The 57,390-nt window shown below is 64.9% G+C and carries 51 protein-coding genes and 1 pseudogene (2 of these 52 cut by a window edge); 36 read left to right on the top strand and 16 right to left on the bottom strand.

What is annotated here, in order from left to right:
* From LY284_RS19230 to LY284_RS19195, 8 genes are all read left to right on the top strand, one after another.
* A protein-coding gene (locus tag LY284_RS19230) for an FAD-dependent oxidoreductase (protein ID WP_233387638.1) crosses the window boundary here: on the top strand, positions 1-1,668 show its 3' portion. The gene continues 108 nt to the left of window position 1, outside the view; 1,668 of the gene's 1,776 nt are visible here — the last part of the coding sequence; its start codon lies off the left edge, out of view; its stop codon occupies positions 1,666-1,668.
* The gene (locus LY284_RS19225) at positions 1,665-3,404 is read left to right on the top strand and encodes an FAD-dependent oxidoreductase (RefSeq protein WP_233387637.1); all 1,740 of its coding nucleotides are present in this window, start codon (positions 1,665-1,667) and stop codon (positions 3,402-3,404) included. The genes LY284_RS19230 and LY284_RS19225 overlap by 4 nt, the downstream gene beginning before the upstream one ends.
* Positions 3,401-4,012 carry an NIPSNAP family protein gene (locus LY284_RS19220; protein ID WP_233387636.1) on the top strand — a complete coding sequence of 204 codons (612 nt, stop codon included), beginning with the start codon at positions 3,401-3,403 and terminating at the stop codon, positions 4,010-4,012. The genes LY284_RS19225 and LY284_RS19220 overlap by 4 nt, the downstream gene beginning before the upstream one ends.
* Before the next feature lie 20 nt (positions 4,013-4,032).
* Positions 4,033-4,857 carry a sugar phosphate isomerase/epimerase gene (locus tag LY284_RS19215; RefSeq protein WP_233387635.1) on the top strand — a complete coding sequence of 275 codons (825 nt, stop codon included), beginning with the start codon at positions 4,033-4,035 and terminating at the stop codon, positions 4,855-4,857.
* 73 nt (positions 4,858-4,930) lie between these two features.
* Positions 4,931-5,785 carry an IclR family transcriptional regulator gene (locus tag LY284_RS19210; protein WP_077158512.1) on the top strand — a complete coding sequence of 285 codons (855 nt, stop codon included), beginning with the start codon at positions 4,931-4,933 and terminating at the stop codon, positions 5,783-5,785.
* 83 nt (positions 5,786-5,868) lie between these two features.
* Positions 5,869-6,066, top strand: a complete 198-nt coding sequence (locus LY284_RS19205; RefSeq protein ID WP_014250943.1) for a hypothetical protein — start codon at positions 5,869-5,871, stop codon at positions 6,064-6,066.
* Positions 6,063-6,347 (top strand): type II toxin-antitoxin system RelE/ParE family toxin, encoded by a 285-nt coding sequence (locus LY284_RS19200; RefSeq protein WP_233387634.1) that lies wholly within the window; start codon positions 6,063-6,065, stop codon positions 6,345-6,347. The genes LY284_RS19205 and LY284_RS19200 overlap by 4 nt, the downstream gene beginning before the upstream one ends.
* A 75-nt stretch (positions 6,348-6,422) precedes the next feature.
* Positions 6,423-7,853 (top strand): cytochrome P450, encoded by a 1,431-nt coding sequence (locus LY284_RS19195; protein WP_233387633.1) that lies wholly within the window; start codon positions 6,423-6,425, stop codon positions 7,851-7,853.
* A gap of 5 nt (positions 7,854-7,858) precedes the next feature.
* Here the strand turns inward: LY284_RS19195 and LY284_RS19190 are convergent, their stop codons facing one another.
* Complete coding sequence (locus LY284_RS19190; protein WP_233387632.1) at positions 7,859-8,491, bottom strand: helix-turn-helix domain-containing protein; 633 nt, start codon at positions 8,489-8,491, stop codon at positions 7,859-7,861.
* Positions 8,492-8,736: 245 nt separating this feature from the next.
* Here LY284_RS19190 and LY284_RS19185 point away from each other — a divergent pair, with 245 nt between their 5' ends.
* From LY284_RS19185 to LY284_RS19150, 8 genes are all read left to right on the top strand, one after another.
* Positions 8,737-10,236, top strand: a complete 1,500-nt coding sequence (locus LY284_RS19185; RefSeq protein WP_233387631.1) for an aldehyde dehydrogenase family protein — start codon at positions 8,737-8,739, stop codon at positions 10,234-10,236.
* Between the two features lie 7 nt (positions 10,237-10,243).
* Entirely contained in the window at positions 10,244-11,416 is a 1,173-nt protein-coding gene (locus tag LY284_RS19180; RefSeq protein ID WP_233387630.1) for an FAD-binding oxidoreductase, read from the top strand.
* A 261-nt stretch (positions 11,417-11,677) separates the two neighbouring features.
* A complete protein-coding gene (locus LY284_RS19175) occupies positions 11,678-11,869 on the top strand; it encodes a hypothetical protein (RefSeq protein ID WP_014250937.1) in 192 nt (63 codons plus the stop codon).
* Between the two features lie 299 nt (positions 11,870-12,168).
* The gene (locus tag LY284_RS19170; protein ID WP_014250936.1) at positions 12,169-12,555 is read left to right on the top strand and encodes a PaaI family thioesterase; all 387 of its coding nucleotides are present in this window, start codon (positions 12,169-12,171) and stop codon (positions 12,553-12,555) included.
* Positions 12,555-13,472 (top strand): LysR family transcriptional regulator, encoded by a 918-nt coding sequence (locus LY284_RS19165; protein WP_233387629.1) that lies wholly within the window; start codon positions 12,555-12,557, stop codon positions 13,470-13,472. The genes LY284_RS19170 and LY284_RS19165 overlap by 1 nt, the downstream gene beginning before the upstream one ends.
* 121 nt (positions 13,473-13,593) lie before the next feature.
* Entirely contained in the window at positions 13,594-14,787 is a 1,194-nt protein-coding gene (locus tag LY284_RS19160; protein ID WP_045454110.1) for a CaiB/BaiF CoA-transferase family protein, read from the top strand.
* On the top strand, positions 14,784-15,728 hold the full coding sequence (locus LY284_RS19155; RefSeq protein WP_233387628.1) for a hydroxymethylglutaryl-CoA lyase: 945 nt from the start codon (positions 14,784-14,786) through the stop codon (positions 15,726-15,728). Before LY284_RS19160 ends, LY284_RS19155 begins: the two co-directional genes overlap by 4 nt.
* A gap of 33 nt (positions 15,729-15,761) precedes the next feature.
* Positions 15,762-17,099, top strand: coding sequence for an MFS transporter (locus LY284_RS19150; protein ID WP_014250932.1), 1,338 nt, complete (start codon positions 15,762-15,764; stop codon positions 17,097-17,099).
* Positions 17,100-17,169: 70 nt separating this feature from the next.
* Here LY284_RS19150 and LY284_RS19145 read toward each other — a convergent pair whose 3' ends face one another.
* The gene (locus LY284_RS19145) at positions 17,170-19,569 is read right to left on the bottom strand and encodes a phosphoketolase (RefSeq protein ID WP_233387627.1); all 2,400 of its coding nucleotides are present in this window, start codon (positions 19,567-19,569) and stop codon (positions 17,170-17,172) included.
* A gap of 187 nt (positions 19,570-19,756) precedes the next feature.
* A complete protein-coding gene (locus LY284_RS19140) occupies positions 19,757-21,055 on the bottom strand; it encodes a hypothetical protein (protein WP_233387626.1) in 1,299 nt (432 codons plus the stop codon).
* 165 nt (positions 21,056-21,220) lie between these two features.
* Here LY284_RS19140 and LY284_RS19135 point away from each other — a divergent pair, with 165 nt between their 5' ends.
* The gene (locus tag LY284_RS19135; protein ID WP_233387625.1) at positions 21,221-25,600 is read left to right on the top strand and encodes a DEAD/DEAH box helicase; all 4,380 of its coding nucleotides are present in this window, start codon (positions 21,221-21,223) and stop codon (positions 25,598-25,600) included.
* Here LY284_RS19135 and LY284_RS19130 read toward each other — a convergent pair.
* The gene (locus LY284_RS19130; protein WP_014250928.1) at positions 25,587-25,808 is read right to left on the bottom strand and encodes a hypothetical protein; all 222 of its coding nucleotides are present in this window, start codon (positions 25,806-25,808) and stop codon (positions 25,587-25,589) included. The two genes, LY284_RS19135 and LY284_RS19130, sit on opposite strands and share 14 nt — an antisense overlap.
* Positions 25,809-26,241: 433 nt before the next feature.
* On the opposite strand from LY284_RS19130, the gene LY284_RS19125 reads away from it, so the two are divergent.
* Entirely contained in the window at positions 26,242-28,392 is a 2,151-nt protein-coding gene (locus tag LY284_RS19125; protein ID WP_233387624.1) for a serine/threonine protein kinase, read from the top strand.
* A gap of 7 nt (positions 28,393-28,399) precedes the next feature.
* On the opposite strand, the gene LY284_RS19120 is transcribed toward LY284_RS19125, so the two are convergent.
* Positions 28,400-29,212: a class I SAM-dependent methyltransferase gene (locus LY284_RS19120; protein WP_014250926.1), complete on the bottom strand. Its 813-nt coding sequence runs from the start codon at positions 29,210-29,212 to the stop codon at positions 28,400-28,402.
* 71 nt (positions 29,213-29,283) lie between these two features.
* Positions 29,284-29,823, bottom strand: a complete 540-nt coding sequence (locus LY284_RS39055) for a phasin family protein (protein ID WP_232355443.1) — start codon at positions 29,821-29,823, stop codon at positions 29,284-29,286.
* 160 nt (positions 29,824-29,983) lie between these two features.
* Here LY284_RS39055 and LY284_RS19110 point away from each other — a divergent pair, with 160 nt between their 5' ends.
* On the top strand, positions 29,984-30,175 hold the full coding sequence (locus LY284_RS19110; RefSeq protein WP_014250924.1) for a DUF2964 family protein: 192 nt from the start codon (positions 29,984-29,986) through the stop codon (positions 30,173-30,175).
* Positions 30,176-30,194: 19 nt separating this feature from the next.
* Here the strand turns inward: LY284_RS19110 and LY284_RS19105 are convergent, their stop codons facing one another.
* Positions 30,195-30,569 (bottom strand): DUF3564 family protein, encoded by a 375-nt coding sequence (locus LY284_RS19105; protein ID WP_041732201.1) that lies wholly within the window; start codon positions 30,567-30,569, stop codon positions 30,195-30,197.
* A 512-nt stretch (positions 30,570-31,081) separates the two neighbouring features.
* Between LY284_RS19105 and LY284_RS19100 the strand changes: the two genes are divergently transcribed.
* Entirely contained in the window at positions 31,082-32,077 is a 996-nt protein-coding gene (locus tag LY284_RS19100; RefSeq protein ID WP_233387623.1) for a zinc-dependent alcohol dehydrogenase family protein, read from the top strand.
* A gap of 279 nt (positions 32,078-32,356) precedes the next feature.
* Here the strand turns inward: LY284_RS19100 and LY284_RS19095 are convergent, their stop codons facing one another.
* From LY284_RS19095 to LY284_RS19080, 4 genes are read right to left on the bottom strand one after another with little or no spacing between them, the layout of a single operon-like run.
* Positions 32,357-33,058 carry a helix-turn-helix domain-containing protein gene (locus LY284_RS19095; RefSeq protein ID WP_233387622.1) on the bottom strand — a complete coding sequence of 234 codons (702 nt, stop codon included), beginning with the start codon at positions 33,056-33,058 and terminating at the stop codon, positions 32,357-32,359.
* A gap of 59 nt (positions 33,059-33,117) precedes the next feature.
* Positions 33,118-34,464, bottom strand: a complete 1,347-nt coding sequence (locus tag LY284_RS19090; RefSeq protein ID WP_233387621.1) for an ATP-binding protein — start codon at positions 34,462-34,464, stop codon at positions 33,118-33,120.
* The gene (locus LY284_RS19085) at positions 34,461-35,174 is read right to left on the bottom strand and encodes a response regulator (RefSeq protein WP_014250919.1); all 714 of its coding nucleotides are present in this window, start codon (positions 35,172-35,174) and stop codon (positions 34,461-34,463) included. The genes LY284_RS19090 and LY284_RS19085 overlap by 4 nt, the downstream gene beginning before the upstream one ends.
* 12 nt (positions 35,175-35,186) lie before the next feature.
* The gene (locus LY284_RS19080) at positions 35,187-35,489 is read right to left on the bottom strand and encodes an EF-hand domain-containing protein (RefSeq protein ID WP_233387620.1); all 303 of its coding nucleotides are present in this window, start codon (positions 35,487-35,489) and stop codon (positions 35,187-35,189) included.
* Between the two features lie 248 nt (positions 35,490-35,737).
* On the opposite strand from LY284_RS19080, the gene LY284_RS19075 reads away from it, so the two are divergent.
* The 4 genes and pseudogenes from LY284_RS19075 to LY284_RS39255 all read left to right on the top strand — a co-directional run.
* Complete coding sequence (locus tag LY284_RS19075) at positions 35,738-36,079, top strand: hypothetical protein (protein WP_233387619.1); 342 nt, start codon at positions 35,738-35,740, stop codon at positions 36,077-36,079.
* A gap of 213 nt (positions 36,080-36,292) precedes the next feature.
* Positions 36,293-36,574 (top strand): DUF3303 domain-containing protein, encoded by a 282-nt coding sequence (locus tag LY284_RS19070; protein ID WP_014250916.1) that lies wholly within the window; start codon positions 36,293-36,295, stop codon positions 36,572-36,574.
* A 170-nt stretch (positions 36,575-36,744) separates the two neighbouring features.
* Positions 36,745-37,581 carry a 3-keto-5-aminohexanoate cleavage protein gene (locus LY284_RS19065; protein ID WP_014250915.1) on the top strand — a complete coding sequence of 279 codons (837 nt, stop codon included), beginning with the start codon at positions 36,745-36,747 and terminating at the stop codon, positions 37,579-37,581.
* A 456-nt stretch (positions 37,582-38,037) separates the two neighbouring features.
* A pseudogene (locus tag LY284_RS39255) lies at positions 38,038-38,556 on the top strand (ESPR domain-containing protein); the annotation flags it as partial.
* Here the strand turns inward: LY284_RS39255 and LY284_RS19060 are convergent.
* A complete protein-coding gene (locus LY284_RS19060; protein WP_233387618.1) occupies positions 38,550-39,782 on the bottom strand; it encodes an MSCRAMM family adhesin SdrC in 1,233 nt (410 codons plus the stop codon). The pseudogene LY284_RS39255 and the gene LY284_RS19060 sit on opposite strands and share 7 nt — an antisense overlap.
* Here LY284_RS19060 and LY284_RS19055 point away from each other — a divergent pair.
* The 7 genes from LY284_RS19055 (at position 39,757) to LY284_RS19025 (ending at position 48,240) form a co-directional block, all read left to right on the top strand.
* Positions 39,757-41,760: a YadA family autotransporter adhesin gene (locus LY284_RS19055; RefSeq protein ID WP_233387617.1), complete on the top strand. Its 2,004-nt coding sequence runs from the start codon at positions 39,757-39,759 to the stop codon at positions 41,758-41,760. The genes LY284_RS19060 and LY284_RS19055 overlap by 26 nt on opposite strands.
* 164 nt (positions 41,761-41,924) lie before the next feature.
* Positions 41,925-42,617: a FadR/GntR family transcriptional regulator gene (locus LY284_RS19050; RefSeq protein WP_233387616.1), complete on the top strand. Its 693-nt coding sequence runs from the start codon at positions 41,925-41,927 to the stop codon at positions 42,615-42,617.
* A 607-nt stretch (positions 42,618-43,224) separates the two neighbouring features.
* Positions 43,225-44,328, top strand: a complete 1,104-nt coding sequence (locus LY284_RS19045) for an extracellular solute-binding protein (protein WP_232355520.1) — start codon at positions 43,225-43,227, stop codon at positions 44,326-44,328.
* 81 nt (positions 44,329-44,409) lie between these two features.
* Positions 44,410-45,486, top strand: coding sequence for an ABC transporter ATP-binding protein (locus LY284_RS19040; protein WP_053569472.1), 1,077 nt, complete (start codon positions 44,410-44,412; stop codon positions 45,484-45,486).
* Positions 45,483-46,346, top strand: a complete 864-nt coding sequence (locus LY284_RS19035) for an ABC transporter permease (protein ID WP_045454076.1) — start codon at positions 45,483-45,485, stop codon at positions 46,344-46,346. Before LY284_RS19040 ends, LY284_RS19035 begins: the two co-directional genes overlap by 4 nt.
* Complete coding sequence (locus LY284_RS19030) at positions 46,346-47,254, top strand: ABC transporter permease (protein ID WP_014250910.1); 909 nt, start codon at positions 46,346-46,348, stop codon at positions 47,252-47,254. Before LY284_RS19035 ends, LY284_RS19030 begins: the two co-directional genes overlap by 1 nt.
* 50 nt (positions 47,255-47,304) lie before the next feature.
* Positions 47,305-48,240, top strand: a complete 936-nt coding sequence (locus tag LY284_RS19025) for an aldose epimerase (protein ID WP_233387614.1) — start codon at positions 47,305-47,307, stop codon at positions 48,238-48,240.
* A gap of 113 nt (positions 48,241-48,353) precedes the next feature.
* Here the strand turns inward: LY284_RS19025 and LY284_RS19020 are convergent, their stop codons facing one another.
* Positions 48,354-48,806 (bottom strand): response regulator transcription factor, encoded by a 453-nt coding sequence (locus tag LY284_RS19020; protein ID WP_014250908.1) that lies wholly within the window; start codon positions 48,804-48,806, stop codon positions 48,354-48,356.
* A gap of 195 nt (positions 48,807-49,001) precedes the next feature.
* Here LY284_RS19020 and LY284_RS19015 point away from each other — a divergent pair, with 195 nt between their 5' ends.
* Both LY284_RS19015 and LY284_RS19010 read left to right on the top strand, forming a co-directional pair.
* The gene (locus LY284_RS19015; protein WP_255724425.1) at positions 49,002-49,697 is read left to right on the top strand and encodes a response regulator transcription factor; all 696 of its coding nucleotides are present in this window, start codon (positions 49,002-49,004) and stop codon (positions 49,695-49,697) included.
* 159 nt (positions 49,698-49,856) lie between these two features.
* Positions 49,857-50,378, top strand: a complete 522-nt coding sequence (locus LY284_RS19010) for a hypothetical protein (protein WP_041731707.1) — start codon at positions 49,857-49,859, stop codon at positions 50,376-50,378.
* Between the two features lie 22 nt (positions 50,379-50,400).
* Here LY284_RS19010 and LY284_RS19005 read toward each other — a convergent pair whose 3' ends face one another.
* On the bottom strand, positions 50,401-50,757 hold the full coding sequence (locus LY284_RS19005) for a hypothetical protein (RefSeq protein ID WP_233387612.1): 357 nt from the start codon (positions 50,755-50,757) through the stop codon (positions 50,401-50,403).
* A 437-nt stretch (positions 50,758-51,194) separates the two neighbouring features.
* Between LY284_RS19005 and mprF the strand changes: the two genes are divergently transcribed.
* Complete coding sequence (gene mprF / locus LY284_RS19000) at positions 51,195-53,753, top strand: bifunctional lysylphosphatidylglycerol flippase/synthetase MprF (protein ID WP_233387611.1); 2,559 nt, start codon at positions 51,195-51,197, stop codon at positions 53,751-53,753.
* Positions 53,750-55,096, top strand: coding sequence for a virulence factor family protein (locus LY284_RS18995; protein WP_233387610.1), 1,347 nt, complete (start codon positions 53,750-53,752; stop codon positions 55,094-55,096). Before mprF ends, LY284_RS18995 begins: the two co-directional genes overlap by 4 nt.
* 60 nt (positions 55,097-55,156) lie before the next feature.
* On the opposite strand, the gene LY284_RS18990 is transcribed toward LY284_RS18995, so the two are convergent.
* Positions 55,157-55,666, bottom strand: coding sequence for a DUF1993 family protein (locus LY284_RS18990; RefSeq protein ID WP_014250902.1), 510 nt, complete (start codon positions 55,664-55,666; stop codon positions 55,157-55,159).
* A gap of 97 nt (positions 55,667-55,763) precedes the next feature.
* Positions 55,764-55,931, bottom strand: coding sequence for an oxidoreductase-like domain-containing protein (locus LY284_RS18985; RefSeq protein ID WP_233387609.1), 168 nt, complete (start codon positions 55,929-55,931; stop codon positions 55,764-55,766).
* Positions 55,932-56,090: 159 nt separating this feature from the next.
* Here LY284_RS18985 and LY284_RS18980 point away from each other — a divergent pair, with 159 nt between their 5' ends.
* A protein-coding gene (locus LY284_RS18980; protein ID WP_233387608.1) for a penicillin acylase family protein crosses the window boundary here: on the top strand, positions 56,091-57,390 show its 5' portion. It continues 1,160 nt past the right edge of the window; 1,300 of the gene's 2,460 nt are visible here — the first part of the coding sequence; its start codon is at positions 56,091-56,093; its stop codon lies off the right edge, out of view.

Genomic DNA, 57,390 nt, shown 5'->3' with positions numbered 1-57,390 from the left:
GCGCGCGTGCTGCTCGTCGAGCACACGGAATACGTCGGCGGTTCGACGGCCTACTCGGCGGGCACGACGTGGATTCCCGCGTCGATGCACGCGGCGAGCGTCAATCGCGACGATACGTCCGCGAACGCCGAAGCCTTTCTGACTCGCGCGGTCGGCGAGCGCAGCAGCGCCGCGATGCGCCGCGCGTTCCTCGATGCGGGCCCGAAAGCCGTGGCGCATATCGAAGCGAATTCCGACGTGAAATATCGCGCGCGGCCGTTTCATCCCGATTACCTGTCGGAAGTCGAGGGCTCGACGTTGCGCGGCCGCGCGCTGGAACCGCTGCCGTTCGACGGCCGCAAGCTCGGACGTGCGTTCTCGCTGATCCGTCCGCCGATTCCCGAATTCACCGTGCTCGGCGGCATGATGGTCGATCGCGACGATGTCGGGCATCTGCTCAACATGACGAAGTCGTTCGCGTCGTTGCGGCATGCGGCGAAACTGCTCGCGCGTCACGCGCGCGACCGCATGAGTTCGCCGCGCGGCACGCGCCTCGTGATGGGCAACGCGCTGATCGGGCGCTTGCTGTATTCGCTGCTTCAGCGCGGTGTCACGGTGCTGACGAGCACGACGGTCGAGGCGCTTCATTCAGGCGCGAACGGCATCGAAGCCGTCACGCTCGGTCATGCTGGCGAACGGCGGCGCGTCGCAGTGAAGGGCGGTGTGATTCTCGCGAGCGGCGGTTTCAATCGGCATCCGAAGCGTCGCGGCGAGATGCTGCCGGGCGCCGATCCCGCCTGGTGTCCCGGCGCGCCCGGTCACAGCGGCAGCGCGCAGGATCTCGCGCTCGCGGCGGGCGCGCGCTTCGGCGATGGTGCGTTGTCGAACGCATTCTGGGCGCCGGTTTCCGTGCGCAAACGCGCTGACGGCACCACGGCCGTGTTTCCGCATTTCCTGATGGATCGCGGCAAGCCGGGCATGATCACCGTCGATAAAGCAGGCAAGCGCTTCGTCAACGAGAACACGTCGTATCACCTGTTCGGCATCGCGATGCAGAAAGCGAACCAGACGACACCGGCCGTGCCCGCGTATCTCGTGACGGATTCCGAAGGATTGCGCAAGTACGGCCTCGGCATGGTGCGTCCGGGCGGAAAGGGACTCGCGCCGTTTCTCGCCGATGGCTATCTCGTCGAAGGCAACACGCTCGACCAACTCGCGGACAAGCTCGGCATCGACAAGAATGGGCTCGCGGAGAGCGTCGGGCGCAACAATCGCTATGCGCAAACGGGCGTCGATGCGGATTTTCAGCGCGGCACGACGGCGTATCAGAACGCCAATGGCGACGCTAACTCGACCGGCCCGAACAAGTGCCTCGGTCCGATCGGAACGGCGCCGTTCTATGCGGTGCGGCTCTATCCCGGCGATATCGGTGCTGCGACCGGCCTCGTCACCGACACCGACGCGCGCGTGCTGAATCGCGCCGACGCGCCGATCGGCGGCCTCTACGCCTGCGGCAACGACATGCAGTCCGTCATGGGCGGCGTCTATCCCGGCCCCGGCATCACGCTCGGGCCCGGTCTCGCGTTCGGCTATCTCGCGGCGCGGCACGCGGCGGCGCGCGCGAAGCAACCGGCGAGCGCAGCGCTCACACTTCCGCTCGAATGCGACACGCACGTACCCGCCCGATGAAACACGAACCGATTCTCGAATGCGACGTGCTCGTGCTGGGTTCCGGCGCGGGCGGTTTGTCCACCGCGGTCACGGCGGCGACGCAGGGCTTGTCCGTGCTCGTCTGCGAGAAGGAAGACGTGTTCGGCGGCACGACGGCGTGGTCGGGTGGCTGGATGTGGATTCCGCGCAATCCGCTCGCGACGCGCGCGGGCATCGTGGAAGACGAAAGTGTGCCGCGCACGTATCTGAAGAACGAGCTCGGCGCGAACTACGACGCCGCCAAGGCCGATGCGCTTATCGAGCACGGCCCGCGCATGGTCGAATTCTTTGAGCGTCATACGTCGATGCGTTTCATCGACGGCAACCGCATTCCCGATTTTCATACGGCGCAAGGCGCGGCCACGGGCGGTCGCTCGGTCTGCGCGATGCCGTTCGATGGCCGCGAGCTCGGGCCGCTCATCGGCAAGCTGCGCCCGCCTTTGGCCGAAGTGACGATCAAAGGCATGGCGATCGCGTCGGGACAGGATCTCGCGCATTTCCTCAATGCGACGCGCGACGCGAAGTCGACGTGGCACGTGACGATGCGCTTCGCCGCGTTCGCCTGGCACAGGCTGCGCTACGGCCGCTCGATGCATCTCGTGAACGGCAACGCGCTCGTTGCGCGGCTGTTGAAATCGGCGGCGGATCGCGGCGTCGATCTGCGCACGCGCGCGAAGGCGGTCTCGCTCTTGCGCGAGGCGAATCGCGTGACGGGCGCGCGCGTCGAGATCGACGGCGTGATGCATGCGGTGCGCGCGCGATGCGGCGTCGTGCTGGCGTGCGGCGGCTATCCGCACGACGCGACGCGTCAGGCCGGCACGTTTCCAACGATGCCGCACTGGTCCGCCGCGCCGCGCAGCAATACCGGCGACGGCATTCGCATCGGCGAGGACGCGGGCGCGCATTTCGATGCATCGCTCGAAGCGCCCGCCGCGTGGGCGCCCGTGTCGCTCGTGCCGAAGCGCACGGGCGAGGCCGCTGCGTTTCCGCATCTCATCGAGCGTGCGAAGCCGGGCGTGATCGCCGTGACGCGCGCGGGGCGGCGCTTCACGAACGAGGCGTCGTCGTATTACGACTTCATCTCCTCGCTGATCGGCACGACGCCACCGGGCGAGGAAGTGTGCGCGTGGCTCGTCTGCGATCATCGGTTTCAGCGGCGTTACGGGCTCGGTTTCGCGAAGCCGTTTCCGTTTCCGCTCAAGCCATATGAGCGCTCGGGCTATCTGAAATCCGCGCCGACGCTCGAAGCCCTGGCCGCGCAATGCGGCATCGATGCGCGCGGTCTCGCCGATACCGTCGCCACGTACAACAGCTACGCGAAAGACGGCTTCGATCCGCAATTCCACAAAGGCTCGACGCCGTACAACCGCGTGCAGGGCGATGCATCGCACGCACCGAATCCGTGCCTCGCACCGATCGCCGACGGGCCGTTCCATGCGGTGAAGATCGTGCCCGGCAGCCTCGGCACTTTCGCCGGCCTCGCGACGGATGCCCGTTCGCGCGTGCTCGACGACGCGCGCGCGCCGATTCCCGGCCTCTACGCGGTCGGCAACGACGCCGCGAGCATGATGGGCGGCCACTATCCGGCGGGCGGCATCACGCTCGGGCCCGCGATGACTTTCGGCTATCTCGCGGGCCTCGAACTGGCGTCGCCGGACGTCGACGAAAACATCACCAATCTCTCGAACTTCAAACAGGCAAGGACGCTGCAATGACGATCTACGACACAGTCACGTTGACGGTGAAAATCGGCGCGAACGCGCAGGTTTTCGAAAACATTCTGGCAAGTGGCGACGTGCCCGGCGCGAAGCTGCTCGGCTGCTGGTATTCCGATATCGGCGCGCTCGGCAAAGTGATGGTGCTGCGCGGCTTCGAATCCGAAGCGGCGTTGATCAGGGAACGCCAGCGATTGCTGCTCGAAGGCAACCCGTTCGGCTGCGGCGAGTTCATCACCGATGTCGAAGTGAACAGCTACGCGCTGTTCCCGTTTCTCCCGCCGATCGAGCCGGCCGTGCACGGCGGCATCTACGAGATGCGCGTCTATGGCACCAAGCTCGCGAGCCTGCAACATACGATCGACGCGTGGAAAAACGCCGTGCCGGAGCGCACGAAGCGCTCGCCGCTCATCGGCGCGATGTATGCGCTCGACGGCACCGTGCCGCGTTTTCTCAACATCTGGCCGTACAAGAGCGTGGAGGAGCGCTCGCGCATTCGCGCCGATGCCGTGAAAGACGGCATCTGGCCGCCCAAGGGCGGACCGGCCCATCTCACGACGATGGAGTCGACCATCTACGTGCCCGCGCCGTTCTCGCCGCTGCGCTAACCCTCACGGAGACGACGCAGATGTCACGACGCAAGCTGTCCTTGTCCGCACTGACGGTTCTCGAACTGACGCCGCCGCAGATGGTCGAGTGCGCGGCCCGGGCGGGCTACGATTTCGTCGGCTTGCGGCTGTTGCCCGCGACCGACACGGAAGTGCGGCACGAGATCGTCGGCGCGACGCCGATGAAGCGCGAAACGCTCGCCGTTTTGAGAGACACCGGCATCGGCGTGCTCGATGCCGAAATCCTGCGGCTCAGGCCCGATACGAACGTCGCCGATTACGAGCCGATGCTCGCCACCGCCGCCGAGCTGGGCGCGCGTTACGTGCTCGTCGCGGGCAACGATCCGGACGAGGCGCGCACGGCCGAGCGGCTCGCCGCGCTGTGCGATATCGCGAAGCCGTACGGTTTGTCGCCGTCGCTGGAGCCGATGCCGTGGACCGACGCAAAGGACATCGTGCAGGGCGCGCGCATCGTGAAGGCGGCGGCGCGCGCGAATACGGGACTGATCGTCGATCCGATTCATTTCGACCGCGCGGGTTCGTCGACGCACACGCTGCGCGAGCTGCCGCGCGACTGGTTCGGCTACGTGCAGTTTTGCGACGCGCCCGCCGAACGGCCCGCCGATCTCGACACGCTGCTGTATCAGGCGCGCGCCGAGCGGATGATTCCGGGCGAGGGCGGGCTCGATCTGGCCGGCATTCTGCGCGCGCTGCCCGACGATCTGCCGCTTTCCATCGAAGTGCCGATGAACGCGTGGGCGAAGACCGCGGACGCGCTCACCCGGGCGACGCGCCTGCGCGAGGCGACGCTCGCGGTGCTTCGGGAGGCATACGCCGAACTTTGACGCGCGGCCGGTTGAATTCCGAGGTGGAATCGTGTTCTCATTCCGAATCATCGGAACTTCGAGAGACTGACACATGGCGGGAAATCTGGAGCGGGCGTTGTCGATCATCGAGCTGCTGGCGAAAAACGGCGGGCGCATGCAGCTCGCCGCCATCGCCGACACGCTCAACATTCCGCGCAGCGGCACGCACCGTCTGCTCGCGATGCTGATCGACGAAGGCTATGTCCGTCAGGACGAGGATCACGGCGAGTACATGCTCGCGCTCAAGCTCGTGTCGCTCGCGCTCATTTATCTGTCGACGGGCGGCGTGCTCGACGTGTCGCAGCCCGTGCTCGACCGGCTCGCGGCGCAGTCGGGCGAACTGGCGCGCGTGGGCGTGGTCGAGGACGATCACATTACGTTCGTCGGCAAGGCGCAGGGCGCGAAATCGGGCCTGCGCTACGATCCGGACATGGGCAGTCAGCCGCCGCTGCATTGCACGGCGAGCGGGCAGGCATGGCTGTCGTCGCTATCGGACGAGGAAGCGCTCGAACTCGTGTCGAAGCAGGGCGGACTGGGCAAGCCCGGACAGGGCGGGCCGCGGGCGCCGAAGACCATCCAGCAGTTTCTCGCCGATCTGCACGCGGCCCGCAAACGGGGTTATGGCATCGCGAGCGAGACCTACGAAGCCGGCATGACGTCGATGGCCGCGCCGATTCATCATCCGGTGACGGGCGTGGTCGTAGGCGTCGTGAGCCTCGCGGGCCCGACGAGCCGCCTGCCGGAAGCGCGGCTGAAGGAGCTTGCGCCGGCCCTGCTCGAAGCCGCGTCGGATATGGGCGCGGCGACGCTGAGCTCGCCGTATTTCAAGCGGCCGGCTGTGAGCTTGGAAGCGCCCGCTGAAAAGGTGTCTGGCAAGTCGAAGGCGAAGAACGTCAGCGCTGTTTGACGCCGGATTAGGCCGAACGGACGAGGTGACGCGGCGGAAATGGCTGCGTTATCATCGTTTTCATCATGAAACGAGAATTTGAAATGCCCACTCCGCTCGATCCCATCGTGTCCGAATTCGCCACTGTCGAGGAAGCCGAGGCTTATGATCAGTGGTTTCGCGAGAAAGTACGGCGCTCGATGGCCGATACGCGGCCGCGGATTCCGCATGCTCAGGTTATGGCCGAGATGGAAGAGATCATCTCGGAAGCCGAGAAACGCCATAGGTCGAGGGCTGCTTGACGCTGCAAGTCGTATGGACTCAAACCGCGCGCCTCGACCTGTTGGAGATAATCCGGTACATCGCTGAACGTAGCCCTACTGCCGCGCGCACACTCAAAAATCTAATCGAAGCAGCACCCGAATCCGCCGCCATCGAGCCGTATCTCTATCGAAGCGGCCGAATGTCCGGCACGCGTGAAATAGTCGTTCATCCCAATTACATCATCGTCTACGCTGTCATGGCCGATCGCATCGAGGTGCTCAACGTCTTGCATTCGCGACAGTGCTATCCGTTTGAGTAAATCACCCGGACGCGCTGCGGATAGCGCGTCCCATCTGCACTATCCTCAAAAGACCCAGCCCTCGCCAGGCCGATCATGAACGCGACGTCCGTCGGCGCGCCCTTACGCGAAGTCGACGATTTACCGTCGCCGCGCGGCCTGCCTCTCGTCGGCAATCTGCACCAGTTGCCGCCCGCCACGCATCATCTGACGCTGGAGCGCTGGGCCGACGAACTCGGCACGCCCTACGTGTTCCGCTTCGGCACGACGCCCGTCACGGTCTGGAACGATATCGAGCTGTCGCACGCGGTGTTGCGCGAGCGGCCGCATCGCTATCGCCGCTATGCGCCCATCGAGAATATTCTCAGGGAGTTCGGCTGCAACGGGCTCTTTTCGATCGAAGGCGCGGCATGGGAGCCGCAGCGCCGTCTCGTGATGCAGGCGCTCTCGATTCCGCATATCAAGGCGTTCTATCCGACACTCGCCGCGATCGCCGAGCGGCTGCGGCGACGCTGGGAAGCTGCGGCGCGCGCGGGCCGCGTGGTCGACATGACCGGGGACCTCAAGCGCTTCACGGTCGATGTGACGAGCGCGCTTGCATTCGGCGAAGATCCGAACACGCTGGAAAACGAGCGCGTGCTGATCCAGGAAAGACTCGCGATGCTCCTGCCGATGCTGATGTCGCGCGTGAATGCGCCGTTCGCGTACTGGCACTACGTGAAGTTTCCGCGCGACCGCAAGTTCGACGAAGCCATGTCCGCCGTGCATCGCCATATCCGCGAACTGATGGCGCGCACGCGTGCGCGGATGCGCGAGCAGGCGGCGCAAACGCGCGAAAGCGCCGCGCCGCAGAATCTGCTCGAAGCGATGCTCGCCATGCGCGATGCGCCCGGCTCCGGCATCACCGACGACGAAGTCGCCGCCAACGTACTGACGATGCTCGTCGCGGGCGAGGACACCACGGCGACGTCGATTGCATGGGCGCTGCTCTTTCTCGGCACCGACGACGCCTTGCAGGCGCGCGTCGCCGCGGACTCACGGCGCGTGCTCGGCGGCTCGGCCGTCTGCCCCGACTACACCGCGATGCGCGAGCTCGACCTGTGCGAAGCCGTGTGCATGGAGGCGAGCCGGCTGCATCCGATCGCGCCGTATCTGTCGCTGGAGCCGCTCGAAGAAGTGCGTCTTCAAGGCGTGCGCTTGCCCGCGGGCACCAAGATGTTCCTCCTGAACCGGCCCGCGATGCTCGATCCGCACAACTTCGCCGATCCCCGCCGCTACGATCCCGACCGATGGCTGCATGACCAGTATCGCGAAGGCGCGCACGAGCCGCGCGCGTATCTGCAATTCGGCGCGGGGCCACGCGTCTGTCCGGGGCGGCACCTGGCGGCGGTGGAAATGCGGCTCGTCGTATCGATGCTGACCGCAAACTTCATCGCGCAACTGGCGACGAATCCCGCCGATATCCACGAGATCTGCGCCTTCGTCTCGGTGCCGAGCGAAATGCCGATGCGTCTCGTCCTGCGATAGCGGCGTTACCGCGCATCCGCGACATCGGCGGGCGCGACTGGCACGCCGCCGCCCGTCGCCATCCACAACACTTCGGCGTCTTCCTCGCTCGTCGAGATGGCCGCGTGGCCGGTGCGGCTGTCGAAGTAGATGCTGTCGCCCGCGTTCAGATGCGTCGGCGCGTAGAGTTCCGAATACAGGCACAGGCTGCCGCTGATCACATAGAGAAATTCCTCGCCTTCGTGGCGGCCCCAGTCGTCGAAGGCGTCGAGCGTGTGCGCCGAAATGCGGATGCGAAACGGCAGCATCGCCTTGTGCGCGAGCTCGGTGGCGAGCAGTTCCATCTGATAGCCGCGATACGCGTGGCGCTGCCCTTCGTCACGGCGCGTGAGCGCGCGCCGGCCGCTTGCGCTCGGTGCGGGCGCGGTGCCGAACAGCTCGGCGAGATCGATCCGCAGACCGCGCACGATTTTCTGCAGCACGTCGAAAGTCGGCGACATCAGACCGTTCTCGATCTTCGAGAGCGCCGAGCGCGACACCCCGCACAGGCGGCTCGCCGTTTCGAGCGTCAGGTCTTGCGCGAGCCGCGCGCGTTTCACCCGGCGTCCGAGGTCGGCCGCGGATTGATCGGACATGTTCTTCGTGCTGAGGCTGGGCATGGGGAAATGCGGTCGTGAAGGCTTTTTTTGTTTCCGATAATAACATCGCGCAAACGGCGCGCGCGTACTGCGCGTACCGGCACGCTGCCCGAATCTACCGCCGCAAAAGGCCGCGCGCATTGGTGACAACCCCAATATTGATCACGTTGTCCGCCGCCCGGACAGCGCGTATAGTTTCCAGGCTTACGCAAGTTTCCGATCAGAAACTTCGTTCCAGGGACAACCCGCTTCAAAAGGACTTCATCGTGGACGCACAATCTATTCTTTCCGACCTCGGCATCGCGAGCCTCGTGACCGACGGCGACCTCGTCGCCACTTCACCGATCAGCGGAGAAATCATCGGCCGGGTGAAACAGCACACCACCGCCGACGTCGATGCCGCGCTCGGCGCCGCGCGCACCGCGTTCGCCACGTGGCGCAACGTGCCCGCGCCGCGCCGCGGCGAGCTCGTGCGGCTGCTCGGCAATCGCCTGCGCGAGAAAAAGGAAGCGCTCGGCCGCCTCGTGTCGCTCGAAGCGGGCAAGATTCTCCAGGAAGGTCTGGGCGAAGTGCAGGAAATGATCGATATCTGCGATTTCGCCGTCGGCCTCTCGCGTCAGTTGTACGGCCTCACGATCGCGTCCGAGCGCCCCGGGCATCGCATGGCCGAGACGTGGCATCCGTTCGGCGTGTGCACGATCATCTCGGCGTTCAATTTCCCGGTCGCGGTATGGTCGTGGAACGCGGCGCTCGCGCTCGTGTGCGGCAACGCGGTCGTGTGGAAGCCGTCCGAAAAAACGCCGCTCACCGCGCTCGCGGTCGATCGCATTCTGCGCGACGCCATCGACGAATTCGGCTCCGCGCCGGCAGGCCTCGCTTCGCTGATCGTCGGCGGACGCGAAGTCGGCGCGGCGCTCGTCGCGGACAAACGCTCGGACATCGTCAGCGCGACCGGCAGCACGGAAATGGGCCGCAAGGTCGGCGTCGCGGTGGCGCAGCGCTTCGGCCGCTCGATTCTGGAACTCGGCGGCAACAACGCGGGCATCGTGTCGCACACGGCGAACCGCGATCTCGCGCTGCGCGGCATTCTCTTTTCGGCGGTCGGCACGGCGGGGCAGCGCTGCACGTCGCTGCGGCGTCTGTTCGTCCATGACAGCATCTACGACGAGACCGTCGCGCGCCTGAAGGACCTCTACGCGAAAGTGCCGGTCGGCAATCCGCTGGAGCAGGGCGTGCTGATGGGCCCGCTCATCGACGTGCAGGCGTTCGCGCGCATGCAGGACGCGCTCGAACAGGCGAAGGGCGAAGGCGGCAAAGTGTCCGGCGGCGAGCGCGTCAGCGTGAAGGGGCACGAAAACGGCTATTACGTGCGCCCCGCGCTCGTCGAAATGCCGTCGCAAACGGAGGTCGTGCTGAAGGAAACCTTCGCGCCGATTCTCTACGTGATGCGCTATTCCGATTTCGATGACGCCATCGCCGCCAACAACGCCGCTGCGCACGGCCTGTCGTCGTGCACATTCACCACCGATCTGCGCGAAGCGGAGCGCTTCCTGTCGGCATCGGGCAGCGATTGCGGCATCGCCAACGTGAACATCGGGCCGAGCGGCGCGGAAATCGGCGGCGCGTTCGGCGGCGAGAAAGAAACCGGCGGCGGCCGCGAATCGGGCTCGGACGCGTGGAAGGCCTACATGCGCCGCGCGACCAACACGATCAACTATTCGTCGGAATTGCCGCTCGCGCAGGGCATCGACTTCAATCTCGGCTGAGGGCACGGTGAGTCCAGGCGTTGTCATCGTCGGTGGTGGGGTGATCGGCAGTTCGGTCGCGTATTTTCTGCGCGCGGCCGATCCGTCCGTGCCGGTCACGGTGATCGAGCGCGATCCGACTTACGCGTGCTCGTCGTCGGCGCTTTCGGCGGCGTCGATCCGGCAGCAGTTCTCCACGCCGCTTTCCGTGCGCATGTCGCTCTTCGGTATCGAGTTCCTGCGATCGGTCGGCGAGCGGCTCGAAGTGGACGGCGAGCGTCCGTCGATCGATCTGCACGAGGGCGGTTATCTGTTTCTCGCGACCGCGCAGGGCGAGGCGACGCTGCGCGAGAATCACGCGTTGCAGCGCGAACTCGGCGCGGACATCAGCCTGCTCGATCCCGCAAGATTGCAGACGCGCTTCCCGTGGCTGAATACCGAGGATCTCGCGGCGGGCGCGTTCGGCGAAAGCGGCGAAGGCTGGTTCGATGGCTACGGCCTCGTGCAGGCGTTGCGGCGCAAGGCGCAAGCGCTCGGCGCGCGTTATGTGCCGACGGAAGTGGTCGGCATCGAGCGCGCGGGCCGGCGCGCCACGGCCGTGCGCGCGGCGAACGGCGAAACCTACGCGTGCGATGTCCTCGTCAACGCGGCGGGCGCGTGGGCGCGCGGCGTCGCGGCGATGCTCGGCGTCGAGATTCCGGTGTATGCGCGGCGGCGCAGCATTTTCAACGTGTCGTCGCCCGCGAAGCTCGAACGCGCGCCCTTGCTGATCGATCCGAGCGGCGTCTACTTCCGTCCGGAGGGGCGCACGTATATTTGCGGCACGTCGCCCTCGGCGGACAACGACCCCGACGACCTGCCGCTCGATCAGGTCGATCACGCGCTGTTCGACGATGTGATCTGGCCGACGCTCGCGCACCGCGTGCCGGAATTCGAGGCGCTGCGCGTCGAGCGCTGCTGGTCCGGCTATTACGAATACAACGTGCTCGACCAGAATGCGATCATCGGTGCGCACCCGGACGTCGAGAATTGCATTTTCGCGAACGGCTTCAGCGGACACGGGCTGCAACAAGGCCCGGCGACGGGACGCGGCGTGAGCGAACTCATCCTGCACGGACGCTACGAGACGCTGGATTTATCGCCCCTCGACTGGACGCGTGTGCTCGAAGGCCGCCCGTTCATCGAAAAGAATGTCGTATAACAGATAAAAGACCGGCGAATGCCTTTTCCATAATCGATGATTTAAGTCTGCCCGGTCCCGAACCGGGCATTTTTTTAGCTACGGAATAGACAAGCGCATTGAGACCGGTTTGCCGGTGCGTTTCGAACGGGCATTCTTATCATCATCGTCATGCAATCGGGCTGCGTCCATTAATGAAATCCACTAGGGCCAGCCGCCTTCGAGAAGCGCATTCTGGAACCATCAAACGCTTTTTCGCGCTTTAACGAAAGGAGACAAAACATGGAAGCCAATACAAGCGCGCATTACTATGCCTGGATCGATGAAGGCGAAATGCCTCACGATACGAGCGTTCCCGTGTCGCACCGTTCCACACAGGTATCGGCGGCGCCAGAATATGTCGCGGAGATCTGCGGACGTTTTGCCAAAACCGAAGAGGAAAAAAATTCCTGCGTGATTCGCGGCTATAACTGAACGCCTTAAAACAGTGTGTTGCGCGCCTGACACGGTTTGTCATCGCGCGCATAAACTTGAGAGATGACGCGCATGGCGTGATTCATGACGCGACCTCATGAACCGAGTAATGCCGGTGATATTCATTCGGTAATGCAGCCGTGTGTGTGCGTTATCTGACAGAAGACGCCGTGTAAATCGAACCCGCCGCGTGCGGGTTTTTTCATGTTTGCCGTGCGTCGCCACGGTCCACCCGCGTTCGGCAGCCCGCCCCCACCGATGGCACAATCGCTCGCAACGAGGCGATATCAGGAGCAAAGGTGGCGAATCTGGATCTCGACAATCCGTTTCTCGAAGCGCTTGGCGCGGTCTTCACCGAATGGCGGGCGGGCTACGCCGAATTCAGGATGCCGATTCATGCCGGTCATCTGAACCGGCAGCGCATTCTGCAAGGCGGCGCGATCGCCACGCTGCTCGACGCGGCCTGCGGCTACGCGGGTCTTTTCACGACGGGCGCCGCGCCCGTGCACGGCTTCACGCTCTCGCTCACGGTGAATTACCTGGACCGCGGCATCGGCGATCAGGTCGTCGCGAAGGGCTTTCTCGAACGGCAAGGCCGCTCGGTGTACTTCGCGCGCGGCGAGGCGTGGATCGACGGCCGCGTGATGATCGCCAGCGCGCAAGGCACCTTCAAATACGCGCGCTGATGGCCACGCGAAATCTTCTCAGACGGCTCGATCTCACGACGCTGCAGCTCTTTCTGGCGGTGTTCGAGGAAGGCACGCTGACGCGCGCGGCGGAGCGCGAGGCGATCGCGGTGTCGGCGGCGAGCAAGCGGCTGCTCGAACTGGAGCAGGCGGTCGGCGCGGTGCTTTTCGAGCGCAAGGCGCGCGGCATGGATCTGACGCCCGCGGGCGAAACGCTGCTGCATCACGCGCGGCGCGTGCTGCGCGATGTCGAGAACATCGGCATCGAACTCGCGGAGCACGCGAGCGGCGTGCGCGGATACGTGCGGATGATGGCGAATCTGTCGGCGATCGTCGAATTCCTGCCCGAAGACCTGCGCGCGTTCTCGTCCATGCACGATCAGATCAAGATCGATCTGGAGGAAAGGCCGAGCGGCGGCATCGTCGAAGGCGTGGCGGACAGTCTCGTCGATCTCGGCATCTGCTCGGGCGACGCCGACACGCGCGGCCTCGAAAGCGCGCATTACCGGCACGACCGCCTGTGCATCGTGACGCCGGGCGATCATCCGCTGGCGCATCGCGAAAGCGTGGCGTTCGCCGACACGCTCGATTTCGATCACATCGGCCTGCACTCGGCCAGCTCCATCAACATGCGCACGCATCTCGCCGCGCGTCAGGCGGGGCGCGCGCTGCGGCTGCGCATCCACGTACCGGGTTTCGACGCCGTTTGCCGCATGGTGCAGGCCGGCATGGGCGTGGGCGTGCTGCCGCTGCAAGTGTTCGAAGCGATGGGCCGCCAGCTCGGAATTGCCGCCGTAGCGCTCAATGAGGAATGGGCCGCGCGCAGTCTCGTCATCGTCGTGCGCGATTCGGATGCGCTCTCGCCGGTGAGCCGGCTGCTGTTCGATCATCTGCGCACCGTCGAAGCGCGCGGCTAGCTTTCAAAATCCCCGCGAGCGTTCGCGTTTGGCGAACGGTGCTTGCCGAAATGCGGTTGGACGGGGCGTAGCGTTCGCCAATAAGCTTGTCTCACAGTACAAATTTCAGGAGACAAGCAGCATGAGCGGACCCCTTCAGGGCATTCGCGTCATCGAGATCGGCACGTTGATCGCCGCGCCTTTCGCGGCGCGCATGCTGGCCGAATTCGGCGCGGAAGTCATCAAGATCGAAACGCCCAACGGCGGCGATCCCCTTCGCAAATGGCGCAAGCTCCACGAGGGCACCTCGCTCTGGTGGTATCTGCAGTCGCGCAACAAGAAGTCGGTGTGCGTCAACCTCAAGTCGCCCGAAGGCGCCGGCGTCATCAAGCGCCTGGCGGCGGACGCGGACATCGTCATCGAAAACATGCGTCCCGGCGCGCTCGAAAAGCTCGGCCTCGGCTGGGACGTGCTGCACGCCATCAACCCGAAGCTGACGATGGTGCGCATCTCCGGTTACGGACAGACCGGTCCGTACCGCGATCGTCCGGGCTTCGGCGCGATCGGCGAAGCGATGGGCGGCATCCGCTACACGACCGGCGACGCCGAAGGGCTGCCCGCGCGCGTCGGCGTGAGCCTCGGCGATTCGCTCGCCTCGCTGCACGGCGTGATCGGCGCGCTGATGTCGGTGTTGCGCGTGAAGACCGGTCAGGGCGACGGACAAGTGGTCGATGTATCGCTCGTCGAAAGCGTCTTCAACCTGATGGAAAGCCTCGTCCCCGAATACGACCTGCTCGGCCATGTGCGCGAGCGCAGCGGCGGGGCGCTGCCGGGCATCGCGCCGTCGAACACGTATCGCACGGAGGATGGCGGCTTCGTCGTGATCGCGGGCAACAGCGATCCGATCTACAAGCGCCTGATGCACGTGATCGGCCGCGCCGATCTCGCCGACGATCCCGCGCTCGCCCACAACGACGGCCGCGTGAAGCAGAGCGCGATGCTCGACGAAGCGATCACCGCATGGACTTCGCATCACTCGATGAACGAGGTGCTCGCGACGATGGAGCGCGAGGAAGTGCCGGCGGGCCGCATCTATTCGGTCGCGGACATCGTCGAGGATGCGCACTATCAAGCGCGCGACATGCTGTTGCAGGCGGACCTGCCGGGCGGCGTCGCGGTGAAGATGCCGGGCATCGTGCCGAAACTCTCCGACACGCCGGGCGAAGTGCGCTGGCAAGGCCCGGCGCTCGGCGAGCACACCGCGCCGGTGCTCGAAGCGCTCGGTTTCGATGCGGACGAAGTGGAGCGGCTGCGCGCCGCGGGAGCGGTGCAATGAATTACGAATGCAAAGACGCCTTGATCGTTCAGGAAGTCGCGCCGCGCGACGGCCTGCAGATCGAAAAGCAGTGGGTCGAGACCGAAGACAAGATCGCGCTGATCGACGGCCTTTCCGCCTGCGGCTTCACGCGCATCGAGGCGGGCTCGTTCGTGTCGCCGAAAGCGATTCCCGCATTGCGCGACGGCGACGCGGTATTCAACGGCATCCGCCGTTCCTTGCGGACGATCTACGTCGCGCTTGTGCCGAACGCGAAGGGCGCGGAACGCGCGCTCGCCGCGCAGGCAGACGAGCTGAACCTCGTGATGTCCGCGAGCCAGACGCACAACCGCGCCAACATGCGCATGAGCTGCGAGGCTTCGCTGGCCGGTTTCGGCGATATCGTGAAGCGGGTTCAAAGCGACGCCGACGTCACGCTGAACGCCACCATCGCCACGGCGTTTGGCTGCCCGTTCGAAGGGCGCATCGATGAAGACCGTGTCGTGTCGATTGCGCGGACGTATCGCGAGATGGGCATCGCAGGCGTCACCCTCGCCGATACGACCGGCATGGCGAATCCGCGACAGGTCGCGCGGCTCGTCGCCCGCGTGCTCGAACACGTGCCCGCCGCCGATCTGACGCTGCACTTTCACAACACGCGCGGCCTCGGCCTCGCCAACGTGCTCGCCGCCTACGACGTGGGCGCGCGCCGCTTCGACGCCGCGCTCGGCGGGCTCGGCGGTTGCCCGTTCGCGCCGGGCGCGTCGGGAAACATCTGCACCGAAGACCTCGTGAATCTGTGCGACGAAATGGAGATTCCCACGGGCGTCGATCTGCAGAAGCTGATCGCGCTGTCGCGCACGCTGCCCGCGCTCGTCGGCCATGAGGTGTCCGGCCAGGTCGCGAAGGCGGGACGCAACTGCGATCTGCATCCGGCGCCCGATTACGTGCGGGCCATCTGAATTCAAAAGACCAAAACATCATCGGAGACAAACATGAGCGATCTGAGCGTAGGCACGGCTAACGAGCCGCAAGCGACCGAAAACACCGCGGACATCATCCGCAAAGTGGCGTGGCGGCTCATGCCGCTCATCATGCTGTGTTATCTGTTCGCGTTTTTCGACCGCATCAACATCAGCTTCGCGAAGTTTCAGCTACAAAGCTCGCTAGGCTTCTCCGATACCGCGTACGGTCTCGGCGCGAGCCTCTTCGTGATCGGCTACGTGCTCTTCGAAGTGCCGAGCAACATGCTGCTCTACAAGGTCGGCGCACGCCGCTGGATCGCGCGCATCATGATTTCATGGGGCATCGCGACCGCGCTGATGGTCTTCGTGCAGACCGAATGGCAGTTCTACGGGCTGCGCTTCATCATCGGCGCGATGGAAGCGGGTTTCGCTCCCGGCGTGCTGTATTACCTGACCCTGTGGTTCCCGGCGAGCTATCGCGGCCGCATCACGTCGCTGCTGTTTCTGGCGTCGGCGTTCTCGGGTCTCGTCGGCGCGCCGATTTCGGGTCTCGTGCTCGGCCATATGAACGGCGTGTTCGGCATCGCCGGCTGGCACTGGCTGTTCCTGCTCGGCGGCCTGCCGTGCGTGCTGCTCGGCTTTCTCGTGCTGAAGGTGCTGAAGGATCGCGTCGATGACGCCGCGTGGCTCACCGCGTCCGAGAAGACGTATCTGAAGAGCCAGATTTCGACGCAAAGCCAGCACACGGACACCGGCCATTCACTCTTCGGCGCGATCAAGACGCCCGGCTTCCTGATGCTCGGCCTGATCTATTTCCTGATCCAGATCGCGTCGTACGGCCTCAACTTCTGGGCGCCGCACCTGATCCGCGCGGCGGGCACGCAGAATCCGACGATCATCGGTCTTCTGACGGCGGTCCCGTATATCTGCGGCGCAATCTGCATGGTGGTGGTCGGCCGCATGTCGGACCGCTCGGGCGAGCGCCGCAAGTTCGTCGCGATCTTGCTCGTGATGGCGGCGGTGGGTTTCTTCGCAGCGGGCATCTTCGACAAGCAGACGACGCTCCTGATCGCCGCCCTCGGCGTGATGGGCGCGGGCGTGATCGCATCGATCCCGGCGTTCTGGGCGCTGCCGCCCAAGCTGCTGACGGGTGCGGGCGCGGCGGGCGGCATTGCGTTGATCAATACGCTCGGGCAGCTCGGCGGCATCGTCAGCCCGGTGATGGTGGGCCGCATCCGCGACACGATGGGCAGCACGACGCCCGCGCTGTACGCAATCGGCGCGATGAGCGTGATCTGCGCGCTGCTGCTGCTGTTCGGCTTGCCGCAATCGCTCAGGCAGCGGGACCACTCGGAGCACAAGGCCTGAGGCTTCGGCGAGTGTAAAAGCGTCTGAAATAGAAAGCGCCCGGCGGACATTCCCCCGGGCGCTTTGCGCTTCAACCCTTCCAGGCCCACTCGCGGATCTCGTCGCGGTCGATGCCTTCCTCATGCGCATACCGCACGCTCTCGATGATCTGATCCTTGAGCCATTCCTTGGTATGCGCGCTGCTGCCGGCGATGCGCGGCACGCGGTCGATCACGTCGATCGCGAGCGTATAGCGGTCCACGCCGTTGATGATCGCGAGCTCGAACGGCGTGTTGATATTGCCGCGCTCCCGATACCCATGCACGTGCATGTTCGCGTGATTCGTGCGGTTGTACGTGAGCTTGTGCACGAGCGTCGGATACGAATGGAAGTTGAAGATCACGGGCTTGTCGCGCGTGAAGATCGAATCGAAATCCCGATGCGACAGGCCGTGCGGATGATCGGTGTCCGGCAGCAGCCTGAACAGATCGACCACGTTCACGAAGCGGATCTTGAGGTCGGCGCAATGCGCCTTCAGGATTTCGACAGCGGCGAGCGCTTCCATCGTCGCGATATCGCCCGCGCACGCGATCACCGCGTCCGGTTCCGCGCCCTGATCGGTCGAGGCCCAGTCCCAGATGCCGATACCCTTCGCACAATGCACGATGGCGTCGCGCATGCTCAGGTACTGCAAATGCGGCTGCTTGTCCGCGACGATCACGTTGACGTAATCGTGCGTGCGCAGGCAGTGATCGGCGACGCTCAACAGGCAGTTCGCATCGGGCGGCAGATAGATGCGCACGACGCCCGGGCTCTTGTTGGTGACGACATCGAGAAAGCCGGGGTCCTGGTGCGTGAAGCCGTTGTGATCCTGCCGCCACACGAGCGACGTGATGAGCAGGTTGATCGACGGTACCGGGCGGCGCCACGCGAGTTCGTTTTTCGCTTTTTCGAGCCACTTCGCGTGCTGGTTGAACATCGAGTCGATCACGTGCACGAAGGCTTCGTAGGTCGCGAAGAGGCCGTGGCGGCCCGTCAGCACATAGCCTTCGAACCAGCCTTCGAGCGTGTGCTCGGAGAGCATTTCCATCACGCGGCCATCGATGGACAGCGCGCCGCCGTCGTCGTCCTCGGGCAGCGTCTGCGCGAGCCAGCGCTTGCCGGACGCCTCGTACACGCCATCGAGCTTGTTGCTCGCGGTTTCGTCCGGGCCGAAGAGACGGAAGCGCGTCATGTTGCGGCGGATCACGTCGCGCAGGAAAGTGGCGAGCACGGCCGTCGGCGACTGATAGACGCTCGCCGCGCGCTTGAACTCGAACGCGTAGTCGCGGATATCGGGCAGATCGAGCGATTGCGGCAGCACGCCGCCATTCGCGTGTGGATTCGCGCTGATGCGCCGCGTGCCTTCGGGCGCGAGCGCGCGCAGCGTGTCGACCGGGCGGCCGTCTTCGTCGAAAAGTTCCTCGGGCCGGTAGCTGCGCAGCCAGCTTTCGAGCAGCGCGAGATTGCGGTGATTGCTGGCCGGATCGGCGATCGGCACCTGATGCGAGCGCCAGTAGTTCTCGACCTTGTGGCCGTCGACTTCCTTCGGGCCGGTCCAGCCTTTGGGCGTGCGCAGGACGATCATGGGCCAGCGCGGGCGCGTCACGTTTTCGGGATTTGCGCGCGCGTTCGCCTGAATCGCGCGGATTTCGCCGATGCAGCGTTCGAGCGTCGCCGCCATGCGCTGATGCATCGCCTCGGGCTCGTCGCCTTCGACGAAATGCGCCGTGTAGCCGTAGCCCTTGAAGAGCGCTTCGAGTTCGTCGTGCGGAATGCGCGCGAGAATCGTCGGATTGGCGATCTTGTAGCCGTTCAGATGGAGGATCGGCAGCACCGCGCCGTCGGTCGCGGGATTGAGAAACTTGTTCGAATGCCACGAGGTGGCGAGCGGGCCGGTTTCCGCTTCGCCGTCGCCCACGACGGTCGCGACGATCAGATCGGGATTGTCGAACGCCGCGCCGAACGCATGCGACAGGCTATAGCCAAGCTCGCCGCCTTCGTGGATGGACCCCGGCGTCTCCGGCGTGCAGTGCGAGCCGATGCCGCCCGGCGATGAAAACGCGCGAAACAGCTTCAGCATGCCGCGCTCGTCGGCGCTGCGATCGGGATAGATTTCCGAGTAATGGCCTTCGAGCCAGGCGTTCGCGAGCGTCGCCGGCGCGCCGTGTCCGGGGCCTGAGACGAATAGCACGTTCAGGTCGTCGCGTTTGATCAGGCGATTCAGATGCACCCACACGAACGACTGGCCCGGATCGGAGCCCCAGTGGCCCAGCAGACGGCGTTTGATGTGCTCCGGCCTGAGCGGCTCGCGCAACAGCGGATTCGCGCGCAGGTAGATCATGCCGGCGGAAAGATAATTGCAGGCCCGCCAGTACGCGTCGATTTTCGCGAGGAGATCGGGGGCGAGAGGGGTCTCGAGAGCGGTCGAGGGCGTGACGTCGTCGTTCAATTGCTTCTCCTTGGCAAATGAAAGGATGGGTCGAGCGTCGTGCGTGCGGCTTCGCGCAGGATTCGCTCCTGCGCGCGGTTCCATGATCGAGGGTGTATGTGGCGTGACGGTTGCAGCGAGCGCGACGCCGGTTTCAAGCGTCGCAAACCATCTTAAAGCGGTTCGGCCGGATCGACAGCGGGGCGCGTCATTCCATCGCGGTGTGCTTGAGGTCGTAGTCCATCAGCACGGCGCGGTTGTCCTGCCACATGCCGATGTAATGAACCATGAAGCTGTCCGGCCGGCGGTAGACACACGGCGTATTCAGCTCGATGAAGCTGCGAATCTGCGCCGTGTCGAAGCCGGACTGCGCCTCGAAGGCGCGAATGAAGAAGTGCTGGTCGCCCTGGCTTGCGTAGACGTGCGACTTGTCGTCCACCTGCGCGCACTCGTTCATGATGTGCGCCAGCGCGTCGTAGTTTTCCTGATTGCGCTGAAAGCCCATGATGCCGGAGTTGAAACTCCACGTGCCGACGTCGCGCGCGAGCACCGTGTTGCGCTCGTGCGTGAGCGGTTCGAGCCGCCGGTTCATGTCGTTGATGAGCACGTCGGCGTCGAGCCAGAACACCCATTGATGATGCGGCAGATACTCGCGCAGCAAGGCGGCCTTGAACCAGTTGCCGGAGCTTTTGCCGTCGTTCAGTTGCGGTGGAATATCGCGATGCACGTACAGCGTATAGCCGTGACGCTCGCAATAGCGCCTGAAGTTGGCCTCGGCGATGCGCCCGTACCGCGCGATGTTCGGCGTGTACAGCATGACGAGCGCGATCGCGCGGCCCGGCTGCGAGACGCTGTGCGTGGCCGTTTCGCGCACGCCGTTATCGGGGAAGGAGAGATACGGCAGCCCGCGCGCGGTGCATTCGTTGATGTGCTCGAACGCGGCGGCGCGAAAACGCCGGTGGTGCTTTTCGTCGCGAAAACTGGCGGCGAACGCATTCCAGGTCGCCCAGACGCTTTCGAGATTGGCCGCCACCGGCGCGACGACACAGACGTCGCCGATGCGAAAGTGAGCCGGGCTGGCGTCGAACGCTTGCAGCAAGCCGGCTTCGTGCTCCGGCAATACGCATCCGTAGCGGCACGTGCCGAGGAGATCGGCAATCTGCTGGCGCACGGTCTCCGTATTGCGGAAGAGGAGCACGTCCGTCTGCGCATGCTCCGATTCGGTGCGCACGACGAGCCAGTCCCGGCCCGCCATCAGGAGCGGCAATTCCACCGGCTGAAGAATGGCGGCGTTTTCGTTCAGCAGCAGCACGATTTCATGCGGCGCGGCTTCGTGCAGGTAGTGCAGCAGCGTTTCGTATTTATAGACCCAGCGAACGCCCGGGTTGCTGCCGGACAGGTCCGACATATCGATCTCGACGTGGCGATACCCCTGCGCGCGGGCGTAGTGCCGATGATTGGCGAGCGCACCGGGCGCGTGGTCGAACAGAAGGCTGATGACGATCATGAAAGCGAAAACGAGAAGAAGCGACGGTGCGTCGCACGATGCGCTCGCGGACGGGCCGCGCGAGCTAAACCGTCTAGCATCGCTGCCGCACGCCCCGGTTCGCATCGGAGCTGTCTGAAATCTGATGGAAAGACGCGATTTCTCAAGCGCTCATAAAATGTGCGGATGATCCGAAAAGCCCGTTCCGCCGATGACCCCCTGCGCGGCTTCCATCCCGCCGTCGCGGGCTGGTTCCGCTCGCGCTTTGCCGCGCCGACCGCGGCGCAGGCGCGCGCGTGGCCGCTCGTGCACGCGCGCCGCTCGACGCTCGTCGCCGCGCCGACGGGCTCGGGCAAGACGCTCACGGCCTTTCTCGCCGCCATCGACGAACTCGTGCGCGACGGCATCGCGCTCGGCGGCGCGCTGCCGGACGAAACGCGCGTCGTCTATGTGTCGCCGCTGAAGGCGCTGTCGAACGACATCCACGTCAATCTGGAAGCGCCGCTCGCGGGCATCGCGCAGACCTTGCGCGAATCCGGCGTGGCCGCGCCCGAGATCCGCGCGGCCGTGCGCACCGGCGACACGACGCAGCAGGAACGCAACGCCGTGAAGAAGCGCCCGCCGCATATCCTCGTGACGACGCCGGAATCGCTTTACGTGCTGCTTTCGTCCGATTCGGGACGCGCGATGCTCTCGACCACACGCACCGTGATCGTCGACGAGATTCATGCGGTCGCGGGCAGCAAGCGCGGCTCGCACCTGAGCCTGTCGCTCGCGCGCCTCGATGCGCTGTGCGAGGACGCGGGCGGAGCGCGCCCGGTGCGCGTCGGCCTCTCGGCGACGCAAAAGCCGATCGAACTGGTCGCGAAGTTCCTCGTCGGGGAGCGCAACGCGTGCGAGATCGTCGATGTCGGTCATGCCCGCGCGCGCGATCTCGCCCTCGATATCCCGCCGATGCCGCTCGAAGCGATCATGTCCAACGACATGTGGGAGCGCGTCTACGACCGTCTCGCGGATTTGTCGGCGCAGCACCGGACGACGCTCGTGTTCGTCAACACGCGGCGCATGGCCGAGCGCGCCGCGCGGCATTTGACCGAGCGCCTCGGCAAAGAGGCGGTCGCGGCGCATCACGGCAGCCTCGCGCGCGAGCATCGGCTTGCGGCGGAGCAGCGCCTGAAGCGCGGCGAGTTGCGCGTGCTGATCGCCACGGCGTCGCTCGAACTGGGCATCGATATCGGCGACGTGGATCTCGTCTGCCAGATCGGCTCGCCCGGTTCGATCGGCGCGTTCCTGCAGCGCGTCGGGCGCTCGGGGCATCACGTCGGCGGCACGCCCAAAGGGCGGCTTTTTCCGACTTCGCGCGACGATCTGATCGAATGCGCGGCGCTGCTCGATTGCGTGCGGCGCGGCGAGCTCGACGCCCTCTCGATCCCGCACGCGCCGCTCGACGTGCTCGCGCAGCAGATCACCGCCGAAGTGGCGTGCCGCGAATGGAGCGAGGACGCGCTTTTCGAGCGCATCACGCAGGCGTATCCGTATGCGACGCTGGATCGCGCGCATTACGAGGCGGTGCTGCGCACGCTCGCGGAAGGCTACACCGGGCGGCAGGGCGTGCGCGCGGCCTACGTGCATCGCGATGCCGTGTCGCGCACCCTGCGAGGCCGGCGCGGCGGCAAGCTGACGGCGGTCACGTCGGGCGGCGCGATCCCCGACAACGCCGATTTCGCCGTGCTGCTCGAACCGCAGGGCTTGCAGATCGGCACGGTGAACGAGGATTTCGCCGTCGAGAGTCTCGCGGGCGACATCTTCCAGCTCGGCAATACGTCGTACCGCATCGTGCGCGTGGAAGGCGGACGCGTGCGCGTGGAAAACGCGAACGGGCAGCCGCCGAACATTCCGTTCTGGCTCGGCGAAGCGCCCGGCCGCAGCGACGAACTTTCGCACGCCATTGCGCGGCTGCGCGGCGAGATCGACGCGCGGCTCTCGCAAGGCAGTGCCGATACCGCGATCGCATGGCTCGCGGAAGAAACCGGCATCGACGAAGAAGCGGCGCGGCAGATCGTCGATTATCTGGCGCGCTCGCGCGCCGCGCTCACCATGCTGCCGACGCAGGACACGCTCGTCATGGAGCGCTTCTTCGATGAATCCGGCGGCACGCAACTCGTCATCCACGCGCCGTTCGGCAGCCGCGTGAATCGCGCGTGGGGCCTCGCGCTGCGCAAGCGCTTTTGCCGCACCTTCAACTTCGAGCTGCAGGCGGCGGCGACGGAAGACGCCATCGTGCTGTCGCTGACGGGCAGCCACAGCTTTGCGCTCGACGAGGTCTGGCGCTATCTGAAATCGGCGACGGCGGAGCATCTGCTGATTCAGGCGCTGCTCGACGCCCCGCTTTTCGGCGTGCGCTGGCGCTGGAACGCGACCAATGCGCTCGCGCTGCCGCGTTACGCAGGCGGGCGCAAGGTCGCGCCGCAGTTGCAGCGCATGAAAAGCGAGGACCTGCTCGCTGCGGTGTTCCCGGATCAGGTCGCGTGCGCCGAGAACATCGCCGGCGAGCGCGACGTGCCGGCGCATCCGCTCGTCGAGCAGACGATCGACGATTGCCTGCACGACGCCATGGATAGCGAAGCGTGGCTCTCGCTTCTGCGACGCATCGAAACGGGCGCCGTGCGGCTCGTCACGCGCGAGCTGCCTGCGCCGTCGCCGCTCGCGGCCGAGATTCTCTCGGCGCGGCCTTACGCGTTTCTCGACGACGCGCCGCTCGAAGAGCGCCGCACGCAGGCGGTGCTCGCCCGCCGCTGGACCGATGCGCAATCCGCGGACGATCTCGGCGCGCTCGATCCCGAAGCCATCGCGAGCGTGCGCGAGGAAGCGTGGCCGGACGTCACGAGCGCCGATGAAATGCACGAGGCGCTGACGACGCTCGCCTGCATCGCGGAAGCCGAAGCGCAACGCAATCCGCAGTGGCTCGCATGGCTGGACGGGCTCGCGCGTTCTGGCCGCGCAACGCGCCTGCAGATCGCGGAGCACGACGCGCTGTGGACGCCCGTCGAACGGCTCGCGTGCGTGCGCGCGGTCTACGAGCATGCGCCGATGCATCCGGCGCTGCGGCCGCCTCCCGGCTTCGACGACGCCTGGGCGCCCGACGATGCGCTCGTCGAGATCGTGCGCGCGCGGCTGTCGGGCGCGGGGCCGTCGAGCGTGCCGGACATCGCGCGTCCGCTCGCGCTGCCCGCCTCGGCGATCGCGCTGGCGCTGACGCGGCTCGAAGCGCAAGGCTATGTCATGCGCGGCCGCTTCACGCCGGGCGCCGGGACCGAAGAGTGGTGCGAGCGGCATTTGCTCGCGCGGATTCATCGCTATACCGTGCGGCGGCTGCGGCGCGAGATCGAGCCGGTCGAGCGGCAGGATTTCATGCGCTTTCTGCTCGAATGGCAGCGCGTCGCGCCCGATGCCCACGGCGAGGGCCGCGATGCGCTCGGCGCGGTGCTCGAACAGCTCGAAGGTTTCGAGGCGCCGGCGGTCGCGTGGGAAGACGAAATCCTGCCGGCGCGCATCGCGGATTATTCCGGCATGTGGCTCGACGAACTCTGCCGCGCCGGCAAGCTCGTCTGGACGCGTCCCGCGGGACGCTCGCGCGCGTCGGGCGGGCCGGTGCGCGGCACGCCCATCGTGCTGCTGCCGCGCCGTCATCTTGGCGCGTGGAACGCCTTGATGGCGCCCGACGAAGCGCCGCAGCTTTCATCGCGCGCCGATCGCGTGTTCGACGCGCTGAAAACGCACGGCGCGATGTTCTTCGACGAACTTCTCGCCGACGTGCGGCTGTTGCGCACCGAACTGGAAGACGCGCTCGGCGAACTGGTCGCGCTCGGCCTCGTCAACGCGGACAGCTTCGCGGGCTTGCGCGCGCTCCTCGCGCCAGCGGCGAAGCGCAACGCGTTCGCGCGCCGTCCGCGGCGCGGCGGCCTGTTCATCGGCGGAATGGACGATGCCGGTCGCTGGGCGCTCCTGCGCCGCGCGACACCCGGCGAAGCGCGCGACGACGACGATATCGAGCACGTCGCGCTGACGCTGTTACGGCGCTACGGTGTCGTGTTCTGGCGTCTGCTCGAACGCGAGGCCCAATGGCTGCCGCCGTGGCGCGATCTGCTGCGCGTCTATCACCGGCTCGAAGCGCGCGGCGAGATTCGCGGCGGGCGGTTCGTCGCGGGGCTCGCGGGCGAGCAGTTCGCGCTGCCCGACGCCGTGCCGCTTCTGCGCGACATGCGCAAGCGGCCGAAGGACGGCGCGCTCGTGGCGCTGTCGGCGGTCGATCCGCTCAATCTCGTCGGCACGCTTTTGCCGGGCGAGAAAGTGCCGGCGCTGGCGGGCAATCGTGTGCTGTATCTGGATGGCGTGCCGGTCGGCGCGGTCATCGCGGGCAAGACGCGCTATCTCGGGGAATTCGAAGGGGAAGGGCGCGAGCGCGTACGGCTGGCGCTGGTGAAGCGCAGCGCGCGTTCGCTCGGCGGTGCAGGCGCGGGAGCGAGCGTGGCGCTGCGCGATGAGCGGCGCGTCAGGTCTTCTTGACGAGCTTCGTCGTGAACGGTCCGCTCTGCGCGGCCGGCACGTCCTTTACCGGCACGCCCGGATAATCGACGACACGGTTCACGTTCGACGCCAGCCGGATGCGAAACGACGGACGCAAGCCGTCGCGCGCGCCGCCGACGATAGTGTTCATCGCCTGTCTGTCGAGCTCGACGCTGTCGGCGAGATCCCTGATTTTGATGACTGGCATGAGTGTTCCTCCATGATGGGGAGTCGACGTCTCCGATGAGTATAGGCAAACTGCCGTAAGCGTTCATCGGTCGGAAAAACGCCAATGGCGGCGAAAGGCGCGAGCCTTCTGCCGCAAGGACGTTTGCGAAATCGATGCGAGAGCCATGCCAGATCGCCGCGCCGCCGCACGCACATGCGCCAACGCGTTGATTTGCCGAAGTTTTCACCAACGCCGTCCACGTCACGCGAAACAAAGCGCCGAAGAATCTGCCGCTCGTGCGCCGACACTTCCCCTCGATGTGTCGGTCTCCGAACGACATGTGCGCGACGCCGCGCATGATCGAAAACGCCATTTGCACAAGCGCCATGCGAAGGCTAGTATCGACAGAGCACCGGGGGTTTGTTACGACAAGTGGATTGTCGATCGATTGGAGCCGCGTCGCGTCCCACAGATGACAAGTTTTGCGCAAGCGATTCGACTATATCGGGGCGACGGCGGGTCGCGCGACGAGTTCTTTGCCGGCGTGGACGGGGCGTTGGCGACCGAGCAGACTCCGCCGCAGCGGCTCATGGAGATCCTCGACGCGGAGCACGCGGCGCGGCCGTTGCCGCCCGATATCTATGCGGCTATCCGGCGGCGCATCGAGCACACCGCGCGCACGCGTCCCGACGCCGATTCCGCGACCGGCCCCGCCGGCCGTGACGAAACGCGCCTGCAGACCACGCCCGGCTTCTCGCCGCCGCCATCGGGCGATGCGAGCAGCGGCACCGGCGGCACCTTCGGCCAGGCGACTCAGGTGATCGTGGACCGCGATCAGCAGATGAAAGGCGTCGGCGACACGCTCAACAGCCGCTTCGTGCTGGAGGAGTGTCTCGGCATCGGCGGCATGGGCACCGTGTACAAGGCGCTCGATCTGCGCAAGCTGGAGGCGTCTGACCGGCGTCCGTATGTCGCGATCAAGGTGCTCAATCTCCAGTTTCGCGGCAATCCGAAATCGCTGATCGCTCTGCAGCGCGAGGCGCGCAAGGCGCAGCAGCTCGCGCACCGGAACATCGTCACCGTGTACGACTTCGACCGCGACGGCCAGGTCGTTTATCTGACGATGGAATATCTCTCCGGCCAGCCGCTCTCGCGGTTGCTTCGGAACCCGAATTTCAAGGGCATGCCCTTCGCCGAGGTTTTTCCGATCTTCAAGGGCATGGCCAATGCGCTCGCGTATGCGCACGAGCGCGGCTTCGTCCACTGCGACTTCAAGCCCGCCAACGTGTTCTTGACGGACACGTCGGAAGTAAAGGTCATCGATTTCGGCATTTCGCGCGTGATTCAACGTCCTGAAGAGGAATCCGAAGCCACCGTGTTCGATCCCGGCAGCCTCGGCGCGCTGACGCCCGCGTATGCGAGCCCGGAAATGCTGGAGCATCGCGAGCCCGATCCGCGCGACGATATTTACGCGCTCGCCTGTATCGCGTATGAACTGCTGACGGCGAAGCATCCATTCGAGCGCGTGCCCGCGTTGCAGGCGAAGAGCGCGGGCATGAAGCCGCAACGCCCCGAAAATCTCGGCAGCAAGCAGTGGAAGGCGCTGAAGGCCGCGCTGGCGTTCGAACGCGAGGCGAGAACGCCGAGCGTCGCGCAGTTTCTCGATGAAATCAGCGAGGAGCACGCCGCGACGCCGGCAGGCCGCAAGGCGAAGAAAAGCGCCGCGCCCAAGCTCGCGATCGGCGCGGCGGTGGTCGTGGCCGCGGCAATCGCGGGCGCGGGCTATTACTTCTACGAAGAGTCCAAGGGCGGCGAGCAGACCGCGCACGAAGCGCCGCCACCCTCATCCGAAGGCAGCGCAAGCGGCACGGTGACGCCGCATGCGCCCGGCGCCGTGCCGGCTTCCGCAGTGGTCGTCACGCCCGCCTTGCCCGCGACGCCCGTGCCCGAACTTACCGTGGCGGCCGTCACGCCCGTGCTGGCGAGCGTGCCGTGCTCGGCGCTGGTTGCGTCGGTGCACGATCAGACCGTGGACGTGCAAGGCTTCGTGTCGCAGAAATACGGCCTCGCGCGGCTCAAGGAAGCGCTCGGCCGCGTGCCCGGCGTGAAGACGACGAACTTCGGCGTGCAGCAGGTCGCCGACGACAAGTGCGATCTGCTCAAGGTGTTCGGCCCGTACTGGACGACCAACCGGCAATCGGGCCGGCCTGCGTCGGTGCATACGCGTTCGCGCGTGACGCGCCTGACCGAGGGCGATCCGCTCATCGTCGAACTGATGACGCCCGCGTTCGATTCCTACGTCAACGTCGATTACTACATGCTCGACGGCAGCGTCGTACATCTCGTCCCCAATGCGCGCTCGCGCGACAATCAGGCGCCGCCGAACTACACGGCGACCATCGGGACGATGGGCGACTGGGTCGTCGGCAAGCCGTTCGGCTCGGAGATGATCGTGCTGACCGTTGCGCCCGCGCCGCTCTTCGATGCGCCGCGCCCCGACAGCGAAGCGAAAACCGAATACCTGCGCGCCGTCGAGAAACGGCTGTCCGCGCTCGCGGGCAAGTACGGACAGGATCGCGTGGCCGTCGATATCTTCCAGATCACGACGCAGGCGAAGAAGTAAGCCCGGCTCAGGGCTTGGCCGCGGAGGCCAGCACGCAGGGCATCGGCACGAGCAGCTCGCCGTGCTGCGAATAGGCCATCACGCGCGCCTTCACTTCCTGTTCGATCGACGCGAGCGCGCTCTTCGATTGCGCGCGCAGCAGCGCCGCCATGCGCACTCCGCCATGCATCAGACCGTCGAACGGCGTTTCCGGCAGCACGAGATGCCAGGTCTGCTCGACTTCGTCGGCGCGCGCCGCGGCAAAGCCCGCCCCGGTGAGCACGCGCACGCACTCCTCGGGATCGCTGAAGCGGAAGAAAGGCGGCGAGGGTGGCAGACCGACATCGAGCTTGCCGTGAAGCTGGATCGCATCGAGCACCATGCCGAAGCCGACGGCGCGCTCGGGCGGCGTCCATGCGGTGAACGCGACGCGCCCGCCCCGCCGCAGCACGCGCGCGGCTTCTTCCAGCGCGCGTTCGGGTTCCGGGAAATGCAGCACGCCGAAGCTGATGCCGACTGCATCGAAACTTTCGGCATCGAAGGGCAGATGCTCGGCGCCCGCAATCTGAAATTCGACCTCGGGATGAAGCTGGCGCGCATGCGCGATCATCGATGCGGAGAAGTCGACGGCCGCCGCGGTCGCGCCACGCTCGATCGCTGCGGCGGCAAGATTGCCGGGCCCGGCGGCGACGTCGAGCATGCGCGTGCCGGGACCGACCTGAAGCGCATCGAGCAGCGCCGGATGCGACTGAACAGTAAGCCTTCCGAAATAATCCTCGTACGACTGGACGACATGCTCCCAGCCGTCCTTCTCGAACGCCGCGAAATCGTCGAATTGCATGACGCACCTCCGCCCGCCGCTCGCGCAGCCTGGGTCGTTGCCGGAGGCCGGGCCCCGCAAGCGCCGCGAGGCTAGGTCTTGGGCTTCTCGATAGAAGCTTTCAGCTCGTTCAGCGCGTCTTCCATGCGCTTGCTGACGAGCGCATAGGCTTCCGCCTGAGTCTGCTGGGTGGTGCGCGCGATGTCCTGCATATCGGCGAGAGCGTTGTGCAGCGCGCGTTGCACGACTTCGTTGGCGTTGAAGGGAGGCTGGGTCGACGTGGTGGCGAATTGTTTTGCGATGGATTCCAGATCGCCCAGGGTCCGGCGCAGGATTTCGAGCTGTTTGTCGCGCAGCGCTTCCATGCCGCCGAACGCGACGCGGTTGGTCGCCGCGAGCGCCTCGACGTCCTTGCGCCGCGACTCCATGATCGCGGTGACGTCGAACCCCGGAAGCTGGTACTGCTGGAACATGGCGGCGAACTGGCTGAACGGATCGCTGAAGTTTTGATTCATCGTGCCTCCCCAGGTTCTTTCGGTCGAATGCGAGCCACGCTTGCGGGCAAAAGGCGAGCCTGACCCGGCCGGTATGGGCCGCGCGCGAAACCATGCCAACGCGCGCGCGGCCGGCACCTGATACTACCAATATAAGCCGTGGATTTGGGGCAAGGGAAAACACCAGAACGACCGGTCTGGATTTGATGCAGGTCAAATCGCGGCGCACGGCCAGACCGACCATTGAAGCATGGCGGCGGCGCACGCGAGCACGCCGCCCGACCGTCGGGAGAACATCATGATCAGGGGTGAAGGGCGCATCGTCGCGGCTCTGGGCGCCGTGTTCCTCACGTTGGGCGGCATCCATGCGGCTTTGCGCGGCTTGCTGTTCGACGAGACGGCCGTGACCTACTACGGCGTGCTCGCGATTCTCATCGGGGCTGCGTCGTTCGTCGTGATGCTTACACCGCTGCCGAGCGACGAGCCCTGACGATTCCTGCACGCACGCGTCAGCTGTCCTCCTCGCCAGCGAATACGCCGTGTTCCGCCTTGATCTGCTCCCGGTCGATGCACTGGACGTGCCAGCGGCCGGTGGTCTTCACGCCTGCGCCGTCCGCATACCAGAGCACGCGTCCCGCAAGACCTTCGCGCGGCCCGTTGGGCGCGTCGAAATCAAGACGTTCGAGCACGCAGATGGGATCTTCGACGTGCTGTCCGCAGATCATCGTTCCGTTCGAGCCGGAGCGCAGTCCGCCCCAGTCAGGCACCTCCACCGCCTGGTGTCCCTCGCGCGACCAGCGGCGTGTTTCCTTGTCGAGCCACAGGATGGCGAACGCAGCGGATTGAGCGCCTTCGAAGCCATCCAGCTTGACCGTGATACGCATGTCATCCTCCATGAAGAATTCGATGGACCCGAGACGCTCAGCACGTATGCGCCGGCCATGAGCGTCGTCGATTGAATGGCGGCTTGCACCGCGCGTATTGTTAGGGCGTTACGGCGGCCAGTGACGGGCCGCGATGTCTGGTTCGAACTGCGTGCGGAAGATAAGTTTAATCGTGCCGCATGTAATGGGTTCCATCGCCGGTGCGTCCGTTATGCATGCCGTGATGACGTTCGGACCAGACAAGCAAGACGGATGCCGAATTACGTTTGTGGCGTAGGTTCGCTTCGTGCCTGCTTGTATGAAGTTTAGTACCACATTCTGACGGCTTGGCGACAAGTATCGGAGGCATTTCGACGCACGGATCGGGGAATCGCGCCGGATGAACGCAGTGCATCATCGGGTTCGAAGCCCGCTCGTGCAACGTGCATCGTGCACCACGACGGCTTTTCGTGCCTCACGGCATTGCACCGCAAGAAATCGAATTTTCTTTGCATCGAACAGGGGAAGCATCCATGCGAGCAATGGTCTTCGAGGGCGGCGCGCCGCGCCTGCAAGCGCGCGATCTGCCGGACCCGTCGCCGCGTGCGGGGGAATTGCTCATCGATGTCCATGCGTGCGGCGTGTGCCGCACCGATCTGCATGTCGTCGATGGGGAACTCGCTCACCCGAAGCGGCCCGTGATTCCCGGGCATGAAATCGTCGGGACGGTCGCGCGGCTCGGCGCGGGCGTGAGCGGGTTTTCGCCCGGCGAGCGGGTGGGCGTGCCGTGGCTCGGGTCCACGTGCGGACATTGCCGCTATTGCGCGACGGGCCGCGAGAATCTTTGCGATACGCCGGGTTTCACGGGCTATACGATCGACGGCGGCTACGCGGAGCGCGTCGTTGCGGATGCGCGCTATTGCCTGCACCTGCCGGATCGCTATTCGGACGTGGAAGCGGCCCCGCTGCTGTGCGCGGGACTCATCGGCTATCGCACGCTCGCGATGGCGGGCGACGCGCAGCGCATCGGCATCTATGGTTTCGGCGCTGCGGCGCATATCGTGGCGCAGGTTGCGCGGCATCAGGGGCGTGCGGTCTATGCGTTCACGCGTCCGGGCGATTTCGCCGCGCAGAAGCTTGCGCTCGATCTGAATGCGCGTTGGGCGGGTGGCAGCGACGAAGCGCCGCCCGAGGAGCTCGATGCCGCCCTCATCTTCGCGCCAGCCGGTGCGCTTGTGCCCGCGGCGCTCAGAGCGGTGGCGAAGGGCGGGGCCGTGGTGTGCGGCGGCATCCACATGAGTGATATTCCTTCGTTTTCTTATGATCTGCTGTGGGGGGAGCGGCGTGTGGTGTCGGTCGCGAATCTCACGCGTGAGGATGGGCGGGCGTTTATGCGCATCGCGGGGGAGGTTCATCTCGATTTGCATACGACGTGCTATGCGCTCGATGATGCTAATGCTGCGCTTGATGATCTGCGCGATGGCAGGGTGACGGGGGCGGCGGTGTTGGGCGTTTCGTTGAGAACTTGAGTTCGTGTTGGTTTATTAGCACTGCCCCTCCCCGGGGCGGGGGTAACTTTCTTTGCTGCTGCAAAGAAAGTCACCAAAGAAAGCAGCTTTCCCCATCCAAAGTGCTTCATGCCGGCCGCGGCACAGGCGATTGGCTGAATGGCCCCCGGAGTAGCGAGTGCCCTCATCGCCGGGCCGGGCTTGGATCGCGCACGGTCCGTCTCATCGCAGCGCATGACTTGTTGGCTCAGCCCTCGCTAGCTCCGGCCCCGCTGCGCGGCCGCAGGGTCGTTCGGGACTTCAGTGGTGGGCGAGCATCGCGCGGTCGACTATGCGTACCTGACGCCCGTTCAGGCCGATCGCGCCTTCGCGTTGCAGCTTCGAGAGCATGCGGCTCACGGTTTCCAGTTCGAGTCCGAGATAGCTGCCGATATCCGCGCGCGTCATCGGGAGGAGCAGTTCGGATGCCGCGCCTGCTTCGAGCCGCTCCGAGAAATCGAGCAGGAAGGCGGCGACGCGCTCGCGCGCGGGCATCGTGCCAAGCAGCAAAGCGAGACGCGACGCGCGCACGATTTCCGCACTCATAATCGCGAGCAGTTCATGCTGCATTGCAGCGTATTCGCGGCACAGCGGTTCGAGAATGCCCACCGGCATGATGCGTACGACGCTCGTTTCGAGCGCGACGGCGTCGCTCTCATGACGGCTCGTGCACACGCCGTCGAGGCCGAGCGTTTCATTGGCGAAGTGAAAGCCGGTGACTTGCGTGTGCGGGGCGCTATCGTCGTCGGTGCTGGGATAGGTCGCCACGGTCTTGAAGCAGCCACTTTGCACGGTGTACAGGCTTCGCAGCGGTTCGCCCGCGCAATACAGCGCGTCGCCGCGCTCGACGGTGCGCGTCGGAAATGGAATGGCGTCGGCGTCCGAGAGACGGACGTTCAAGGTCGGCGCGCTTTCCCGCACCCCGCGCCTGAGCGAAGCGCCTGAGTCGATTGACGGTTCCATGAGGTTTCCTCCTACAGACCAGTATGGTTCACGGATGGAGGAAAGGAAAATCCGTCTCGCTAGCGCGCGGCGTCGCCCGAAAGCGGCAGCACAATGCACGATTGCGCGCCGCCGCCTTCGCGCGCGCGCAGTTCGAGCGTGCCGCCGTGCAGCCGCGCGATGCGCTCGACGATCGCAAGGCCGAGTCCCGTGCCCTTCGGCTGGCCTTCGCCGCCGCCGCGCTTGAACGGCTGCTTGAGCGCTTCCGGGTCCTGGCCGCCGAGGCCCTTGCCGCGATCCGCGATCACGACGCACGCGGTGTTCGCCTGCCGGTCGGTCCACGTGCGCACCTCCAGTCCGACGACGCCGTACAGCACCGCGTTCTGCATCAGATTCATGAGCATGCGCATCATGCTGATCGGACGAAACGGAAACGGTTCGATCTCGCCGAGATCGAGGGCGAATTCGTGTCCGAGTCCGGCGAAATCGGCTGCGAGGTTGGCGACCAGCGCGTTGAGATCGCCGACGACGGGCGTCTCTTTCGCGCCGCTGCCCGCGTAATCCATGAACTGCTGAAGAATCGTGTCGATGGTGTCCAGATAGCCTTCCGCCGATGCCGCGAACGCCGCGTCCGTCGACGGGACGGAGGACATCGCCATCGCGAGGCGCAGCTTGGTCATCGGGGTGCGGATGTCGTGCGAGACGCCCGCGAGCATCAGCGCGCGCGTGGCTTCGGCTTCCTTCAACGCGGCCGTCATGCGATTGAACGCGCCGCTGACCTGCGCGATCTCGGTCGGGCCGTCGGTCGGGAGGACGCCCGGCTCGCCGCCCGCCGAGACGAGCCGCGCGGCGTCGGCGAGATCGGCGAGCGGGCGATTCAGGTGGCGCTGGATCAGGTAGGCCGTCGCGAACGCGAGCGCGCCCAGTCCGAGCGACAGCAAAAGCGCGGTGGCGAGGCCGTCGTCGTGCGCGGCCTCGGGCACCGGCAGCGCGAGCCAGCGCGGTTCGCCCGACAGATGCGCGCGTATCCACAGACGCTGCTGGCCGTCGTCGGACGTGTCGCTGCCTTGCCAGCGCACCAGCATGTCCGCGGGCAGATGGCGCCGCAGACTCTCGACGAAGGTCCGCCGCCAATATGACTGATAGAAGCGTAGCCGCGATTCCGGCGGCGTCGCGCTCGCGCCGGCGGGCAGATCGGCGCGCAAATCGAGCTGCGGGGTGACGGTTTTCACGGTGCTAGGCGGCGTGGTTTTGAGCAGCGTGTCGAGCGTGACGATATAGCTCGCGAACGCGCCCGCCGCCCGCTCGATGCGCGGCGTCTGGATGAAGTGCAGCAGTGCGGAGATCGCGCAAATCTGGCTCACCGCGACCAGCGCGACGAGCAGCAGCACGTTGCGCGCGAAAAGAGAGCGCGGCGCGAGGCTCACGATTCGACTTCGGCGAGCAGCATGTAGCCCACGCCCCACACGGTCTTGATGAAGCGCGGCTTGCCCGGATCTTCCTCGACGATCTGCCGCAGCCGCAGCACCTGCACGTCGATGCTCCGGTCGAGCGCGTCGTGGTCGCGGCCGCGCGTGCGGGCGATGAGGTTGTCGCGGCTCACCGCGCGGTTCGGCGACGATCCGAGCGCGCCCAGCAATTGCATCTGCGCCGAATGAATCTCGAACGGCTCGTCCTTCCGATACAGCTTCTGCTTGCTCAGGTCGAGACGGAAATCGCCGAAGCGGATGATCTGCTGCGTATGCGTCGGATCGCCCGCGGCGATCTTCTGGCGGCGCAGCAACGCGCGCACGCGTGCGACGAGTTCCTGCGGCAGAAAGGGCTTGGCGAGGTAATCGTCCGCGCCGGTTTCGAGGCCGACGACCTTGTCGACGGGATCGCCTTTGGCGGTGAGCATCAGAATCGGCAGCGTCTGGCCCTCGGCGCGCAGGCGCTTGCAGACGGAGAGGCCGTCTTCCGGCTCCATCATCCAGTCGAGCACCAGCAGATCGAAAGGTTCGCGCTGAAGGTACCGGTCGAGCCGCTTGCCGTTCTCGACCACGCGCACCTCGAAACCCTGCGAACTCAGAAAACGCTGCAGCATGTTGCGCAGTTCGGCCTCGTCGTCGAGCACGATGATTTTCGGCAGGGTGTCCATGGGGTCTCCGGATCAGCGTTGCGCGGCGTGCTCGCGCATGAAGGCTTCGATCTGCGGCAGGGTGACGTAGCCGTTCTTTTGCGTGTCGATTTCGTCGAAGTGCTTCGCCACCATCGGCATGCCCGTCGATGCCTGTTCGCGGGTGAGCTTGCCGTCGTGCGTCGTGTTGGCGCTCGAGAAGCGGGTTTGCAACTGGCCGAGCGCGTGCTCGACGCGCGGGCTCGCGCCCATCGGCTGAGTGGCGGTTTGCGCGAACGCGACGCCCGGGGCGACGCACCCCGCGCATAGGGCAAGGATGACGAGGATCTTTCGCATGGCGCTCTCCCTGATTCGATTCGAATGATCGTGAAACGGTAATGCCATTCTATTGAGCCGCGTGGCGAACGCAATCTCGGGGATGCGATGAATCGTGTCGCCGCATTTCATCGAGATTTTGCCGACATCGTTTGAAATAAGTTAGGCCTCACGCTGCCCGTGGCGCTTCGCTATCGTTGTCATCGCCGGCTCATGAGCGATTCGCGCTCCGCCGAAATGACCACCTTGCGAGGCATGAGGACATCACCATGAATATTCGTTTGCTCAGCGTTTCCGCCGTTGCCGCCATCAGCCTGACTTGCGCGAAGACCGCGTCGGCTGGAACGAGCGTGCAGGTTTCTTATGTCGCGCCCGCGATCGTCTATGCGCCGCCGCGCCCCGTGTATTACTACGCGCCGCCGCCCAGGCCGACTTACTACTACATGCCCGCGCGCACCGTGGTGGTCGAACCGGTCGTCGCGCCCGTGGCTGTTGCTGTGCCGCCGCCGAGGCCGCCGGTGGTGGCCGTATCCGCCTATGCCCCCGCGCCGGCGGTCCGCGTGATGTATGCGCAGCCGGTGCTCGCGGCGCCCGTCGTCGTGGTGCGCTGAACGACGCCGCTCGCGCGTGGCAAGAGCATAGTGCATCGCGGGCGCTTTGAATGCGTCATGCAAAGCGCAAGATGCAAAGCGCAAGATGCAAAGCGCGGTGAGCTTGGGCGCTGCCTTCTATACTGGATGAACCGCATCGGCCGACGCGCCGATGCGCCGGCGAGCCCGGCGCGGCGCGCCGTTTCATGGCGTTCCAACAGGAGGATCCGAGCCATGCTATTCATCGTCAACTGGACGGCGCAACCCAACGTCGAAAGACAGGCGGCCGAGCGATTCCTGCAAACGCGCGGCGCGCCGCCGGACGGCATCCATCTGCTGGGACGCTGGCACGCGATCGGCTCCATCTGGGGCATCGCCGTGTGCGAATGCGACGACCTGGATCCGCTCGCGCGCTGGGCGCACGAATGGGCCGATCTCTTCATGTTCGACATCAAGCCGGCGATCACCGACGAGCAGGTCGGCCGAATGCTCGCCGATTACGCCGAGCGGCAATAGCCGGGCAGCGGCGCGATTCATCGTACGAACACGCGGCATCGGCTTAGGGTTTGCGTGGCTTGCAGCGCGGAGCACGATGCCTCAACATTGCAAACGTACTAGTTAGTTCAAATTTGAGTGCTGTCCGCGGTCCCCGTGTTCTGAAGGATGGCGCCGTCAAGGAGCGAAGTGTGACCCAATCCCCAACGAAAGAACCCTGCGTCATATCGGTTGCCATTACCGGCTCGGTGCCGCGCAAGAAGGACAACCCCGCCGTGCCGATCACGATTGCGGAGCAGATCGAGAGCACGCACGAGGCGTATGAAGCGGGCGCGACGCTCGTCCATCTGCACGTGCGCGACGAAGACGAGCGTTCGAGTTCTGACCGTCATCGCTTTGCGGAATTGCAGGAAGGCATTCGCAAACATTGTCCGGACATCATCATCCAGTTCTCGACGGGCGGGCGCGGGCGTTCCTTCGAGCAGCGCGGCGCGATGCTGGATCTGAAGCCCGACATGGCATCGCTTGCCACGGGTTCGGTCAATTTTCCGACGATCGTCTACGAGAATCCGCCCGATTTCGTGCGCTCGCTCGCGCAGACGATGCTCGATCACAACGTGAAACCCGAGATCGAAATCTTCGATCTGGCGATGCTCTATAACACCGTCGATCTCGTGAATCAGGGCTTGCTCAAGTCGCCGGTGCATGTGCAATTCGTGCTCGGCGTGAAGAATGCGTTGCCCGCGCGGCTGGAGATTCTGGAGTTCGAGGTCGAGCAGTTGAAGAAGAATCTGCCCGATGCGACGTGGACGGCCGCGGGCATCGGTCGCCATCAACTCGAAGTGAATCACTGGACGTTGCAGTTGGGCGGACATTGCCGCACAGGGCTCGAGGACAATGTGCGCTGGGACAAGGACACGCTCGCGAAGAGCAACGCGCAACTGGTGAGCCGCGTGGCGTCGCTGTGCGCGGAGTACGGGCGGCCGGTGGCGACGGCGAAGGAAGCGAGGAAGTTGTTGTCGCTTTGAGGTAGAGGGTGTTGAACGAGGCGCGCTGGCGGGGGACCGCAGCGCGCTTTTTTGTTTGTGGCCTGTGAGCGATCTAGAAAGCGTTTGGTTTTCGTGAAATACCCTGGAGTCGTCTGAATCAGGTGTCGTTTTACTGCTTATAGGCCGTATAAAAATATATTTAATTGCGTTGTGTCTGTTTATTAGGATATCTAATGTTATTTTATCGATAATTTTAAGAGTTTTTGAATTGAAATTACGTCGGAAAGAACCAAGAATTGCGCCGCATCTTGATGCAGTGAGGGTGATGTCAATAGATGGCTCGCTAGCTTAGACAGCATTCGTCAATCAAATAGTTGAAAGCGCGGTATCTGCGTCGGTGTTCCGGGATTACACGCAGGCGGCTTTCATATGGTTGAGCTGTGAGCGGTCGCATTGCGTCGTCGAATTCAGAAGGTTTGGAACGGTGAGGTTCGAGTGAATAAGACGTACAAAGTGGTTTGGAGTCAGGCGCAACATCAATGGACTGTCGTATCTGAAACTGTCCGGACGAAGGGTAAGGGAGCGAGGCAGACAACCGTTCTTGCAGCTTCGGCAGTGCTTGCAGCAGCGACGGGAAGCGCCAATGCCGCGGATCCAAGCAGTTATGTCAACGGCGTGTTCCCGGACAGCGGTTTCACCAATTGCTTCACGTCGGGAGCAGATGGCGCGCAGGCCGGAGGAGGTGCTTGTGACAGTGGCGGCAAGACAGGAGCGGGATTTGTTGCGTTCGACCCAATCGGCTCACTAGGCGCCTACGCCGTCGCGACTGATTTTTCCACGCTCAAGTTCGGTACCGGGGGACGTGACCGGTTGACCATCGTCACATCGAGCGGAAGCACGACGATCAACGCGTTCGCGACGCTCAATATGAACGGGGCCGGAATCACGGGTCTCACGGACGGAAACATGTCTGCCGGTAGCACGGATGCAGTCAATGGGGGGCAGCTCTACACCGTTTCAAGCCGCGTAATGTCTCTCTCGACTTCAGTGAATTCGCTGTCGACAGGTCTGAGCACGGTGACGTCGAACGTGAGTTCGTTGTCGACAGGTCTGAGCACGGTGACGTCGAATGTGAGTTCGTTGTCGACGGGGTTGAGTACCGTGACATCTGACGTGAGTTCGCTATCCACGGGCATGAGTACGGTGACATCGAACGTGAGTTCGCTGTCGACGGGCTTGAGCACCGTGACGTCCGACGTGAGTTCGCTATCCACGGGCATGAGTACGGTGACATCGAACGTGAGTTCGCTGTCGACGGGCTTGAGCACCGTGACATCCGACGTGAGTTCGCTATCCACCGGCATGAGTACGGTGACGTCGAACGTGAGTTCGCTGTCGACGGGGCTGAGCACCGTGACGTCCGGCGTGAGCTCGCTGTCCACCGGCATGAGTACCGTGACATCGAATGTCAGCTCGTTGTCGACGGGCTTGAGCACCGTAACGTCAGGTCTGGATTCGCTGTCGACTTCGACGTCGACTGGCCTGAGTACAGCCACGTCAAGCGTTAATTCCCTTTCGACGGGTTTGAGCACCGTGACGTCCGATGTGAGTTCGCTGTCCACCGGCATGAGTACGGTGACGTCGAACGTCAGCTCGCTCTCGACGGGTCTGAGCACGGTAACATCGAACGTCAGTTCCCTCTCGACGGGTCTGAGCACGGTGTCGTCCGGTCTCGATTCGCTGTCGACTTCGACGTCGACGGGTCTGAGCACGGTGACGTCCGGTCTCGATTCGCTGTCGACTTCGACGTCGACGGGTCTGAGCACGGTGACGTCCGGTCTCGATTCGCTGTCGACTTCGACGTCGACGGGTCTGAGCACGGTGACGTCCGGTCTCGATTCGCTGTCGACTTCGACGTCGACTGGCCTGAGCACGGTCACGTCTGGCCTCGACTCGCTCTCGACTTCAACGTCGACCGGTTTGAGCACGGTTACATCCACCGTTAGCTCGCTCTCGACCGGTTTGAGCACAGTGACCTCCGGTCTCGATTCATTGTCGACGTCGACGTCGACGGGCCTGAGCACCGTTACGTCGAACGTGAGTTCGCTCTCGACCGGTCTGAGCACTGTAACCTCGGGCATCGCATCTCTGTCCACCGGGCTCGACACGCTGTCGACGTCCACATCGACTGTCGTAGCATCGCTGTCGACGGGCGTGGATTCGCTGTCCGTGGCGATCAACAACACGGTCCAGTACGACAATCCCGGCCACACCAGCGTCACTTTCGGCGTACCCGGAACGCCCGTGACGCTCAAGAACGTCGCGCCAGGCACGGTAGCTCCGACCAGTCTGGAAGCAATCAACGGCTCGCAGCTCTACGCAACGGCCAACAGCGCCGCCGCTGCCCTGGGCGGTGGATCGACCGTCAACGCGGACGGCACGATCAGCAAACCGACGTACACGTTCAAGGACAATTCAACGTTCAACAACGTCGGCGACGCGCTCGCGAATCTCGATGGCCGCGTGACGCAGAATACGTCCGACATCACGACGATCAACACGACGCTGAGCACGATCAACAACGGCGGCGGTATCAAGTACTTCCACACCAACTCGAAGCTGGACGACTCGAAGGCGCTTGGCACGGACGCCGTGGCGATCGGTGGCAATGCGGTTGCGTCGGCGGATAATGCGGTCGCGCTCGGCTCGAACTCGGTGGCCGATCGCGCCAACACGGTTTCCGTCGGCGCGGCCGGAACGGAACGTCAGATCACGAACGTCGCTGCGGGCTCGGCGCCGACCGATGCCGTCAACGTCTCCCAGTTGCAATCGACGGTCTCGACGGGCCTGGCGAACGCCGTCACCTACGATGACGCGACCCATGCCAAGGTGACACTGCACGCGGCCGATCCGAACGCGCAGGTGACGATCGATAACGTGGCCAGCGGCAAGGTCGATCCATCGAGTCACGAGGCGATCAACGGCTCGCAACTCTACGCGACGGCTAACAGTACCGCTGAAGCATTGGGCGGCGGATCGACCGTCAACGCGGACGGCACGATCAGCAAACCGACGTACACGTTCAAGGACAATTCGACGTTCAACAACGTAGGCGACGCGTTGACGAATCTCGACGGCCGCGTGACGCAGAATACCTCTGACATCACGACGATCAACAACACGCTGAACACCATCAACAACGGCGGCGGCATCAAGTATTTCCACGCCAATTCGACGCTAGATGACTCTCAGGCGCTGGGCGCGGACGCCGTGGCGATCGGCGGCAATGCGGTCGCATCGGCGAATAACGCCGTTGCGCTCGGCTCGAACTCGGTGGCGGATCGCGCCAATACCGTGTCCGTCGGCTCGAAGGGAAGCGAGCGTCAAATCACCAATGTCGCAGCGGGCACGCAGGACACGGACGCGGTCAACGTTTCGCAGTTGAAGCAATCCGGGCTCGTTAACGGCGATGGTTCTACCAACACCGCCGTGACCTACGACACAAAGAACGGCCAACCCGACCGTTCGAGCATTACGCTCGGAGACGGCAGCAGCACGACGACGATTCACAACGTCGCTGCGGGCTCCGCCGGAACGGACGCCGTGAACGTTAACCAGATGAACGCCGCGATCGATCGCGTGACGAATATCGCCGAAAGCGGCGGCAATCCGTTGTTCGCGGCGCAGGGCGACCGCAACACCGAGGTCGCCACCGCGAGCGGCGCGCACGCGACCGCAATGGGAGCGAACGCGGTCGCGAGCGCGGACAACTCGGTGGCGCTCGGCGCGAACTCGATGGCCGACCGGGCGAACACGGTGTCGGTCGGCGCGGCAGGTGCGGAGCGGCAGATCACGAACGTCGCAGCGGGCACGCAGGCGACCGACGCGGTCAACGTCGGTCAGTTGAACCTCGCGTCAGCACAGGCGCAGAGCTATACCGATGCTCGCATTTCCGGCGTGCAGAGTCAGATCAACGATGTGGCCGGAAAGGCATGGGGCGGCATCGCGGCCGCGATGGCGGTGGCGGGCTTGCCGCAACCCACGGCGCCAGGCAAGACGATGGTGGCGGTCGCAGGGGCGCACTTCTCCGGCGCCACAGGCGCGGCAGTCGGCGTGTCGTACGTGACGGAAAACGCGCGCTGGGTCATCAAGGCGTCGGGCAATACCAGCAGCAACGGTAACGTGGGCGTCGTGTTCGGCTCCGGGTATCAGTGGTAAGACGCGCCCGCCCACATAGGGCGGTCTGAGTCGTGATGAATCGGCCGGCGTTAGCGCCGGCCGATTTTTTTCTGAGTACGCGCATCCCTGCGCGCCGCCGAATCCCGCGGCCAAAAATCTGCCTTACAATTCAAGCCCACCCTGACAAGCACGTCACGCGCGACATGACCGAGCGTAAGCTATCCGGGCTCGCCGACCGGATCTACAACGACATCCTCAACAGCATCGTGGAAGGCGAATTCAAGGAGGGCGACCGTCTGCTCACCGAACATGCGCTCGCCGAACGCTTTGCCACTTCGCGTCCCACGGTGCGCGAGGCGCTCGCACGGTTGCGCGCGGACGGCATCATCGTGACGCGGCGAGGCTCGGGAACCATCGTCGGACGCCGTCCCGATCCGGACGCGCGCCGTTTCGCGCCGCTCGAAACGTTGTCCGACATTCGCCGCTGCTACGAATTTCGCGTGGTGACGGAGTCCGGCGCGGCGGAACTTGCCGCCATCAAGGCCGACGACGACGATATCCGCGCGATCCAGAACGCCTGGGACCAGCTCGAACGCGTGGTCGAAACGCAGCAGGGCATTGGCGCGAAAGACGATTTCGCGTTTCATCTCGCGGTGGCGCGCGCATCCAAGAACCCGTTCTTCATTACCGTGCTGTCGTTCATCGAGGAACACGTCGAGTTCAGCATGAATCTGTCGCGCAATCTGTCGTTCGTGAAGATGCTCGAACGGCAAAAGCTCGTTCAGCGCGAGCATTTCGAGGTGCTGGAGGCCATCCGCGCGCGAGACCCCGCGCGGGCTGGAAAAGCCATGAAAACGCATCTCGAAAACGCGGTCGATCGCATGTTCGGCAGCTAAGCGCCTGCGCTGCGGTTGTCACACAACCTATGTGACTGCGCGCTCCATCCCGCTTTTTATGGCGAAGTTGTTTGACAACTTTGCGGCGCCTGTTGCTGCAGTTGCGGGCGCGAATGTGGCCCAACCGATATTGGAAGCAGAAAGCGGCGACTGTGCGGGTCATCGGCGAACGCCTCAGCAAGCGCCCAGTACGCGAAAACCGCTCATCCCGGCAACGTTCGGGGAAACCTCCAGGAAACCCAGGTTAAAAGCAGGTTAAAACGGGAGGTAACGCATCGTCGGGGTATATCCCGAGGCGTCGTGCAAAGCGCTATCGGCAGAGGAAAAAGCGCATGTTTGCTGTTTCGGTAACAGCTCCGTCAAGCAGCGATTTGCTTGACATCCTATAACCCCGTTAGCTATTTTTCAGCATCCAGCCGCAACGAGGACGCACGCGCACAGACTCGACACATCAAAACCAAGCATAAACAGGCCGGCGATCCGACGATCAGCCCGGACCTCTTCCCGACCACGGTTGCGAGAGAAGTGAGGAGACAAAATGGCTTTCAAGGCAGGACTGACGGTGAAACTGGCGGCGGTGTGCGTCGCCGTGAGCGCGGCATTCGGCATGAGCGCGGCGCGCGCGGCCGATCCGGTATCGATCAACATCGTCGATGTCGCAGGCAATCTGCAACTGACGCAAAAGGGCTTCGAAGCGTTCAAGGCGAAGCATCCCGACCTCGTTTCGAGCATCACCTTCACGAACGCGCCCGCGCCGCAACTGCCGGGCAAGATCAAGGCGATGCAGGCGGCGGGACGCTCGGACATCGACCTCGTCGTGACCGGCACCGATGCGCTCGCGGCCGGCATCCAGCAAGGTCTGTGGGAAAAGCTGCTGCCCGAAAACGCCAAAGCCTTCCCCGGCGTGCTCGACAAGTACGCCCCCGGCCCGCGCAAGATGCAGGACATCGCGCAAGGCTACGGCCTCGAAGTCACCTACATGCCCGCCGGGCCGCTGCTCGAATACAACCCGGCCAAAGTCACCGATGTGCCGAAAACGCCCGATCAACTGCTCGCGTGGTGCAAGGCGCATCCGAACAAGCTGATCTACGCGCGCCCGGCGAACTCCGGCCCCGGCCGCACGTTCCTGATGGGCCTGCCGTACGTGCTCGGCGACAAGGACCCGATGGACCCGATCAACGGCTGGGACAAGACCTGGGCGTTCCTGAAGCAACTGAACGACTGCATCCCGTATTACCCGGGCGGCACGTCGGCCGTGATGAAGGAACTCGGCGAAGGCACGCGCGACATGACCGTCACGGTGACGGGCTGGGACATCAACCCGCGCGCGCTCGGCATCGTGCCTGCGGAATTCAAGGTGGCCGCGTTCGACAACATGACCTGGGTCAACGACGCGCACTACATGGTGATCCCGAAGGGCGTGCCGAAGGAAAAGCTCGACGTGCTCTACAAGCTGATGAACTTCATGCTCGAACCGGCACAGCAGGCCTTGACGTATGACGACGGCTATTTCTATCCGGGCCCGGCGGTGAAGGACGTGCCGCTGTCGATGGCGCCGGCGAAGAGCCAGGAAGTCATTCAGAAGTTCGGCCGGCCCGAGTACGCGAAGCTGCTCGCGGACCGTCCGCACGTCCTGCCGCTCAACGCGCAGGCGATGGTCGCCGCGTTCCAGAAATGGGACCGCGAAATCGGCGCGGCGAAGACGAAGTAAGCCGGCGTATCGCTGCCATGAGACGGCGACGTTCCTCGCGAGGAGCGTCGCCGCTTGTACAAAAAAGCGCAGGAAATTGTCATGAAGCACACTTTTGAGCAGTTGCGCCTCGACTCGGTCTCGCGCAGCTTCACCAACGCGGAAGGGCAGCAGCTCGCGGCGTTGAAGGGCCTCGATCTCAACATTCAGCGCGGCGAGTTCATCGCGCTGCTGGGGCCGTCGGGCTGCGGCAAGTCGACCGCGCTGAACTGCATCGCCGGATTGCAGCCGCTCACGGGCGGCGGCATCTGGCTCGACGACAAGCGTATCGACGTGCTGCCGCCCGAAAAGCGCGGCTTCGGCATGGTCTTTCAGAATTACGCGCTGTTTCCGCATATGTCCGTGCTGGATAACGTCGGCTTCGGATTGAAGATGCGCGGCATGCCGAAGGCGGAAGCGACGAAACGCGCGAAGGCCGCCTTGCAGTTGGTGCAATTGATCGGGCACGACGCCAAGCTGCCGGGGCAATTGTCGGGCGGCCAGCAACAGCGCGTGGCGATCGCGCGCGCAATCGTCATCGAGCCGCCGCTCGTCTTGATGGACGAGCCGCTTTCGAATCTCGACACCAAGCTGCGCATCGAGATGCGCGCGGAGATTCGCCGCATCCACGGCAAGCTGGAGCGCGCGACGATCTACGTTACGCACGACCAGGACGAGGCGCTGTCGATGGCCGACCGCATCGTCGTGATGAAGGAAGGCGTCGTGCAACAGGTTGCCGCGCCGAAAGAAGTGTATTCGCGGCCGAAAAACCTGCATGTCGCGCGCTTCATGGGCTTTCGCAATGTCGTGCCGGCGACGCTCGAAGGCACGCAGGGCGAGTGCGTCGCGGTCAATGCGAACGGCGTGAAGCTGCTCGGCACGCCGATGGAAGGTTTCGACAGCAAGAGCGTTTCTGTCGCGCTGCGTCCGGAAGACATGGAACGCGCCGCGCCCGGCTCGGAGAACGCGTTCGATGCGCACGTCGAAGTCGTCGAATATGGCGGGCGCGATTCGCTCATCATCGTGAATACCGCGTTCGGCAAGCTGTGGGCGCGCATCGCGGGCGAATGCAGCGAAGGCGAGCGCATTGCGTTGCGCGTCGCGCCGTCCAAAACGCTCGTCTACGGAGAAGACAAATGATCGCGCTCCCTGCAGAGCGCGATCCGAAGGGCTGGCTCGTCGCGCCTGCGCTCATTTTCATTCTCGCGCTCTTCATCTATCCGTTCGCTTACGGGCTGATGCTGTCGTTCAGCCCGATGAACGGCGGCGGCGTCTGGGCCAACTACGTCACGTTCTTCACCGACTCGTCGATGTGGCCGACGATCATCGTCACGCTGAAGCTCGCCGTGCCCGCGACGATCATCAACGTCGGCGTGTCGGTGCCGGTCGCGTTTGCGTTGCGGCGCACGTCGCCGTGGCAGAAGTTCGTGACGACGCTGCTCGTCGTGCCGGTGACGCTCGGCACCGTGCTGATCGCGGACGGCATGCTGACGTATTTCAGCCCCAACGGCTGGTTTCCGCAGGCCTTGCAGGCGCTGCATCTGTACGGCGATGAAGTGCGCCTCACGCACAACTACTGGGGCGTGCTGATTTCGCTGATCGTGTCGGGCTTTCCGTTCGCGTTCTTGCTGACGCTGTCGTACGTGACCGGCATCGATCCGACGCTCGCGCGCGCCGCCGCGACGCTCGGCGCGAGCCCGTGGCAGCAGTTCCGTCAGATTTATCTGCCGCTGCTGTTGCCGGGCCTCACGATGACCGCGTGCCTGTCGTTCGTGCAGGCGTTCTCGGTGTTTCCGTCGGCGGTGCTGCTCGGCGCGCCGGCCGGCCCGACGCGCGTGATCTCGATCGCCGCATCGGAAGCCGCGTTCGAAAGCTACGACTACGCGCTGGCATCGACCATCGCGATCGTGATGGGTTTCGTGCAACTGCTGGTGGTGGGCGGCATGCTCGGCGCGCGCCGCTTCTTCTACACGGGTCCGGTGACGGGAGGCAAGGGATAATGACGACGGATAACCGCGCCGCGTCCGGCTGGCAAGCCGCCGCGCCGACCTCTGGCAAAGGCAGACAGATGAAACAGCAAGCGAGCCTGCGCGACAAATTATGGAAAGTCTTCGTCTGGACGACGATGGGCTTTTTCCTCGTCAACGTGCTGCTATTGATCGCGACCGTGGCCGTGAACTCGGTGGCGACGCGCTGGTTCGGCACGCTCCTGCCGCAGGGCTTCACGCTGCACTGGTACGCGCAGGCATGGAGCGACTTCCAGCTTTCGAGCGTGCTGCTCGTCACGCTCGAAGTGGTGGGCGCGGTGGTGCTGCTGTCCATCGTGCTCGGCGTGCCGGCGGCGTATGCGCTCGCCCGCGTGCAGTTCCCCGGCAAGCGCTTCGCGATGCTCGTGTTCCTGCTGCCGCTCATGGTGCCGCCCGTGACCTACGGCATTCCGATGGCGACCGTCATGTACAAGTTCCATCTCGCGGGCACGCTGACCGGCGTGATTCTCGCGAACCTGGTGCCTGCGCTGCCGTTCGTCATTCTCGTGATGACGCCCTTCATCGAGCAGATCGATCCGAATCTGGAATCGGCCGCGCGGATTTTCGGGGCGAATACGTTCCGCTACTTCCGCTACGTGTTGCTGCCGCTGCTCGTGCCGGGCATGCTGGCGGCGGGGCTGCTCGTGCTCGTGCGCACCATCGGCATGTTCGAACTGACGTTCTTCACCGCGGGGCCGACGACGCAGACGCTCGTCGTCGCGCTGTACTACGCGGTGTTCTCGACGGGGGTGCGCGCGCCGCAGTCCATCGACGCCATGGCGATGATCTACATGGCCATCACGATGGTCTGGGTGCTGATCGCGCTGCAGTTCGTGAGCCCGACGCAGCTCGTGTCGCGCGTGAAGGAACAGAAGCAGTGATGTCCGCCCGCGCCGCCGTGCGTGGGCTCCATTCATACCGAAGCCGAGTCGTGACGAAATTTCGTGAAGTCGTAACGTTGCAGGCCGAGCCGCGCGTCTCAATCTCGAGCGGGGCGCATGTCGTCGAAGTCGCGCCGGCGGCGGGCGGGCGCATGACGCGCTTTGCCACGCACGGCGAGCGGGGCCTCGTGGATTGGCTCGCGCCCGTGACCGTCGCCAGTTGGCCGTGCGACGCGTGGCCGAAAGGCGGCAGCTATCCGCTCGTGCCGTTTTCCAACCGCGTGCGCGACGCGCGCTTTCCCGCGCCGGACGGTTCGGTCGTCGAACTCGCGACGTTTCCCGGCATGGCGCACGCGCTGCATGGCTTCGGCCAGTTCGCGGCGTGGCGCGTCGAGTTGCAGGAGGCGGATTGCGTCGTGTTGCGCTACGTGCACGGCGAGGGCGAGCACGGCTGGCCGTGGACCTTCGAAGCCGTGCAACTGATCGAGGCGAACGCACGCGGCGCGCGCCTGTCGATGCGCATCGTGAACCGTTCATCGACTCCGATGCCGGCCGGGCTGGGTTTTCATCCGTACTTCGGCGCGACCGAAGCCGAACTTCACACGGCGACGCACTGGCGTCACGAGGCGGAAATCGCGATCGAGCCGACCGAGGAACGTCCCGCGCATCGTCATGAGCGGGAAGCGGAAGGCTACACGCGTTATCTGAGCGGCTGGGACGGCCGCGCGATGCTGCGCTACGCCGACGGCCGCGCTCTCGAACTCGTCGCTGGCGACGCGTTGAGCCATGTCGTCGTGCATTGTCCGGCGGGCGCGGGTTATTTATGCGTCGAGCCGGTCTCGCATGTGAGCGACGGCTTCAATCTCGCGGCGCGTGGACTGCGGGGCACGGGCATCGCGATCATCGAGCCAGGTAGTGAAATACAGGCGTCGCTCTCGATGGCAGCCGACGCGATCCCGGCCCGACACGCCGGCGCCGCCGCCTGACGCGCGCTTCGACACAAGCGCGCTCGCGAACCGCGGGACAGCGCGACGCATACGCCGGCACGATTCCCCCGACGATGCAGATATCCGTGTTCATGGCGCATCTCCAGTTACATTCAGCGCGTGAGCGGCATCGAAAAAAACGATTCGACGAGATCGACGATGCGCCACGTCGCGCAGGGCCGGCGGCAATGGGCGTCGAAGCCGGCTTCCTTGAGCGTCTGCACGGGATCGGCGGGCCAGACGTTGCTCATCGCGACGAAGAGCCGCCCGGTCACGTCGGCATCCATGCGCAGCGTGCGGGAAAAGACGTAGCCGGATTCGTTGTCGAAACTCGTGTCGAGCAGGAGCGCGTGCGGCTGCCAGCTTTGCACCAGCGCGCGCACCGATTTCAGATCTTGCGAATGGATGACCTGCAAGCCTTTGAGCCGAAGTTGCACGGCGAGCGAATCGCCGATCGACTTGTCCTTGTGGGCGATCAGCACGCGGCGCGATGCATCGCCGGTGCGGGCCCGCTTGATACGCCACAACGCGAATTCACTTTCGTTGTCGGCCAGACGGCTTGACATCTCATCCTCCATTCTCGTATTGGGTAACGTGGTCGATTCGATGCAGCCAGTTTCGACCGGACGTGCTTATCGGAAAACCCGGCACGGGGAGGGGGCGCGGACGATTTTGGGAGACTGCCGAATGTATCCCTGCGAAAGAGGGGTGGAAGTACGGCCGTGCGCGCGTAATATCGGAACCGTTCTCGGAGCGTCGCAATGGAAAATGGCTATTTCAAAACTGTGTTGCTGGTAGAGGACGAAGGGCTCACCCGGAGCGCCATGAAGAGTCTCATTCTGGCGAACGAGCCTTTGCTCGAAATCGACGAAGCCGATGGGTTCGAGCAGGCGAAAGCGAAGCTTTCCGCCAATACCTACGATCTGATGTTTCTCGACTACCACTTGCGCGGCCAGGCCACGGGTCTGGATCTGCTCAACTGGATCCGCGAGGAAGAGCAAGAGATTCAGACGATCATGCTGTCCGCGCAGGACGACCGCGACACGGTGCTCGAATGCATCAAGAACGGCGCGTGCGGGTTCATCTCGAAGGGCAGCGAGCAGGGCGCGGGCGTGTTCCGGGAGGCGCTGAAGACCATCCTCAACGGGCGCGTCTATCTGCCGAACACGGTGCTCGGCAAGGGCGGGCACAGTCCCAAGCCGGTGTCGCCGCATGCGGGCGTGACGGTCGAATCGCTCGATCTGCCGCCGCGCCTGACTGAAACGCTGCGCTATCTGCTGCAGGGACTGTCGAACAAGGCGATCGCGCGCAAGATGAATATCAGCGAAAACACCGCCAAGGAATATTCGAGCGATTTGCTCGCGCGCTTTCACGTGACGCGGCGAACGTTTCTGATCGTCGAAATGGCGCGGCGCGGAATCGAAATGCCGATGAGCAATACGTCGTCGGCGTCCTGAGTCATCGATTTATCCTCTTTTCGACGCGGGCGCACCCGAAAGGGCGCCCGCGTCGTCGCGTGCGCGCCTTTTTCGGATCGTTCCGAGGAATACATCCCGGGATGGTAAGGTAGAGCCCGGATCAATTTCGAGATGAGGTCGGCGCAGGTGATTCGCAGGATGACGTTCATAAAAATGCAAGGTGCTGGCACGGCATTCACGCTGACGGCGGCGCTCCTTCTCGGTGCATGCGCGCCGCTTCCGCAGCAGAGCGACGCCGATGCCGCCGCGGCGGCCTCCGCCGCATCGGCTGCGCAGGCCGCCCAAGCCGCGCCCAGGCCCGCAGCGCCGCCCGCTGCGCCGGGCGAACAGCGCATCATGGTCGGCACCGCGAACGGCTACCATCTGATGATCAAGACGACGCCCCCGCCGCAAGTCTGCGACGGCGATGCTTTCGCCGACGGCGTGCGCTACGGCTACGCGCTGACGTGGAACCGGCTCGTCGGCGAGGACATGCGCAATGGCGGCAAGGCGAAGCGCAAGTTCGACGCCTCGGCGGTCCACTCCCAGGACGACCAGTACAAGATCCAGTGGGACGGCAAGGAGCGCGTCAATGCGTGTGCGTCGGACGGCTATCTGATCGGCCGCGTCGTCGGGACGCATCTGGCGGGCGTCGACATGCGCGGCGGCAAGCCGTCCTGAGCGCGGCGAACGGCGAACGCGATCAATCGCAGGTGTGCGTGGCCGCGACGTAGCGGCCCGCGATGGCGACGTCGCCGTAGATCGTGTAGCCCGTGCCGTTCGCGGATGCCTGCGCGATCACCAGCACCACCGAATTGCTCGTCAGGCCGCCGCTCGGAATGGAAACGGCCAGCGTGTCGCTGCTCGGCGAGTACTCGCGCACGCGCCCGGCGATCGGCGTCCATTTTTCCTTCACGCACCGGATGAAATCGTACGGCTTGAATTGCGACGTGCCGGAGCCGATCGGCACGGTCTTGAGCAGGGCGTCGTCCGTCGCAACGCACGCGCTCAACGCGCACGCACCGATTGCAGCCAGCCAGGTTGTGATGCTTTTTCTCATAGTTCCGATGCCCTTTTTTACATTATCCGCTTAGACTTCCGCCCCGTATTCCTTCGATGCCGGCAAAGCGCGGGCGTCGATCCTAACCGCTAACCCGACAAACCGTAAAGCGCGCGCGACCGGTCGTTCGTGCAAATTCGATCGCCCGGAAGACGCGCCAAATCTGAAAGCAAGCTTTCGATTAGTAGTTTTCCCAATATTAGTCAAGTCGGGTCAACCGTCGCCGTTATATAGGCGTTTCACACGTTAAAGCCTTTTGTATGGCGCGAGCGCGGGCGGCGGGAGCCGAGTGTGGCGCTCACCGGCCGCGTGCGTTGCGCGGGCCCCCGATAAACCGTGATGTAACGCTGTCATCGACCGTTCGCGGCCGCTGCGCAGCGTGAGCCAGTTTGATAGAACGCATGTCTCGCACAAAGTTGCTCGCCCGGCTTCGCGCCATGTCTGCCTCCGGACGCCCGTCCGGCGGCGTCGATTTTCAGCGGTTCGCCGCGCCCGTGCTCACGGTTGTGATCTGCGTGCTGCTGCTGGTGGTTTTCCAGCACCTTTCCCGCGCGGTCGATTACAAATCGGTGATCCACTCGCTGCGCGTCATGACGCCGCAAGCCTGGGTCGCCGCGCTGTTCGCGACCGCGCTTTCGTTTGCCGCGCTGGTCGGGCGCGACGCGGTGGGACTGCGCCACATCGGCGTCGCGGTGCCGCGCTCGCTGCTGTGGGTCGGCGCGACGGTCGGCTCCGCGCTCGGCAACGTGACGGGTTTCGGCGCGCTGACGGGCGGCGCCGTGCGCTGCCGCGTCTACGGCGCGGCGGAAGTCACGCCGGCGCAGGTCGGCCGCCTCACCATTTTCACGAGCGTCACGCTCGCGCTTTCGCTGGCATTCATGGCCGCAGCCGGCATGTTGTTCGGCGCGGGCACGCTTTCGCCGATGATGCATCTTCCGCCCGCCGCCTTGCGCGTGACCGGCGCGGCGCTGCTCGCGGTGTTCGCGGCGATGGTCATCGTCTGCGGCCGTGAGCCGCGCACGTTGCGTTCGCGCTGGAAGTGGCTCGCGTTCACCGTGCCGGCGCGCCGCGATTTCGTCGCGCAAGCCGCGCTCGCCGTCGTCGATGTGCTCGGCGCAGGCCTCGCGCTCTGGGCCTTGCTGCCGAATCCGCAAGTCGGCTTCGGCGAGTTCATGACCGTATTTTCGGCGGCGATGCTGCTCGGCATGATCGGCCATACGCCGGGCGGCGTCGGCGTGTTCGAGGCGGCCATGGTTTTCGCGCTCGGCGGCAGCGCCCAGACGCCGGACGTGCTTGCCGCGCTGCTCGCGTATCGCGCGATCTACTTCGGCCTGCCGCTGATCCTGTCGGCGGGCGTGATGGCGGCGTTCGAGGGCCGCGCGCTCAAGGGCCGCTTCGGTTTCCTGCATCCGCGTCACGTTTCGCAACTGGCGCCGGTGTTCCTGTCGATCATCACGTTCGCGGCGGGCTCGATGCTCGTCATCTCCGGCGCGACGCCCGCCTTCAAGATGCGTATCGCGCTGTTGCAGACCATCGTCCCGCTGTGGGTGCTGGAAAGCTCGCAACTGCTCGGTTCGGTGCTCGGCGTGCTGCTGCTTTTCGTCGCACGCGGCCTGATGCGCCGGCTCGACGCCGCTTGGTGGCTCGCGCTGATCCTAGTCGTGACGAACCTCGCGCTATCGCTGGCGAAGGGGTTGGCGTTCGTCGAAGCGGGCGTGCTGGCGTTTCTCGTCGTGCTGCTCGTCGCGACGCGCGAGCGTTTCAACCGCCGTTCGTCGCTGTTCGCCGAGCGCTTCACCGCGACCTGGCTGATTTCCATCGGCGTCGTGATGGCGCTCGCCGTCTGGATCATGTTCTTCGCGTTCCGCGACGTGCCGTACAGCCGCGATCTCTGGTGGCAGTTCGCCTTCGACGAGCGCGCCCCGCGTGCGCTGCGCGCCACGCTCGCGGCGGCGGTGTTCGCGTCGGCGTTCGGCTTGTGGCAATTGCTGCGTCCGGCGGCGGGCCGCTTCGTGAAGCCCGCGCCGCAGGATCTCGCCGACGCCGCGCGCATCTTCCGCGCCCAGGAGCGCAGCGACGCGGGCCTCGCGATGATGGGCGACAAGAGCTTCCTTTTCTCCGAGTCGCGCGAAGCCTTTCTGATGTACGCGAAGCACGGCCGCACGTGGGCCGCGCTGCATGATCCGGTCGGCCCGCGCCGCGAGTGGGCGGAACTGATCCGCAAGTTCGTCGAGCTCGCGCATGCGCACAACGGCCGCGCGGCGTTCTATCAGGTGCGCGCCGACGCGCTGCCGCTTTATCTCGACGCCGGCCTCACGCTGATGAAGCTCGGCGAGGAAGCCCACGTCGCGCTGTCCGATTTCGATCTGAAGGGCTCGCACCGTTCGCATTTGCGTTATGCGTTGAAGCGGGGCGAGCGCGATGGCTTCGACACGGAGGTCATCGGGCCGGCGCACATCGCCGAAAGCCTGCCGATGCTGCGCGCGATCTCCGACGACTGGCTCGAAAGCCGCTCCGCGCGCGAGAAGAGCTTCTCGGTCGCCGCGTTCAACGAAGAGTATCTCGCGGCGCAATCCGTGTTGCTCGTGCGTCAGGAGGGCAAGCCGGTCGCGTTCGTCACCTTCATGACGACGGACATGAACACCGAAGCGACCGTCGGCGTGATGCGGCATGTCGCGCAAGCGTCGCCGTACGCGATGGAATACCTCTTCACCAAGCTCGCGCTGCATCTGAAGGAAGCGGGGTTCAGGTCGCTGTCGCTCGGCATCGCGCCGTTGTCGGGCATGGAGCCGACGCCGCTCGCCTCGCACTGGCATCGGCTCGCGGGGCTCGTGTGGCGTTTCGGCGGACGTTTCTACAACTTCCGCGGTCTGCGCGGATTCAAAAGCAAGTTCCAGCCGCGCTGGGAGCCGCGTTATCTGGCGGCGTCCGGTTCGGTTGGCGTATTTTTTACTTTGGCGGATCTTTCGCTCCTCGCGGGCGGCTGGCGTTCATGAAATTCCTTTGCAAGACAATCGTGGCGGCGCTTTGCGGCATCGCCACGTTCGGCGCTGCGCATGCGGCCGAAACCATTTCCGGCGGACGTTACGGAAATGTGCACCTGACGAAACCGACGAGCGCGATGACAGGCTTCGTCGTGCTGTTCTCGGAAAAAAGCGGCTGGAGCCCGGCCGACAGCCAGGCCGCCGACGCGCTCGCCGCCAAGGGCGCGATGGTCATCGGCGTCGATACGATGCGTTACGCCGCGCGCGTGAAGGCCGACAAGGACCCCTACGAGCGCAAATGCCACAACCTCGTCGGCGATGCGGAGAACATGAGCCATCAGCTCGAACGCACCGTGCAGACCGATCACTACTACGCGCCGATTCTCGTCGGCGCGGGCCAGGGCGCGACGCTCGCCGAAAGCGCGCTGAAGCAGGCGCCGGACAATACGGTTGCGGGCGCGGTGTCGCTCGCGCCGGATGCGAAGCTCGACGCGCGCTTCAATCCGTGTCCGCCTGACCCGACGATCATCCACGCGGCGGGCCTGCCGGGCTTCATGGAGCGCGCGGCCACGCTCGAAGCGGGGCGCTCGAAGGCGGATGCGCTCGTCGCGATGACCGCGCCGCATCTGAAGAAGCCCGCAGCGCCGGCTGCGGCAGCGACGACGCAGCCGGCGGCCAAAAAGTCCGACGCCGCGCACGACAGCGACGTCTCGGATTTGCCGCTGATCGAATTGCGCGCCGCGCAGCCGACCGATCTCCTCGCGATCGTCATTTCCGGCGACGGCGGCTGGCGCGATCTCGACAAGACGATGGCGCTCGCGCTGCAAAAAGACGGCGTGTCGGTGATCGGTATCGACTCGCTGCGCTATTTCTGGAGTGAGAAGACGCCGCAGCAGACGGCCAACGATATCGCCCGCGTGATCCGCGCGTACAACGCGCGCTGGCATACGAGCCATGTGGCGCTCGTCGGCTATTCGTTCGGCGCGGACGTGATGCCGTTCGCGTACAACCGTCTGCCGGACGCGGTGCGCAGCCAGGTGTCGTATATCTCGCTGATGGGCTTTTCGCCCGCGGCCGATTTCCAGATTCGCGTGACCGGCTGGCTCGGCATGCCCGCGAGCGAAAAGGCGCTGAAGGTGCGGCCGGAATTCGACAAGCTGCCGCCGCCGATGGTGCAATGCATCTACGGCGAGAAGGAGGAGGACACGCTGTGCCCGCAGCTCACGAAGACGGGCATCGAAGTCGTGAAACTGCCGGGCGATCATCACTTCGGCGGCGATTACGACGCGCTCGCGCGGCGCATTCTGGCGGGGTGGCGCAAGCAGATCGCGGCGCGGCAGGGGAAGCCGGCGTAAGGCTGGCGGATTGTCAAAGGCACGGAGCGAGCGTCGATTCCGTGCCTGAGACCTACATCGTCAATTAAACGGCCCCAGATAATCCCGCTTGCCGATCGGCGCGCCGAGATGTCTCAGGATGTCGTGCGTCGTGACCACATGAAAATAGAAGTTCGGCAGCCCGAAGCCGAACAGATAATCGTCGCCGGAAAACGACGGCGAGAAGTCGGGAAACTTCAGCGTGACCGTGCGCGTCTCGCAACCGGCGAGCGACGCCTTGTCGATGCTCTTCAGAAACGCGATGGTCTTGTCGATGCGCGCCTGCAGCGACACGAAACTGTCCTCGTTGTCCTCGAAGCGCGGCGCTTCGATGCCGGCAAGACGCGCGGCCGATAGCTTCGCCGTGTCGCTCGCACGCTGGATTTGCGCGACGAGCGGCAGCATGTCGGGCGCAAGACGCGCATTGATGACATCGCCGTGAGCGAGGCCTTTCTGATCCGCGAAAGCGGCGCCCTTTTTCAGCAGATCCGCGCATACTTCGAGTCCGCGGATGAAGACGGGAATCGATGCGCGATACATCGTAAGAGACATGGAATTGCGCTCCTTGAGTTTTTGGTTTCGACTGCGGCAGGGCTGACAAGCATAGCGCCCCGCGCTTGAGCCCGCTCGAATCGGCGGAAACCCGCTCTCAACCCGGCGCATGGCGCGCTTCCCACGCGCGCAACGCCGCCTCGTAACGTTCGAGCGCTTCCTGATAAAGATCGAACACGCACGGATTGCAGCCGCTCTGACAGCAATCTTCCGGCAAGGGGCGCTCGGGCGGGCTCGGCCGCGGGTCGTTGTCGTGATCGGGCATCGGCTTAGGAAAGGCGTGGACGATCCATTGTGCATCGGCTTCGCGAGGCGGACGCGAGCGGCTAGACTTTGGCGGCGGATCGCGCCGCGCGCAATGCGATACTGCGCGCGGGGCACTTGTCCGCCCGTCATCACGTCGACAGGACCGAGGACTCACGCGATGAATCAGATCGTCAGCCTTGCGATCTCCGGCGCGCTCGCGAGCGCCTTGCTGGCCGGCTGCGCCGTGCCGCCGGACACCCCCGCGACGACTGCGTCGAGCGCCGCGCCGCAGGGCGCGTACTCCGCCGAAATCCGCCGTACGCAGGACGGCATTCCGCACATCCGCGCCGCCGACGTCGGCAGCCTCGGCTTCGGATTCGGCTACGCGCAGGCGCAAGACAACCTCTGCACGCTCGCCGATGGCTTCGTCACGTATCGCGGCGAGCGCTCGGCCTGGTTCGGCGCGGACGCCCGCCCGGCGTCGGCGGCGACGTTCGGTCAGCCGCGCAACATCGACGCCGATTTCTTCTTTCAGCTCGTTGGCGATCAGGCCACCGTCGAGCGTTACCGCGCGGCGCAGCCGGCCGATTTGCGCAGTTTGATCGACGGCTTCGCGAGCGGCTACAACCGCTATCTCGCCGATCTGAACGCGGGCCGCTTTCCGGGCGCGCACGCGGCGTGCCGCGGCAAGCCGTGGGTCGGCAACATCAGCGCCGGCGACGTCACGCTGCGGCTGATCGCGGCCAATCTCGCGAGCGGCTCGGCGCGCTTCGTGACGCCGATTGCGACGGCGCATCCGCCAAAGATCGCCGCAACGACGGCCCCTCGCACTGATGAAGGCGCGTCGCAAACGGCGCTCGACGCGCTGCGTTTTTCGATCGGCGAGCATCCGGGCATCGGCAGCAACGCGCTCGCATTCGGCGCGCCGATCACGCGCGACAAGCGCAGCATCCTGTTCGGCAATCCGCACTGGTTCTGGCGCGGGCCCGACCGTTTCTATCAGGCGCAACTGACGATTCCCGGCCAGATGAACGTCGCGGGCGTGTCGTTCCTCGGCGTGCCGCTGATCGTGCTCGGCTTCAACGAAAACATCGCGTGGACGCACACCGTCTCGAGCGCGCGGCGCTTCGGAATCTTCCAGTTGACGCTCGATCCCGCCGATCCGACGCGCTATCTCGTCGATGGCCAAAGCGAAGCGATGACGCCCGTGCCGCTCTCCGTGCGCGCCCGCCGCGCCGACGGCAGTGTCGAAACCGTGTCGCGCACGCTGTACCGCACGCGTTTCGGGCCCGTCGTCGATCTCTCCGCGATGGCGCAGGGTCTCGGCTGGAACGCGCAGCGCGCGTATGCGCTCGCCGACGTGAACGTCGACAACACGCGCGTGTTCCAGAACTTCTTCGCATGGAATCAGGCCCGCTCGCTCGCCGACTTCATGGCGATCCAGAAGCGCTACGCGGCGATGCCGTGGGCGAACACAT

The organism is Caballeronia sp. PC1 (assembly GCF_021353155.1).
GTDB lineage: Bacteria > Pseudomonadota > Gammaproteobacteria > Burkholderiales > Burkholderiaceae > Caballeronia > Caballeronia cordobensis.
Note: the sequence above shows the minus strand (reverse complement) of the source record. Positions and strands in the feature narration are given on the sequence as shown.

What these genes read in the sequence shown, in the direction of transcription:
- LY284_RS19085 (WP_014250919.1), bottom strand. Translation starts at nt 35,174, where the DNA reads ATGGACACCCTGCCGAAAATCATCGTGCTCGACGACGAGGCCGAACTG.
- LY284_RS19080 (WP_233387620.1), bottom strand. Translation starts at nt 35,489, where the DNA reads ATGCGAAAGATCCTCGTCATCCTTGCCCTATGCGCGGGGTGCGTCGCC.
- LY284_RS19225 (WP_233387637.1), top strand. Translation starts at nt 1,665, where the DNA reads ATGAAACACGAACCGATTCTCGAATGCGACGTGCTCGTGCTGGGTTCC.
- LY284_RS19135 (WP_233387625.1), top strand. Translation starts at nt 21,221, where the DNA reads ATGATCCGAAAAGCCCGTTCCGCCGATGACCCCCTGCGCGGCTTCCAT.
- LY284_RS19110 (WP_014250924.1), top strand. Translation starts at nt 29,984, where the DNA reads ATGATCAGGGGTGAAGGGCGCATCGTCGCGGCTCTGGGCGCCGTGTTC.
- mprF (WP_233387611.1), top strand. Translation starts at nt 51,195, where the DNA reads ATGTCTGCCTCCGGACGCCCGTCCGGCGGCGTCGATTTTCAGCGGTTC.
- LY284_RS19100 (WP_233387623.1), top strand. Translation starts at nt 31,082, where the DNA reads ATGCGAGCAATGGTCTTCGAGGGCGGCGCGCCGCGCCTGCAAGCGCGC.
- LY284_RS19150 (WP_014250932.1), top strand. Translation starts at nt 15,762, where the DNA reads ATGAGCGATCTGAGCGTAGGCACGGCTAACGAGCCGCAAGCGACCGAA.
- LY284_RS19070 (WP_014250916.1), top strand. Translation starts at nt 36,293, where the DNA reads ATGCTATTCATCGTCAACTGGACGGCGCAACCCAACGTCGAAAGACAG.
- LY284_RS19160 (WP_045454110.1), top strand. Translation starts at nt 13,594, where the DNA reads ATGAGCGGACCCCTTCAGGGCATTCGCGTCATCGAGATCGGCACGTTG.
- LY284_RS19035 (WP_045454076.1), top strand. Translation starts at nt 45,483, where the DNA reads ATGATCGCGCTCCCTGCAGAGCGCGATCCGAAGGGCTGGCTCGTCGCG.
- LY284_RS19125 (WP_233387624.1), top strand. Translation starts at nt 26,242, where the DNA reads ATGACAAGTTTTGCGCAAGCGATTCGACTATATCGGGGCGACGGCGGG.
- LY284_RS19165 (WP_233387629.1), top strand. Translation starts at nt 12,555, where the DNA reads ATGGCCACGCGAAATCTTCTCAGACGGCTCGATCTCACGACGCTGCAG.
- LY284_RS19045 (WP_232355520.1), top strand. Translation starts at nt 43,225, where the DNA reads ATGAGCGCGGCGCGCGCGGCCGATCCGGTATCGATCAACATCGTCGAT.
- LY284_RS19020 (WP_014250908.1), bottom strand. Translation starts at nt 48,806, where the DNA reads ATGTCAAGCCGTCTGGCCGACAACGAAAGTGAATTCGCGTTGTGGCGT.
- LY284_RS19050 (WP_233387616.1), top strand. Translation starts at nt 41,925, where the DNA reads ATGACCGAGCGTAAGCTATCCGGGCTCGCCGACCGGATCTACAACGAC.
- LY284_RS19095 (WP_233387622.1), bottom strand. Translation starts at nt 33,058, where the DNA reads ATGGAACCGTCAATCGACTCAGGCGCTTCGCTCAGGCGCGGGGTGCGG.
- LY284_RS19205 (WP_014250943.1), top strand. Translation starts at nt 5,869, where the DNA reads ATGCCCACTCCGCTCGATCCCATCGTGTCCGAATTCGCCACTGTCGAG.
- LY284_RS19120 (WP_014250926.1), bottom strand. Translation starts at nt 29,212, where the DNA reads ATGCAATTCGACGATTTCGCGGCGTTCGAGAAGGACGGCTGGGAGCAT.
- LY284_RS19130 (WP_014250928.1), bottom strand. Translation starts at nt 25,808, where the DNA reads ATGCCAGTCATCAAAATCAGGGATCTCGCCGACAGCGTCGAGCTCGAC.
- LY284_RS19195 (WP_233387633.1), top strand. Translation starts at nt 6,423, where the DNA reads ATGAACGCGACGTCCGTCGGCGCGCCCTTACGCGAAGTCGACGATTTA.
- LY284_RS19040 (WP_053569472.1), top strand. Translation starts at nt 44,410, where the DNA reads ATGAAGCACACTTTTGAGCAGTTGCGCCTCGACTCGGTCTCGCGCAGC.
- LY284_RS19030 (WP_014250910.1), top strand. Translation starts at nt 46,346, where the DNA reads ATGACGACGGATAACCGCGCCGCGTCCGGCTGGCAAGCCGCCGCGCCG.
- LY284_RS18990 (WP_014250902.1), bottom strand. Translation starts at nt 55,666, where the DNA reads ATGTCTCTTACGATGTATCGCGCATCGATTCCCGTCTTCATCCGCGGA.
- LY284_RS19220 (WP_233387636.1), top strand. Translation starts at nt 3,401, where the DNA reads ATGACGATCTACGACACAGTCACGTTGACGGTGAAAATCGGCGCGAAC.
- LY284_RS19005 (WP_233387612.1), bottom strand. Translation starts at nt 50,757, where the DNA reads ATGAGAAAAAGCATCACAACCTGGCTGGCTGCAATCGGTGCGTGCGCG.
- LY284_RS19215 (WP_233387635.1), top strand. Translation starts at nt 4,033, where the DNA reads ATGTCACGACGCAAGCTGTCCTTGTCCGCACTGACGGTTCTCGAACTG.
- LY284_RS19015 (WP_255724425.1), top strand. Translation starts at nt 49,002, where the DNA reads ATGGAAAATGGCTATTTCAAAACTGTGTTGCTGGTAGAGGACGAAGGG.
- LY284_RS19010 (WP_041731707.1), top strand. Translation starts at nt 49,857, where the DNA reads ATGACGTTCATAAAAATGCAAGGTGCTGGCACGGCATTCACGCTGACG.
- LY284_RS19175 (WP_014250937.1), top strand. Translation starts at nt 11,678, where the DNA reads ATGGAAGCCAATACAAGCGCGCATTACTATGCCTGGATCGATGAAGGC.
- LY284_RS19075 (WP_233387619.1), top strand. Translation starts at nt 35,738, where the DNA reads ATGAATATTCGTTTGCTCAGCGTTTCCGCCGTTGCCGCCATCAGCCTG.
- LY284_RS19155 (WP_233387628.1), top strand. Translation starts at nt 14,784, where the DNA reads ATGAATTACGAATGCAAAGACGCCTTGATCGTTCAGGAAGTCGCGCCG.
- LY284_RS19105 (WP_041732201.1), bottom strand. Translation starts at nt 30,569, where the DNA reads ATGCGTATCACGGTCAAGCTGGATGGCTTCGAAGGCGCTCAATCCGCT.
- LY284_RS18995 (WP_233387610.1), top strand. Translation starts at nt 53,750, where the DNA reads ATGAAATTCCTTTGCAAGACAATCGTGGCGGCGCTTTGCGGCATCGCC.
- LY284_RS18985 (WP_233387609.1), bottom strand. Translation starts at nt 55,931, where the DNA reads ATGCCCGATCACGACAACGACCCGCGGCCGAGCCCGCCCGAGCGCCCC.
- LY284_RS19190 (WP_233387632.1), bottom strand. Translation starts at nt 8,491, where the DNA reads ATGCCCAGCCTCAGCACGAAGAACATGTCCGATCAATCCGCGGCCGAC.
- LY284_RS19140 (WP_233387626.1), bottom strand. Translation starts at nt 21,055, where the DNA reads ATGATCGTCATCAGCCTTCTGTTCGACCACGCGCCCGGTGCGCTCGCC.
- LY284_RS19210 (WP_077158512.1), top strand. Translation starts at nt 4,931, where the DNA reads ATGGCGGGAAATCTGGAGCGGGCGTTGTCGATCATCGAGCTGCTGGCG.